Consider the following 57671-nt stretch of genomic DNA (forward strand, 5'->3'; position numbering starts at 1 on the left):
GATTAAAATCGCTGCGTATTTACCAACTACGGATAATTGGGTAACTCAAATCCAAGAATCAGCAAAAGAGTTCGGCGATTTTTCAATTCAAATTAATGATCAGAATTTTATCACAGATGAAGGTTTCATTTATTTAATGAGCTATACAGATTCATCGAATGGGGTAACGCCAGCTAGCTTAGAAGTTGATTACGTGGGGCTTCATATTGGTCTGTCTGTTGATGCCCAAGCGGTTTTAGCGAAGAGTGGTTTTGTTCAAGCGGAGCAACTCAATACCCATGTGGAAAATCAGGATAATCCGCACCAAGTAACCGCTGAACAAGTGGGGCTAGGCAATGTAGAAAATTATGGCTTCGCATCAGACAGCGAAGCAGTTGCGGGAACTTTAACGAGTAAATATATGCACCCGAAAAACGTTGCGGAAGCGATTAAAGGTCAAGCTGTGACACAAACAGGTGATCAAGAGATTGCTGGGGTGAAGAATTTTTCCGAAGCTCCTTTATTCAAAAATCTTCCCTTAGTTAGTCTAGGCAAATTTAACCTCGTAGGTATAAACGGAACAGAAGGTAGTTTTACAAAAGTCATTGGAAATATGAATAATAAAGAAGTAGGATTTGGTAGTGATTTTTCTTACATTGACGAACGAGCAAAACTTGCTAATTTAAATAAAAATAACAACCGTTTAGTTATTGAAGAAGATGGAATGTATATTTTAATTGTACACTTTTGGGTACAGCCTATAACAACGGTAAATGGCTATTGGTACTTTAATTTTGCTATTAATGGTGTACGAGCTGGTGGTCCAACAGATCGTTTTTGGGGACTCGGGGGTACCAGCTGGAAAAATCGTCAAGATGGACTTGGAATGGTCATACGTAATTTTAAGAAAGGAGACCAACTTTCTGCATTAATTGAGACAAATTATATGGGTGAAGTAAACAGTACAGGAATTAAATCTGCTACGCTAATCAAAATAGGGTGATTTAGATGGAACGTTATCTCAACACAATAACAATGCTTTTAAGCATTTTCGGTGGGATTGTCGTACGTTTATTAGGTGGATTAGATCAATTGTTGGATGTCTTCCTCTTTTTAATTATTGTCGATTTCATCACAGGTTGGATTAAGGCAATCGCCACAAAAGAATTGTCCAGTCGGATTGGTATGCTCGGAATTGCGAAAAAAGTGACGATGTTATTTGTGGTTGCCGTAGCGGTTCGTGTTGAAAAAGTTGTGGGGAACAATTTGCCAATTCGGGAAATGGTTCTGATTTTTTACATTGCGAACGAAGGACTTTCTTTTTTTGAAAACATTGCGACCTTTATTCCTATGCCGAAAAAGTTAAAAGAGTTATTTATTCAGTTAAAAAATAAAGATGATTAAGTAGAAGTGGTCGGGACAAACGTAGAACTTTCGGCTGATTGCCGAAGAAATTACTTCTGTCCCGCCATTTATCTGCGGGTTTAAGCCGTGGAAGGGAATTTGTTTTGACTTTCTTTTCATGGCTTTTTTAAGAAAGGAGCATGCTATGTTTAAAAAATTAATGATTCAACTTGCTTTAGTAATTGGCTTAAGTTTAACGATTCCGATGACGGCTTGCGCTTACACCATCGAAGCGGATCCAATCAACTTTACTTATTTTCCCGGCTCTGCAACCAATGAATTAATTGTTTTACATGAATCAGGAAACGAGCGGAACCTAGGACCACACAGTTTAGACAATGAAGTGGCCTATATGAAACGAAATTGGTCAAATGCTTATGTCTCATATTTTGTCGGATCTGGTGGACGAGTGAAACAATTAGCTCCTGCTGGCCAAATTCAATATGGCGCAGGTTCTTTAGCTAATCAAAAAGCCTATGCGCAAATCGAATTGGCTCGAACGAATAATGCGACGACATTTAAAAAAGATTATGCTGCCTATGTTAATTTGGCCCGTGATTTGGCTCAGAACATTGGTGCTGATTTTTCGCTGGACGATGGAACAGGTTATGGAATAGTCACTCATGATTGGATTACAAAAAATTGGTGGGGAGATCATACAGATCCTTATGGTTATTTAGCGCGTTGGGGGATTAGTAAAGCGCAGTTGGCACAAGATTTACAAACGGGCGTTTCTGAAACAGGTGAGACTGTCATTATTCAGCCAGGTAAACCTAATGCGCCAAAATATCAAGTAGGACAAGCAATTCGTTTCACTTCAATCTATCCAACACCAGATGCTTTAATCAATGAACATCTATCAGCAGAGGCACTTTGGACACAAGTAGGAACAATTACAGCGAAATTACCCGACCGACAAAACCTTTACCGTATTGAAAATAGCGGACATTTGTTAGGTTATGTGAACGACGGCGACATTGCTGAACTTTGGCGCCCGCAAACGAAGAAATCATTTCTAATTGGTGTGGACGAAGGCATTGTTTTAAGAGCAGGACAACCTAGTTTGTCAGCACCCATTTATGGTATTTGGCCTAAAAATACTCGCTTTTATTACGATGCGTTTTATATTGCAGATGGGTATGTTTTTATTGGTGGGACAGATACGTCAGGCGCGAGAATTTATTTGCCAATCGGACCAAACGATGGCAACGCACAGAATACATGGGGATCATTTACTAGCTAAAAAAAGCCACAAACTCTGCTTTTATCAGAGTTTGTGGCTTTTTTTGCATTTAGCAGAGATTTTGCCAAAGGGAATAAGCAACGGAGACTGCGAAGCTAGGTACTTTTATGCTATAATGACAAAGTTAGTATTATCGGAACTGGAGGAACTATAATGGACGGCATTTTACCGTTATGGAAAGAACGTGGCATGACAAGTCATGACTGCGTATTTAAATTGAGAAAAATTTTACATACCAAAAAAATTGGTCATGGTGGTACGCTAGATCCAGATGTCGAAGGGGTCTTACCCATCTGTGTTGGCAAAGGAACGAAAGTGATCGAATACATGGTAGATTCTGGCAAAACCTATGAAGGTGAAATTACACTTGGATTTGCTACGACAACCGAAGATGTTAGTGGCGAAATTGTTGAAAAAAAACCAGTTACAACACCTCTGTCAACTGAACAAATTGATCAAGCAATGGCCGAAATGACAGGTGAAATCACACAAATACCACCGATGTTTTCTGCGGTGAAAGTCAATGGTAAACGTTTATATGAATATGCCCGGAACGGGGAAGAAGTTGAACGGCCCCAACGAAAAGCTATGATTTATTCATTTGAACGTACTAGTGAACCAATTTTTAATGAATCTGCTCAAACACAAAGTTGGCGGTTTAAAGTGGTCTGTGGCAAAGGAACCTATGTGCGGACATTATCCGTGGATACTGGCAAAAAATTAGGCTATCCTGCCCATATGTCGGATTTAACGAGAACGGCAAGTGGCGGTTTGCAAGCTGCGCAATGCTTAACGTTAGAAGAAGTAGCCAAACAAATGGCTGCTGAAACAATTGATCAATGCCTGTTGCCTATTGAGACAGCAGTAGAACAATTCCCACGAATTGATTTATCAGATGAATTGTATCAAAAAGTAAAAAATGGCATGCGTTTGCACAAAAAAGAACTAGGAATAAAGGCAATGCCAGAATCCTTAGTTGCCTTATTTTACCAAAATCAAGTGGTTAGTTTATACATGCCACACCCAACGCATGATAAATTATTGAAACCAAGTAAAGTTCTACGGAACAATTAAATAAAAAAGAAGGAAGTTTTTGCACATGCAAGTTATTCAACTACATCATCCCTATGAACCCAATCAAATTCCTAATGAAGAAGTCGTGATGGTCCTAGGCTTTTTTGACGGTGTTCACAAAGGCCACCAAAAAGTAATTGAAACAGGCAAAAAGATTGCAGAGGAAAAAGGCTTGAAGTTAGCTGTGATGACCTTCAACCAACACCCATCAATCGTTTTTCAAAAAGTTTTACCAGAAAATATGAAATATTTAACTAGCTTGGAACAAAAAGAACGCCTAATGGCCAACTTGGGCGTTGATATTTTATATATTGTCGAATTTACTTCAGCGTTTGCTCAATTAAAACCGCAAGATTTTGTCGATCAGTATATCGTTAATTTAAATAGTGCAGTGGCAGTCTCTGGGTTTGATTATACGTATGGTCCTAAAGAAATCGCTGGAGTCAAACAGTTACCAACTTATGCGCAAGGCCGTTTTGAAGTGGTGACAGTACCAAAAGAAGAAATGACTGGTGCCAAAATTAGCTCAACAAGAATTCGCGAAAAAATGGAAGCCGGCGAAATGGAGGAGGTCACGGAGTTGTTAGGATATATTTATGAAACAGAAGGAACAGTTGTCCATGGCGATGCTCGTGGCCGTTTATTGGGTTTCCCGACCGCTAATGTCAAAGTGAAAAGCACCGTGCGCTTACCAAGAATTGGCGTCTATGCTGTGCAAATCGAAGTTGGTGGCAAATGGTATGTCGGCATGGGCTCAATTGGTCATAATGACACCTTTGGAGAAGGACGCGATTTAACCGTGGAAGTCTATATTTTGGACTTCCATCAAGACATCTATGGTGAGCAAGTGGTGGTTCGTTGGAATCATTATTTACGTGACCAAGTGAAATTCAATGGGGCTGAAGCCTTGATCGACCAATTAAAACAAGATGAACGAGATACGGCTGACTATTTCCAACAATCTGAGGACAAATAATGAAGATTCGTCAAGAAAAACCTGCAGAGTATCAAGCTGTAGAGCGTTTAACGTATCAAGCGTTCAAGGAATTAAACTTGACCGAAAACTGGCGTCCCACAGAGCATTTTATCGTGCATTTATTAAGAGAAAGTGCCGACTTTATTCCGGAGTTGTCCTTAGTTTCAGAAACTGATCAAGGAAAATTAACGGGTCATATTATGTCTTCAAAAGCCAAACTACGATTACCTGATCATACAGAAAAGGCTGTTTTGACCGTTGGGCCGCTAAGTGTCCATCCAGAAGCACAGAACACGGGCGTAGGCTCAGCGTTAATTAAGCATTCTGTTCAGAAGGCCAAAGAATTAGGCATCGGCGGATTGATTATCCTGGGCCATCCAACTTACTATACGAAGTTCGGTTTTGTTCCAGCGACTACTTTTCAGATTACGTTACCGGAAAAAGAAACATCAGAAGCATTATTGGCTTTGGAATTACTGCCAGGTTATTTTGGCACAAGTGGTGGGGAGTGGCATTTTTCAACATGCTTTGCTTATCCAGAAACACACCCTGCAGAATTAGAAGCCTTTGAAGCAGAACTCGGAATAAATGAATAAAGAATAATAAGACGCGACAACTACTAGTTAAGTACTGGTGGTTGTCGCGTCTTTACTACTTTTTATTACAAAGTAGTTGACAGAACCGGTACTCAGTATTATTATGTAGTGGTACATAGTACTAAAGAGTAGTTTAGGGAGGAAAAGCAGTGAAGCAGACAGAGTTGCTAAAAGGCATTTTAGAAGGTTTAGTTTTAGCCATCATCCAAAGGAAAGAAACATATGGTTATGAAATTACAAAAATTTTAAATGACCAAGGGTTTACTGAAATTGTTGAAGGAACCGTTTATACGATTTTACTGCGTTTAGAAAAAAATCAATGGGTTATAGCTGAAAAAAAGCCTTCAGAAAAAGGACCAATGCGGAAGTTCTATCGCTTAACCTCATCAGGAGAAGCAGAACTCGCTGATTTTTGGCAGCGGTGGACGTTGTTTTCAAAACAAGTAAACAAGATGAAAAAAATGGAGGGATAGAGCATGTCAGATTTTAAAGCGTTGATCAAAAAAGTTGTGGGGGATAAAAAAGAGTACAAAGAATATAAACGACGGATTGCAGCATTACCAGCAGAGTATCGACAAGTATTTCAAGAAATTGAAAAATATGCATGGCATTTTTCAGATCATAGCGGAGCCAATATGTTCAATGCGTTGACTGATTTACTTGATTTGTTTGAAGAAGGAGCTGCTAACGGAACACCTATCAAAAATATTACGGGAGAAAAAGTAGGCGATTTTGCTGAAACAATTGTCAATGAAGTCGCTGGCAAATGGACTGATAAACAGAAAGAAAAACTGAATCATCAATTTTCTAAACAATAGTCAAAACAAAAAAGGAGAATGAACATGGTTGAAAATTTTTTTAAAGAAGGAAAGTTGCTGGTTATTCCCAAGAAAAATGCGAAAAAAGTCCAAGTGTTTCAACGTGTGGCCAACCAATTTGAATTTGGGAAAGAATATACGGAAAAAGAAGTCAATCAGCGACTTAGAGAAATCTATGAAGATTATGCACTTTTGAGACGGTATTTAGTAGATTATCAGTATTTAGAAAGAGATAAGTTTGGAAAAATTTATCAGAAATGTGAGCAACACACAAAAATTATATAAATGGCTTTTTTTAAAAGTAGCGAAACTAGGTGAAATGAACCAAGTCTAGCTACTTTTTGTTATGTAAGCTTAGTAATAGTTCTATAAAAAACTCTCTATTTGTTTTCTAACTCAGACTGGTAAGATTGATTTAATTAGAAAAAGATAGAGGTGAGAGAATGAATCTACGTACTTTAGGTCTAACAAAAATTCTTTTGACCTTTATTATATTAAGTATTATTGGCGCGTTAATGATTTATAGCGCCAGTAGCTATGACTTGCTGATGCAAGGCGTGAAGCCCACTGCTGTGTTTATTAAACAAGGTATTATTATGTGTCTCAGCTGGGTGCTAATGTTCGTGATCTACAAAGTTCGATTAGAAGTGTTATTTAATAAGAAAATTGCGATTGGACTGCTTTTAGTTTCGGTACTATTACTGCTAATGGTTCGACTACCTTTTTTTGGTGTAGCAGCGAATGGCGCACAACGTTGGATTTCTCTCTTTGGAATCCAATTTCAGCCATCAGAACTTTGTAATTTTGCGATTATTTATTACTTGAGCTGTTATTTAGGTGAAAAAGAAAATGGCTTGACAACGAAGCAGTTAAGGAAACAATGGCTGTTTGTTTTGGTCGTTGCATTTTTAGTTTTGATTCAACCCAAAGTTGGCGGGGCCATTCTTATTTTAGTTATTGGCAGTGTCTTAATTTTCTCAGCAAGTATTCATGCAAAATTTAGTGTAATTGCTGCGGGGATTGTCGTTGCTAGCGCGGCGCTTCTTTCTAAAATAATTATTTTTCTAGGCGATCACCGCTACTTACCACATTTTTTTGCGCATGTGTATGACCGCTTAGTTGTTTTGAAAAATCCGTTTTTATCCTTTCATGATCGCGGATTTCAGCCTTCAATGGCCTATTTAGCGATGTATAACGGTGGGTTTTGGGGCACTGGACTAGCCAATGGTATGGTAAAAAAAGGTGGCTTGCCAGAAGGTCAAACCGATTTTATCTTTGCGGTGATTGTGGAAGAACTTGGTTTGATTGGCGGCTTACTATTGCTATTTCTTTTGTTATTTTTAGCGGCCTCGATTTTGCGGAGTAGTTGTGTAATAAAAAATCATTGTTACGGCTTGTTTTTGTTAGGGGTCGGGACCTTGATTTTAGCTCAAACGGCGATTAACATTGGTGGCGTTTTGGGTTTGATTCCAATGACGGGAATTCCTTTACCGTTTGTTAGTTACGGTGGGACAAGTTATTTAATCTTTTCAGTGGCATTAGGAATCGTCATTAAAATTATTGCAAACGAAAGGCGGCAGTTAAATGGTCAATACAAAAAAATTCAACTTACATCTTAATTATGATTTATTATTGCCCATTTTTTTACTCACACTTTTATCTTCTGGTGTGCAATATTGGATTGCCGTTAATGAAGGAAAAGATGGAACTGTGCCAGCATTAAAACAACTTTTCTTTATTTTTGTTGGCTATGCAGGCATGTTTTTAGCTAGTCGGCTGTCACAGAAATTTATTTGGAAAGTAGCTCCTTTTTTCTATGGGTTTTCATTAATCTTAATGAGTGCTTTGTATTTTTCCTATGACAAAGGAATGTATTTATTGACGGGCACAAAGCGCTGGTTAGATTTAGGGTTTATTAAATTTCAGCCATCAGAAATTGCGAAAATTGCGTTTATTTTAATGTTGGCAAAAATTATTGTCCAACATGAGCAACAAGACTGGTCTGATAAATGGCGTTCAGACAAGCAACTTCTAAAAAAAATCGTTGCGGTTAGTGTCCCTGTTTTTTTCTTGATGGCGGTACAAAAAGATTTTGGGACATCCCTTGTTTTCGTAACGATTATTCTATCTCTTTTAGTTATTTCGGGAATTGATCGCAAAATTTTAATCATTATTTTCAGTGCTTTAGCAACGTTAGGCGTGGTCTTGATTCTGTTAGTCTTTACAGAGTGGGGGCACAAAGTACTCTTCTTTTTACATTTTAAACAATATCAATTGGATCGAATTTTAGCATGGATTCATCCCTATGATTATGTCGATAAAATCTCCTATCAACAAGTACAAGGCTTATTGGCAATTGGTTCGGGTGGTTTATTTGGCAAGGGTGTGCATGGGATTGAAGTGTATGTTCCTGTTCGTGAGTCTGATATGGTTTTTACTTTTATCGGGGAAGCCTGGGGCTTTGTGGGCAGTGCCACTGTTGTTTTTCTCTATTTTTACTTGTTTTATCAAGTTTTAGTAGCTGGCTTGCGGAGCAATTCGCGTTTCTGTATGTACATCTGTGTCGCCCTCATTTTTTCGCTGGTCTTTCAAACGGTGGAGAATATCGGTGCGGTGATTGGACTGTTGCCGTTAAAAGGTATTCCGCTTCCGTTTTTAAGTCAAGGAGGCACTTCGTTAGTGATGGCTATCACTTCTTTAGGATTTGTCAAAGGAAGAGAAGCCGCTACCTGAAAACACAAATAAAAACCAAGACTGGAACTCGCTTGCCGACAAGCTCTAGTCTTGGTTTTTACTATTGAAATTGTTTTTGGCATTCAGCCAAAAGTTGTTGAAGTTGTCGACTCATGTAACGTTCTTTTAAATAATAAACTGCCATGTTTCGTTTAGGTAGTTCTTGGTAAGTTAGTGTATGAATCGAATTGTCTAAAAGTTGAATATTTGTGTATTCGGGGACAATAGCGAAACTATCGGAATGAGACACCAAGTGAGTAATAAGTGAAAGAGTATCCACTTGAATGACTTTCTCTGGAGAAAAATTAGAAAACGTAGTATCTAGCCAATTGGTTAATTTGTTTTGCTCGGAAAATTCGGTATTTAAACGGACGAAGGGGTACATTGTTAGTTCTTTTAAAATTTCTTCCGTCGTAGCTTTGGCCAAAGCTGGATGATCGTTTCTTAAAATGAATTGATAATTTGCTGTAAATAAATCAATTTTACCAATATGTTCAGGTAATGGTAAGTCAGCAAAGGAAATACCAAAATCTGCATCCATTGTTTCCAAGGATTGAAGAATATTTTCTGTAATAATAGTGTGGACTTGTAAGTTGGATGAACGATCCGTTAATGTTGTCATTAGTAAGTCATTCAATTTATATTCTAAATCACAGAGATAAGTGGCTACATAAATATGGTTGGAAGAATGATTAATTTCTTTTAGCTCTTCTTCAATTGAGACCAACTCATTGGTGATGCGCCAACAATATTTTTCTAAAATTAATCCAGCTGGCGTTAAGGTGGTAGTTTGACCTTGGCGATTAAAAAGTTCCGCGCCTAACGTTGCTTCAAGAATTTTTATTTGCTTACTTAGGGCAGCTTGAGAAATTGCTAAATTTTCGGCTGCTTTAGTAAATTGTTTCACTTTGCATAACTCTAAAAAATAATGTAAACGAAATAGTTCCATGGGAATTCCTCCTTTTTCTATTCCTAGAATAAATAACGTAATTGTTCGAATAAATAACGGTGTGCTTCACAATGTCCGTGATGATTATTCTGAACTAAATAGATGGCTCGTTCTGGACTATCTTCCAGAGGAATACCAACTAAGTTACGTCTGTTTAGTTCATCAGTGAGTGAATAGGGAAGGATGCTACAGGCTTTTTCTCGTTGGACCATGTCTAAGACTAAATGAAGAGAAGGGAGTTCGATGACGATTTGCCGATTTTCCCAATTGATTTTACGTTCCCAACGTTTAAACACTTTTTTTTCATATACTTGATCGGAATATGCAGCAAAAGGTAAAGAACGAATTTCGTCAATCGTTACGCTATCGGCATGGGCTAAAGGATGATTTTTATTGACACAAAGGAGATAGCTTTCTGTATAAATTAATTCTTTCTCTAATGGAATCGAGGTATCCAAAAATATCCCAATCCCAATGTCAATTAAATCTGTTTCCAAAGCTGTTTCAAGATCGTAATAATACTTAAAATCAATACTTACATACGGATAGGATTGATTAAATAACAACAAGACTTCTCCAAATGCTTTATCTATATCAATTAAGTTTGTTCCAATCCGAATGGTCGTTGTCGATCCTTGGGTCACTAATTCATTAATCTCTTCTTGCGCTTCCTTAATGAGTGCAAAAATCATTTCTGTTCGCTTGGCGACGACTTCGCCTGCTGGAGAAAGCCGACAATGTTTCTTGTCTCTTAAAATTAATGAAGCACCTAATTCACGTTCCAACTCCTTGAGCTGGGTACTTAAATAAGGTTGACTCGTATGGAGCTTTTGAGAAGCTAAAGTAAAACTCGCATACTTTGAAACTGCCATAAAATATTCTAGTTGTTGTAATTTCATTTTCCTCACCGCCGTTTCTTTAACTATACAAAAAATAGCAGAAGAAAAGCTTCTCGACAAGGCTATCTGACGGTCTTTAGATTAATTTAACCAGTTATGATTCTATGAATAAATACGAATCATACCAGAAAACCATAGTAAATAAGCGGATTATTTTTCTTTTTGTTACTGAATGGACAAAAAGTTATCTGCTAAAAACTTTTTCTATATCGTTATTTTTTCAAGGAAGAATTATACTTGTTGTTGTAATTAAATAAGATTTGTTAGGTGAGGCTCCTATACAAACATAGGCTACTGCCCAAAAATGTCGAGAGACGCCAATGGGTAGAACAGGAACTGTCGAATGAAGGCTTTTCTTAAGGTAGCTAAAAGCAATCGCTTTTTACGTTGTATAGTGCTAAAGCTCAACGATAAGAACGATTATTCTTTGACACGTTGAGTTTTCAGCGTGTCTTTTTTTGTGGAAAGGGTGAGGAAAATGGAAGATGAACCGATCGTCAATTCAAGTCAACAACAGATAAATGAGGTGAAAGAAAATGGAAAAGAAAATGCGTCACTTGGGCCATGACTATAGTTACAAAAAGTTTGCCCATTCAGAAGTAGAAAAAGTTTTACAACGTTTCGGCTCAACTTGGGATGGCATTAAACACCAAGATATTGAAGAATTACAAGAACGTTATGGCCGCAACAAAATTATGAATGAAAAAAAAGCTTCACGGCTGCGACTTTTTATAAAATCGTATATCACGCCGTTTACTTTGGTGTTACTAGCACTAGCCACGATTTCATTTTTTACAGAATATGTCTATGCTGCGCCAGAGGAAAAAGATGTTACTGGCGTGTTAATTATGTTAGCGATGGTCATCTTAAGCGGCACGATGAGTTTTGTCCAATCAGTCAAATCAAGCAATGCAGTTGAAAAATTACAAAATATGATTAAAGTTACAGCGACAGTCATTCGTGACAAGAAGCAAATGGAAATTCCTATCGAGGAAGTTGTGTGTGGCGACTTAGTCCAACTATCCGCTGGCGATATGATTCCAGCCGATTTACGTTTAATCCAATCTAAGGACTTATTTGTTTCCCAATCATCCTTGACTGGAGAGAGTTTTCCCATTGAAAAACACGCGACTCATCAAAAAGATAGTGATCAAATTGATACAGAATACGACAATCTTTTGTTTTTAGGAACAAATGTCATTAGTGGCACTGGTTTGGGCATTGTCATTAAAGTTGGTAATCAAACTTTATTCGGACGGATGGCTTCTGATAACGGAGAAGAGCAGCAGCAGACGAGTTTTGAAACAGGAATTAATAAAACAACGTGGGTGCTGATTCGCTTTATGTTGGTTATTACGCCAACTGTTTTTCTAATTAATGGGTTAACAAAAGGCGATTGGGTGGAAGCGTTAATGTTTGCGATTGCCACAGCTGTCGGCTTGACACCAGAAATGTTACCTATGATTGTAACAACCAATTTAGTCAAAGGTTCTCGAGAAATGGCTAAAGAAGGCACGATTATGAAAAATGTCAATGCCATTCAAAATTTTGGCGGGATGGATGTACTTTGTACGGATAAAACAGGTACCTTAACACAAGATAAAGTAATTTTAGAATACCACTATAATATTGGGTGCCAAGAAGATCAAAAAGTCTTGGATTTAGCATTTCTAAACAGTTATTTTCAAACAGGTTTGCGTAATTTAATGGATAACGCCGTTATTCAAGCGGCGACACAAGAAAGTGATATACAATCAGATGATTTTTATAAAGTAGATGAAATTCCTTTCGATTTCAATCGACGTCGAATGAGTGTGATTATCAAAGAGTTTAAAACGCGAGAAACACGCTTAATTACCAAAGGTGCGGTTGAAGAAATGCTCTTGGTCTGCACACAGGTACTTTTAGATGGCGAAATTGTGCCCTTAACAGAGACGCTGCGTCAAAAAATTACCAAAGACGTTGAAGCTTTAAATCGAGATGGTTTGCGCGTTCTAGCAATTGCCGATAAAAAAGTCGAAACGGCTGAATGGGAGTATACAACTAAAGATGAATCAGAGTTGATTTTACAAGGTTATCTTGCCTTCTTGGATCCGCCAAAAGAAACAGCAGCGGCAGCTATTCACGCCTTGCATCAACATAATGTAGCTGTGAAAGTATTAACGGGGGACAATCAGTATGTGACACATTCTGTTTGTAAAGAAGTTGGTCTGGCTGGCGAAAAAATTATTACAGGAAATGAACTTCAACAATTAAACCAAGAAGAATTAAGAAAAACCGTTCAAGCGTATAATATTTTCGCCAAAATTACGCCTGACCAAAAAGTTCGTATTGTAAATGCGTTAACTGAAAATGGTCAAACTGTTGGCTTTTTAGGTGATGGAATAAATGATGCTGGAGCAATGCGTGCTGCTGATGTAGGAATCTCTGTTGATACAGCTGTCGATGTGGCGAAAGAATCGGCGGATGTAATTTTATTGAGAAAAGATTTAATGGTTTTGGAAAAAGGAATTTTATCTGGACGGCGCGTGTTTACGAACACGATGAAGTACGTCAAATTAACAGCAAGTTCTAATTTTGGCAATGTTTTTTCCGTGATCCCAGCAAGTATCTTTTTACCATTTTTACCGATTGCTCCGATTCAATCGCTATTATTAAATCTAATTTACGATACTTCGTGTATGTCAGTTCCTTGGGACAAAGTAGATGAAGAATACGTAGAAAAACCAAAAAAATGGGAACCAAAATCAATTGGTAATTTTATGCGTTGGTTTGGTCCAACGAGTTCTATTTTTGATATTGTTACCTATTTATTTATGTATTTCATTGTGTGTCCGGCTATCCTAGGTGGCTCATTCTTTGAATTAAATGGAGCAGATCAATTGCTCTTTATCGGTATTTTCCATGCAGGGTGGTTCATTGAGTCCTTATGGTCCCAAATGCTCGTCTTGCATTTCCTACGAACAGAAAAAATGCCTTTCCTTCAAAGTAGTGCTTCTGGAATTATGACGTTAGTCACTACAGCAGGGATTGTTCTCGGAACTGTTTTACCCTTTACCGCTTTCGGTGCAGAACTAGGATTTGTCGGTTTATCACCAAGCTATTTCTTGTATTTAATCCCGACAATTGTTGCTTATTTAGCACTGGTTGCGTTCATTAAAGTTTTATACGTCAAACGTTACGGTCAATTACTGTAACTGATTTGTACTATTATATATAGAAAAATTTTTTTACTTTTCTTTCAAGGTTGAGGAGGTGTCGGTTTTTATGACAGCTCCTCGTTGTTGTTTTAAGTGGCTGCGCGAATTTTTTTATGGATTTATTTGTCATTTACAGTTAGTATGGCTAGTAGAGACTTTCCAAAAAGAACGAGCTTTTTTGTAATAAGGAGATAAAACGAGCTAATGACCAAAACAAACCAACTTTCAACTTCAACGCCGATGTTCGATCGGTCGGCCTATATTCATATTCCATTTTGTGAGCATATTTGTTATTATTGCGATTTTAACAAGGTCTTTTTAGAAGGACAACCAGTTGATGAATATATTCAGAGTTTATTAAAAGAAATTCAACTTACGCAAGCATTGTATCCAGAACAAGAAATGAAAACCATCTATATTGGCGGAGGCACGCCAACTTCATTATCAGCGAAACAGTTAGATGTGCTACTAAAAGGGGTTCGCGAACAGCTAACGTTTGATGACCGAAATGAATTTACGGTGGAAGCAAACCCTGGTGATTTAACCCAAGAAAAATTACAAGTCATGAAAAACTATGGCGTCAATCGTCTTTCGATGGGCGTTCAGACATTTGATGATCGCTTGCTCAAAAAAATCGGCCGCAAGCACACCGCCGAAGATGTTTATGAAACAATGAAATTTTTAGAGAAAGAAAATTTTACCAATGTCAGTATTGACTTAATCTATGCTTTACCTGGACAAACATTGGAAAGTTTTCGCGATACTTTGACAAGAGCCTTAGCATTGGACTTGCCACACTATTCGCTTTATTCATTAATTCTTGAAAATAAAACAATGTTCATGAACTGGGTTCGTCAAGGACGGTTACAGCTGCCTGAAGAAGAAATCGAAGCACAAATGTTTGACGAAACGATTGAAGCAATGGAGAAAAAAGGACGTCATCAATATGAAGTCAGTAATTTTGCTTTAACAGGAAAAGAAAGCCAGCATAATCTGGCTTATTGGAATAATGACCACTACTATGGATTTGGCGCAGGTGCCAGCGGCTATCTTGGGCAAACTCGTTACAAAAATCACGGTCCAATCCAACATTATTTGAAACCCTTGCGAGAAAATCAATTGCCAATTGTGGAGACTGAAGAATTAACTCGTCTAAATCAAATAGAAGAAGAGCTATTTTTAGGCTTACGTAAAAAAGTAGGCATTTCTAAACAAAAATTCCAACAAAAATTTCAGGAACCAATTGAAGCAATTTATGGAGAGGTCATTCAACGCTTAATCAAAGAAGAATTATTAATTGAAGAAGCAGATATCTTACGTTTAACGAAAAAAGGACTATTTGTAGGGAATAATGTTTTTGAAGCATTTTTGTTAAGTGAAAAAGAGTAAAAAAATAAAAAAATCATCGAAGTGTGACAAAGCATTTCGATGATTTTTTTATTACAAAAGTTGGTATTGATGGTTTTTGAAGGTGGTTTGCAGCGATTAGCACTCTTGTGTGAAGAGTGCTAAAAAGTTGCGTATTTCCCTTGACAAAAAGGTAAGGACTTGTTATATTAGTATATGTAGTTAGCACTTAGATGTTAAGAGTGCTAATGAAGGGTGGTAATAACGATGATTACAGAAAGACAACAAAATATCTTGAGACTTATCATCCAAAATTACACGAACACGGGCTTACCTGTCGGTTCTAAGAAATTGATGGAGGATGGCATTGCCTCTAGTTCTGCAACAATTCGTAATGATATGAAAGCATTAGAGGAATACGGCTTATTAGCTAAGACCCATTCTTCTTCAGGGCGAATCCCCTCAATGGCTGGTTATCGTTACTACGTGGATCATCTTTTACAACCAACACAAGTAGAAGAGAACGAACTTAGAAGAATCCGTCAATCTTTTGGAAAAGAATTTCATGAGATTAATGATATTATTCGACAATCAGCTGAAATTCTATCAGAATTGACAAGTTATACTGCTTTTTCATTAGGACCTGAAGTGAAAGAACGGAAATTAACCGGCTTTCGAATGGTTCCTTTGAATGATCGGCAAGTCCTTGCTATTATAGTGACAGATAAAGGCAATGTTGAAAACCAAGTATTTGCCATTCCTGCCGCTGTTTCTAGCCAAGATCTTGAAAAAATGACACAAATCATCAATGATAAGTTGGTTGGACAACCTTTGTTGACCGTTTATCATCGTTTGCGGACGGAGATTCCGATGATTTTACATCGCTATTTCCAAACGCCAGAAGGAATGATGAACTTATTCGATGAGATGTTAGGACATGCCTTTGAAGAAAAAGTCTTTGTCGGTGGTCGCATGAATTTGTTAGATTTTGGCATCAAACAAGATATTGAACAATTGAAATCTGTCTATTCCTTTATGCAAAATTCTGATGAGCTGACGCATTTATTAAATGGTTCTGCAACAACAGAAAATCCAATTGTTTTTCGTATCGGCTCAGAAATTGGCAACAATCTCTTAGAAGATATGAGCATGATCACTGCTACGTATGAAGTATCAGGACATGGCAAAGGAACAATTGCCCTGCTAGGACCAACCAGTATGCCGTATTCAAAAATATTCGGTTTGGTAGACACGTTTCGACATGAGCTAGCTTCACAACTAGGTGACTATTACCGTTTTTTAGGTAATTAAGCAAACCTTGTTAGGATAAGAAGTAGATGCATAAAGAGAAAGGAAGTTGCTGAAGTGAGTAAAAAAGAAGAGAAGCAAGAAGAATTACAAGAAGAAATGGAAGCTGTTGATGCTGCTGGCGTTTCTGAAGTAGAAGTTGAAGCAACAGAGATTGAAAATCTTAAAGCAGAGCTTTCCGAAATGGAAGACAAGTTCTTGCGGGCAAGAGCCGAAATTGCTAATATGAGCAATCGAAATAAAAACGAACGAGAATTATTAGTTCGTTACCGCTCACAAGATTTAGGTAAAAAGATTTTACCATCCATTGATAATTTAGAACGAGCAATGGCTATTGAAGTATCAGATGAACAAGGCGAAAGCTTGAAAAAAGGTATTTCGATGGTGCTAGAAAGTATTACTGTGGCTTTAAAAGAAGAAGGAATTGAAGAAATCCCAGCAATGGGTGAAACCTTTGATCCAAATTTACATCAAGCCGTTCAAACAGTCCCTGCTTCTGAAGAAACCCCAGCAGATACCATTGTTGAAGTTCTACAAAAAGGGTACAAATTACAAGATCGTGTGTTACGACCATCAATGGTCATTGTTGCACAATAACAAACGTTAATTAAAAATATATTATTATAGAAAACTAATACAGATTGGAGATATTCACTATGAGTAAAATTATTGGTATTGACTTAGGAACAACAAACTCAGCTGTCGCAGTGCTAGAAGGCGGCGAAGCGAAAATTATTGCAAACCCAGAAGGTAACCGCACAACTCCTTCGGTCGTTTCATTCAAAAACGGTGAAATTCAAGTGGGCGAAGTAGCAAAACGTCAAGCTGTTACAAATCCTAACACGATTTCATCTATTAAACGTCACATGGGTGAAGCTGGCTACAAAGTTGATGTTGAAGGAAAATCATATACACCACAAGAAGTTTCTGCAATGATCTTACAATATTTAAAAGGTTTTGCTGAAGACTATTTAGGTGAAAAAGTTGAAAAAGCAGTTATTACAGTTCCTGCATATTTCAACGATGCGCAACGTCAAGCAACAAAAGATGCTGGTAAAATTGCTGGTTTAGAAGTAGAACGGATCGTTAACGAACCAACAGCAGCAGCTTTAGCTTATGGCTTAGATAAAACAGACAAAGATGAAAAAATTCTTGTCTTTGACCTTGGTGGTGGTACATTCGACGTGTCAATCCTTGAATTAGGCGATGGCGTTTTCGATGTATTATCAACAGCCGGTGATAACAACCTAGGTGGGGATGACTTTGATAATAAGATCATTGACTACATGGTTGCAGAATTTAAAAAAGAAAATGGCATTGACTTAGCTAACGATAAAATGGCATTACAACGTTTGAAAGATGCTGCTGAAAAAGCGAAAAAAGACTTATCAGGTGTAACAAGCACACAAATCAGCTTGCCATTTATTACTGCTGGCGAAGCAGGACCATTGCACTTAGAAATGAACTTAACTCGTGCAAAATTTGATGAATTAACAAGTGATTTAGTTGAACGTACAAAAGTACCAGTACGTCAAGCCTTAAAAGATGCTGGATTAAATCCTTCTGAAATCGACGAAGTTATCCTAGTTGGTGGTTCAACACGTATTCCAGCTGTAGTTGAAGCTGTTCGCAAAGAAACAAACAAAGAACCAAACAAATCAGTTAACCCTGACGAAGTAGTAGCAATGGGTGCTGCAATCCAAGGTGGTGTAATCACTGGTGATGTTAAAGACGTTGTCTTATTAGACGTAACACCGTTGTCATTAGGGATTGAAACAATGGGTGGCGTATTTACAAAATTAATTGATCGTAACACTACGATTCCAACAAGTAAATCACAAGTCTTCTCAACTGCTGCTGACAATCAACCAGCTGTTGATATTCACGTTTTACAAGGTGAACGTCCAATGGCCGCTGATAATAAAACATTAGGTCGTTTCCAATTAACAGATATTCCTGCGGCTCCTCGTGGTGTGCCACAAATTGAAGTAAGCTTTGACATTGATAAAAACGGGATTGTAAATGTTCGTGCGAAAGACTTAGGCACTCAAAAAGAACAAACAATCACGATTAAATCTTCTTCAGGTTTATCTGATGATGAAATCGAACGTATGGTGAAAGATGCTGAAGCAAACGCTGAAGCAGATAAACAACGTAAAGAAGAAGTTGACTTACGTAACGATGCAGATGCTTTATTATTCACTGTTGATAAAACATTGAAAGAATTAGAAGGCAAAGTAGACGCTGAAGAAGTGAAAAAAGCAGAAGATGCGCGTGATGAATTAAAAGCAGCCATCGAAGCAAACGATATCGAACAAATGAAAGCAAAACGTGATTCATTGAATGAAATCGTCCAAAACTTAACAGTAAAACTTTACGAACAAGCTGCGCAACAACAAGCACAAGAAAATCCTGAAGCTGCCCAAGGTGGCGCTGATGATGTTGTCGATGCTGATTTTGAAGAAGTAAATGGTGATGACAAATAATCAATAACAATTGATTTTAGGGACTGGATCATTAGTACAATGACTAATGTCCCAGTCCCTTGTCTTTTGTGAGAAAATCAACCACAATCAAGTTAGCAAGAAACTATTTAGGTTTTGAAAGAACTGTGGTATGATTACAACGATGTTAAACAAGCTGAAAATACCTATTCACAGCTAGTAACACTGATTCAAGGTGTGACAGATAATCCAACCAGAGAGACCGAAAGCAATCGATGAATTTGGCTGGTTCTAAACACATTGTAAAGTTTGAAGAAAGTTGGAGGGAAGTCAATGGCGACGAAACGAGATTATTATGAAGTGCTAGGATTAGCAAAAGGTGCTTCAGATGATGAAATTAAAAAAGCATACCGCAAACTTTCCAAAAAGTACCATCCAGATATTAACAAAGAAGCCGATGCGGAAGAAAAATTTAAAGAAGTTTCTGAAGCGTATGAAGTATTAAGTGATCCACAGAAAAAAGCGGCCTATGACCAATATGGCCATGCAGGAACTGATCCTAATTACGGTGGCGGCGCTGGTGGCTTTGGCGGTTTCGGTGGCGGCGGATTTAGCAGTAGTGGTTTTGGTGGATTCGAAGATATTTTCGATTCATTCTTTGGTGGCGGCGGTGGCCGTTCTGTTGATCCAAATGCACCAAGACAAGGCGCCGATTTACAATATACAATTCAATTGAAATTTGAAGAAGCTATTTTCGGTGTCGAAAAAGAGATTAAGTACAATCGAGAAGATACTTGTGCAACCTGTGGCGGTAATGGCGCCAAACCAGGCACACACCCAGAAACTTGTCATAAATGTCATGGCTCTGGAACAATCAATGTTGAACGTCAAACGCCATTAGGTCGTATGATGAGTCGTCAAACTTGTGATGTGTGTCATGGCACAGGGAAAGAAATTAAAGAACCATGTCCAACTTGTCATGGCACAGGTCATGAGAAAAAAGCACATACTGTCAAAGTAAATGTGCCTGCTGGAGTAGAAGACGGCCAACAAATGCGCTTAGCTAACCAAGGAGAAGCGGGTACCAATGGTGGACCATATGGTGATTTATATGTAGTCTTTCGTGTTGAAGATAGTGATATTTTCGATCGAGATGGCGCAGAAATCTACTATGATTTACCAGTAAGTTTTGTCCAAGCGGCTCTAGGGGACGAAGTAACTGTCCCAACTGTTCATGGTGACGTGAAATTAAAAATTCCGGCTGGAACACAAACTGGCACAAACTTCCGCTTAAGAGGCAAAGGTGCGCCACGTTTACGTGGTGGGGGCAATGGTGATCAACACGTGAAAGTGAAATTAATAACACCAAAAAATCTTAATGAAGAACAAAAGGATGCCCTACGAGCTTTTGCAAAAGCTGGCGGACAAAATGTAACTGAACAACAAGAAGAAGGCTTCTTTGATAAAATGAAAGATGCGTTTGGCGGTAAGAAGAAAAAATAAACCAAACGAGTCAGAGACAAAAGCAGTTAGCTCCAAGTGTTCATCACTCTCGAAGGCTAAATTGCAACGAGTAATTGTAGGTGCTGCTTTTGTTCAACTGATTATTTTAAGATTTAGAGAGTGGGACATAAGTCGTTTTGACTTATGTCCTATTTTCGTTTTTTATTTCCAAACATTTTACGAGAATATTTTAAAATTTAGCGTATACTTAATATAAGCAAGTTAGGAGGGCTTATTTATGAAACCATATGTTTATGTAATCAGTGATATTCATGGACAAGCAGATTTGTTTGATGCCTTACTCACAGACTATGATCCAGTCGAGCATCAGCTAGTTTTAATTGGTGATTTAAACGACCGTGGTCCACATTCTAAAGCCTGTTTTCTCAAAGGAAAAGAACTTGTCGAGCAACACGGCGCTGTTTATTTACGAGGCAATCATGAAGAATATTTTTTGCAGTTTCTTCAAAATCCAGAGGACTGGTTTGTAGGATATGTTCGCAATGGTGGCAAGGAAACAATTGAAAGTCTCTTGCATCCAGGAGCTACTGCAGAATACTCACCAACAGAAATGGCCTTAATGATCCGTAGTCGCTATCCAGAGTTAATTGATTTTTTAACAAAACGACCACTTTATTTTGAATGGGAGCATTACTTATTTGTGCATGCTGGGGTTGATTTAACGATGGAAGATTGGCGGCAAACAGCACCTAAGGATTTTTTGTGGATTCGCGAACCCTTTCATCAAGGGAAAAATAATACAGGCAAGACCATTGTTTTTGGTCATACCATTACTCCGATGTTACATGGTGATATGCAGACCACGGACCTTTGGCAAAGTGATGGAAAAATTGGGATAGATGGTGGTGCTATTTTTGGTGGCTCTGTGCATGGTGTGATTTTTAATGAAAAAGGCATTGTCCAAGATATCGAATATCAAAAACGCACCCCTGCGTGGCAACCAGAATTTTGATTCCTTAATCGTATGAATCAGTTACCTCACTTCTATATTTAGAAGCAAAAATATGCTAAAATAGATAAGTATGCATAAGAAAAGAGGTATCTAGTTAATGGCAGAAGCTTATAACGAAGAAGTAGTAGCGCTACTTCAAAAAGAATTGACAACGTATCGTTCAAAACAAATAACAACGGTTTTAACTTTATTAAATGAAGGAAATACAGTTCCTTTTATTGCCCGTTACCGGAAAGAAATGACTGGAAGTTTAGATGAAGTCCAAATCCGTGAAATAGAAGAACGTTATCATTATTTACAAAACTTGAAAAAGCGGAAAGAAGAAGTTCTCCGTTTAATTGAAGAGCAAGGAAAACTAACAAAAGAACTCAAAACAGATATTCAAAAAGCAGTAAAAATGCAACAAGTGGAAGATTTATATCGACCATATAAACAAAAACGTCGGACCAAAGCGACTATCGCGAAAGAAAAAGGGTTGGAACCATTAGCAGATTGGTTGCTCTCTTTACCTGAAAACGCGGATATCTTAGCTAAAGCGGCTACTTTTATTAATGAAGAAAAAGAAGTTGCAACCGCCGAGATAGCCTTGCAAGGTGCTCATGAAATTTTAGCAGAACGTATTAGCGATGAACCAAAATACCGAACATGGTTACGTGATTATATGGTTAAACATGCGCAATACGTTAGCGTAGTTAAGGACGAAGAAAAAGACGAAAAGCGGACCTATGAAATGTATTACGATTTTGCAGAACCAGTTAGCAAAATGGTGCCGCACCGTGTCTTAGCAACGAATCGTGGTGAAAAAGAAGACATTTTAAAGGTTTCCCTTGTCGCTGATGAAACAAAAATTAATGATTATTTCCAACGTCAACTAATCGGCAAACAAGCAACAAGTTTTGCTGCTCCATACATTGAGGCTGCTTATTTAGATAGCTATAAACGATTTATTGGACCAGCGATTGAACGGGAGATCCGCAATGAATTAACAGAAAAAGCTGATGAACAAGCGATTGCAATTTTCGGTGAAAATTTACGTAATTTATTATTACAGTCACCACTTAAAGGAAAAGTTGTTCTAGGATTTGACCCGGCTTATCGGACAGGTTGTAAATTAGCAGTTGTCGATGAAACGGGTAAAGTTTTAGCAATTCAAGTGATTTATCCACATAAACCAGCGACTGCTGCGAAACGTGAAGCCGCTGGTCCAGCCTTTAAAAAGATCATTGAAGACTATCAAGTGGACATGGTAGCTATTGGAAACGGAACGGCAAGTCGTGAATCTGAATTGTTTGTGGCAGAGCAATTAAAAGCGGTGAAACGGGACGTCTTTTACGTGATTGTTAATGAAGCAGGGGCTTCCGTTTACTCTGCGAGTGAAGTGGCTCGTAAAGAGTTTCCTGATTTACAAGTCGAAGAACGAAGTGCGGTCAGCATTGCACGTCGTTTGCAAGATCCGTTGGCAGAATTAGTAAAAATTGATCCCAAAGCAGTCGGGGTCGGTCAATATCAGCATGACGTATCGCAAAAACGTCTTGCCGAGCAATTGGATTTTGTTGTGGAAACTGCAGTAAACCAAGTTGGTGTCGATGTGAATACAGCGAGCGCTCAACTTTTACAACATATTTCTGGCTTAAATAAAACAACGGCGCAAAACTTAGTCACTTATCGTGATGAAAATGGTGTCTTTACAGCACGAAATCAAGTCAAAAAAGTACCTCGTTTAGGACCAAAAGCATTTGAACAAGCAATTGGCTTTTTACGAATTCCTAATGGCAAAAATGTGTTAGATAACACTGGCATTCACCCAGAAAGTTATCCAGTAGCACAAGCAATTTTAGAAAAAGCAGAGATTGCTTCTAAAGAGTTAGGGACAGCAGAAGCTATCGAAAAATTGAAACAGTTACCAGTGAATCAATTAGCTACTGAGTTAGAAGTAGGTTCAGAAACACTCACAGATATTATTGCTAGTTTAATCCAACCAGGTCGTGATATGCGCGATGAGATGTCAGCGCCACTTTTACGTAAAGACGTGTTGACGATGGAAGATTTGAAACCAGGAATGGAAATGCAAGGGACTGTTCGAAATGTAATTGACTTTGGTGCGTTTGTCGATATTGGTGTGAAGCAAGATGGCTTAGTCCACATTTCTAAGTTAAGTACTAAATTTGTTAAGCACCCAACGGATGTTGTTGCGGTGGGGGATGTAGTCACAGTTTGGGTAGAAGATGTTGACTTGAAAAAGGGGCGTATTAGTTTAACCATGTTGCCTCGGGCTGATAGAAAAGAGTAACAATGAAAGAGTCTCAACCAGTCTTGATGACAGATCAAGCGCTTCAAACGCTAGTGGAAAAAATTTCAATCGTATTTTTTCAGAAACCTTTTCTGCATCAAGCTACATTTAATCGGCGGTTAAAAACTACGGGCGGTCGCTATCATTTAGCTTCGCATCACCTGGATTTTAATCCAACTGTCTTTTTAAAGTATGGACAAGAGGAACTGGAAAAAGTCATTAAGCATGAGTTATGTCACTATCATTTACATTTAGCTGGCAAAGGCTATCAGCATAAAGATAAGGACTTTAAAGAGTTATTGGCTAAGACTGGCGGTGCCCGTTACGCACCGCCTCTAGTAGAACGGAAAAAAGCAGTTTTCCATCAGTACCAATGTCAGTCTTGTGGAGAAGTCATCCTCAGAAAACGACGAATTGATACGACACGATATGTCTGCGGAAAATGTCATGGGCGTTTGTCCTGGCAAGCGAAAAAAGAACAAATCTAACAATTCTGGTCTTTGTTATCTTGACAAAGACCAGTAATTATTTTAGGATAAATAAGTGCTCTTAAAATGCAGATGTGTTGGAATTGGCAGACAAGCATGATTGAGGGTCATGTGGACAGATGTCCGTGTGGGTTCGAGTCCCATCATCTGCATCGACTAGTATAACAAGAGGTCGGGACAGAAGTGTTTAACTCCGAGAAATAAGAAGGAATTTCCGAAAATTGTTCTTTAATTTTTGGAGAATTTCGGCTTATTTCCGAAGAAGGTGCTTCTGTTCCCACCGTTTATCAGTTTTTGAGCGTGGAGCAAAAATCCAAAGTGATTTTTGTCCCACGCTCTTGTTTATTACGGAAAAACCATCAATTTTTTATTAAATTCTGATATTTATTATTGCTTTTTCATTATAGTTGGCGTAACTTTAGAGTATAAATTTGTGAAGCGAGGGAGTCCGTGTGAGAAATTTTAAAAAATCTGATAAATTAAATAACGTAAGTTACGATGTCCGTGGTCCTGTTTTAGAAGAAGCAGAACGCATGCAAGAAGAGGGCATACGTATTTTGAAATTAAATACAGGGAATCCAGCGCCATTTGGTTTTGATGCCCCAAATGAAATTGTGCGCGACATGATTGTAAATGTTCGCGATTCAGAAGGTTATTCCGATTCAAAAGGTATTTTTTCTGCAAGAAAAGCGATTGAACAATATTGCCAATTAAAAAAATTTCCTAATGTAACGATTAATGATATTTACACTGGTAATGGCGTGAGTGAACTAATTACCATGTGTATGCAAGGCTTGTTAAATAACGGCGATGAAGTACTTGTGCCAATGCCAGACTATCCTTTATGGACTGCTTCTGTTTCTTTGGCGGGCGGTACACCCGTTCATTATATTTGTGATGAGCAAGCAGAATGGTATCCAGACATTGATGATATAAAATCAAAAATAACCTCGAATACAAAAGCAATCGTTATTATCAATCCCAACAATCCGACTGGTGCTTTATATCCAAAAGAATTATTGCTAGAAATTGTCGAAGTGGCACGTCAAAATGATTTAATTATTTACTCTGATGAAATTTATGATCGTTTGGTCATGGACGGTTTGGTTCATGTACCGATTGCTACATTAGCACCTGATTTATTTGTCGTAACATTGAATGGTTTGTCAAAATCACATCGAGTGGCAGGCTTTCGATGCGGTTGGATGGTGTTGAGTGGAGATAAATCACGAGTAAAAGGGTATATCGAAGGGCTAAATATGCTTGCTTCCATGCGGTTATGTTCGAATGTGTTGTCACAACAAATCATTCAAACCGCATTAGGCGGCTATCAAAGTGTCGATGATTTACTTTTACCAGGTGGCAGAATTTACGAACAACGAGAATTTATTTACAATGCGATAAATGATATTCCTGGTTTATCAGCCGTGAAGCCTAAAGCAGCTTTCTATATTTTCCCGAAAATTGATACGGCCAAATTCGACATTTATGATGATGAAAAATTTGTTTTAGATTTCTTACACAAACATCATATTTTATTAGTCCATGGTGGTGGGTTCAACTGGCAACAACCAGATCACTTCCGTATTGTTTATTTACCGAAGATGGAAGACTTAAAAACTACAGCAGATAAAATGCGTGAATTTTTAAGTACCTACAAACAAAAATAAAAGAACTACCAAAAAATAGCCTCTAACGAAGCTATTTTTTGGTAGTTCTTGTTTTATCAACAATACTATTCTGCGGTTTCACATGCTTTTTTACTAATAATCATTCGGTTGGTATATTTTTCTTCCATATCAGGACTAGGATTTGCTACTACGATGAGATAAGAATTTTCATACTCCTTCTCCACAAAGCCTGAATAATTTGTTTTTTCCCAAATGAAGTGAACCTTTTTCTCTTCGGCCATACAATAACACTCCTTTTTAATAAAAATGAACCTATTTATTTTCTAAGAAAACCTTAGATAATGTTCTTGCAGTATATTATGCAATAAAGTACAATAAAAGCATAATGCGAATTCGCATATTTTGACAAAATCCCCATTTTGCAAGGAAAATGGCCGATATAAATAGGAGCTATTGTGATGAATTCTTTAGGTGCAGTTATTAAAGAAATTAGAAAAAATAGAAAATTGACACAGAAAATGTTATCAGAAGACATCTGTTCGCAAAGTGTTTTAAGTCGCATTGAAAACAATGAAGAGTTGCCAAACGTTCTCGTGATGCAACAACTTTGTGATCGTTTAGGTGTGACTGTTGACCAGATTATGCGTTATAAATCTGGTGATGTGCACGTTGTTACGTATTCATTTGAAAAAATGGCTGAATATTTTCGCCATAAAAAATATCAATTATTATTAAATTATTTAAAGGAAAATCGTATTGAAGAACAATTGTATTTAGATACGGACTGGCAAAAATATTATTATTATTTAGGTAGTTGTGAATTGTTTGTTCTAAATGATTATGAAAAAGCTATTGCTAGCTTGCGTAAAGGGTTATCTTTCACCTATAAAGCTGATAAGTTAAATGTTTCTGATTTAGAGATTCAATTAATTAGTTGTCTAGGTGCTACTTATGGTTACATGGGCAATCGAGTAGAAGCAGAACGATTTTTAAGTTTGAGTATTCATTATTTTAATCAATTGCCAAATGAACGCAGTAATGCAGAATTAACGAAAATATTTTTTAATTATGCTGATTTCTTATTCAAAAATTATACAGAAAAAGATGCCGAAATTTATGTGGATCAAGGAATTACTTGGGCCCGCAAAAAAAATAGTTATTATTATTTAAGTGAATTATTAAATCTAAAATATTTAGTTTTAATGAGAAAGAATAAACATGAAGAAGCAGAACGTTATCTGAACTTAGCACAACAAATGAAAAATGTGGAAAGTGGCAATCTTTAAAAAATCCTCAGAATTGCTTAAAAGGTCTACACCATTTCTTGACTTTTGTACTGATTAAGAGTACTTTTGAAGTAAGTAAAATAAAGAAAGAAGGATGAAGATGAAAACATTTATCTTTGCAGACAAGTTCTTTTTAAAAAGCGATGTTAAAGGACCTGGTTATTTAGAAATCACGGATGGTATCTTTGGTAATTATACAAAAGATGAACCGCAAGGGGACGTAAAAATTATTCGTGAGGAAGGCAAATGGATTGCCCCAGGTTTAGTCGATACTCATATTCATGGTTACATGAATCATGACGTAATGGATAACGATGCAGAAGGCATTAAAGTGATGTCTGAAGGCTTATTATCTTGTGGTGTAACTTCATTTTTACCAACAACATTAACTTCAAGTAAAGAACGTTTAACAGACGTTGCACGTACGATTGGTCAAGTCTACCAAGAAGTACCTGGTGCAAAAATTCAAGGGATTTACTTTGAAGGACCTTTCTTTACTGAAGAACATAAAGGCGCACAAAATCCAAGTTATTTTGGAGATCCAGACCTTGATACATTCCACGAATGGCAAGAAGCTTCAGGCGGAATTATTAAGAAAATTGCGTTGGCACCAGAACGTAATGGTGTGAAAGAATTTGTTGAAACCGTTACAGATGAAGGTGTCGTTGTTGCTTTAGGCCATAGTAATGCGACCTTAGAAGAAGCTGATGTGGCAGTTGAAGCAGGCGCTAGCGTTTTTGTTCATGCATATAATGGGATGCGTGGCTTAAATCACCGTGAACCAGGGATGGTTGGTGCATTGTTAACGTTACAACACGTTTTCTCTGAATTAATTTGTGATGGACACCATGTACATCCGCAAGCGGCTGAAGTATTGATGGAAAAAGCGGGCCATGATCACGTTGCGTTAATTACAGACTGCATGATGGCTGGCGGTATGCCAGATGGCAACTACAATTTAGGTGAATTTCCTGTTGTGGTAGCAGAAGGAACGGCTCGTTTGGATACTGGGAACTTAGCAGGTAGTATTTTAAAACTAAAAGAAGCAATTAAAAATGTAGTTGATTGGGGTATTGCAACACCTGCACAAGCAATTATGATGGCTTCATTAGTTCCTGCGATCAGCTGTAAAATTGATGATCAATGCGGCATGATTGCAAATGGTCGTGATGCTGACTTTATCGTATTAGAACCAACAATGGAATTAGCAGCTACTTATTTAGATGGCGTTGAACGTTATCGAGCATAAGACACAAGAAAAAGCTTGCGGAAATTTATCCGCAAGCTTTTTTTATAATTCTTTTGGTAAAATCGCAGAAGTGATTTCTTTGTTCTCGTAGGCAATAAAAAAATCGATTAATTGCTTGTCAAATTGCTCAATATCCTCTTTGTAAAGGGAGCTAGGAATCACAAAAGTTTGCTCTAGGGTGCCTGCTAGATAATCGCCATCTAAACTTTGGGCGACAACTAAAAATTCTTGTTTGCGCCAATGTTCCACATCTGTTTCAGAAATGGTTTCTGGAGAGGCTAAAAATTTACAATTTTCGACAAACTGTTCATCAATTTCTTCACTGAAAGTTAATTCAGCATCCTCTTCTTGAGGTTGAGAGAGGATTGCTTGCAAAAATGTTTGTGGTTTTGCATCGGGTAATGTTTCTTTTAGCTGTTCAAAATCCAATGAAAGTTCCTCCTTATTGTTTGTTTAAAATAGTTACTGAAAAATCAATGGGTGAATTTGTTTTAAGGCTTTTGGCTTCTAAGATGATTTTTTCAGCCAACAAATCGTTTCCGTTATATACAGGTGTCACGCGATAGCGAACGGTTTCGCCGCGATCAAGAGCTGCCCGAATCTGATTTTCATATTTCGTCATATAAGGAGTGTTGACAGGATTCTGATACAAGGTGGTTAAGTTACGTGGATCATCACCACTGCCTCCCATTTGACGGCCGATTAGGTGGCCACGCGAATGATTAGCTTTTCCTGAAATGAAACCAGCTGGTCGAATATCTTTATTAGCGGAAGTTCCTGTATTGACCATTGCGGGTTTTAATAGCGCATCAGCGCCTGTCGCTCGTTTTAGACGATCTAGTGAATGATAAGTAATCCAGCCGTTTGAGCTATCCTTTAATTCCTCTGCTGAAAATGTGGCTTTACCATTATCAATGGGTCCAGGATTATCTCCTTTTGGTGCTGGTGTGCTTGAGGGGGTGGTTGTTTGTGGTTGGACATTAAATAAATCTTGTAAAGCATCAGGAACTTTAACGCCAACCGCGCCTAAAATTAAAATGATTAATGCGCCAATCAGCATGATGGTTGAATTAAATGGTGGTTTCTTCTTTCTGTTTGCCATAACGTGCTCCTCTAATTTTATACTTGCAATAGTCCAAATTTAAGTGGACCATCTTTTCTATTATACGTAAATTTGCTAAAAAATCAAAAAAGGCTTTTCTTTGAAAGACTTGTTTTCTCAGATATGTTACTATTTTAATGTAGAAGGGAAGGGATAGTGGATGGCCTATATTGAAGTCAAAAATGAATACAAGCGTTACCAAATGGGAGAGACAACTATTACTGCGAATGACGGCATTTCTTTTGAAGTGGAAAAAGGAGAAGTAGCGGTTATTTTAGGCCCCAGCGGTGCTGGAAAATCAACTGTTTTAAATATTCTTGGTGGAATGGACAGCTGTGATGAAGGGGAAATTATTATTGATGGCACAGATATCGCTCAGTTTTCAGAGAAACAATTAACCACTTATCGACGAAATGATGTCGGGTTTGTTTTCCAATTTTACAATTTAGTCCCAAATTTAACGGCAAAAGAAAATGTCGAATTGGCTTCGCAAATCGTTGCGGATGCGTTGGATTCGACCAATGTTTTACAATCGGTGGGTTTAGGGGAACGTTTAGATAATTTTCCAGCGCAACTTTCTGGTGGTGAACAACAACGAGTAACCATCGCCCGTGCGATTGCTAAAAAGCCCAAGTTACTTTTATGTGATGAACCGACAGGAGCACTGGATTATGAAACAGGGAAACAAATTTTAACTATTTTGCAAAATACTGCTCGTGAAACTGGAACGACCGTCTTAATTATTACCCACAATTCAGCCATTGCAGAAATGGCCGATCGGGTAATTCGAATTAATGATGCGAAAGTTCGCGAAATGACTGTGAATGATCAGCCTAAATTGGTTGCTGAAATTGAATGGTAGGTGCCTAAAATGAAGAAAACAGCGCTAATTAAAACAAGCTTACGTGAAATTAGACAATCTACTACACGATTTTTATCGATTATGGGGATTATTTTCCTTGGTGTAATGGTCTTTGTTGGTTTGAAAGCTACTGGACCAGATATGATTAAAACCGCGAATAATTATTACCAGAAAGAGCAGCTTCCAGATGCGCGAATAATTTCTACAATGGGACTGGAAAAGAAAGATTTAACAACACTACAGTCTTTAAAAGATGTCGAAACAGTTGTGCCGCGGTATACAATAGATGCCACGATTGGGCCGCAAAATAATGCAGTAAAATTGTTTGGCTATCGAAAAAATCAAGCAGGATCGGTTAACTATCAAGTAGTTGACGGTCGGTTACCTAAACAAACAAATGAAATTGCATTAGATACATTAGCGAAAACTAGATATGACTATAAAATGGGTGATAAAATCACTTTAAACGATGCAGCGATTAAAGAAAAAGGACTGACGCAAACCCATTTTACTGTTGTCGGATTTATCAATTCACCAGAATATATTGATAATACATCCAGGGGAACCACAACGGTCGGTTCTGGAACGTTAAACTTTTTTGGCGTGGTTTCGGAAAAAGCCTTTGACAGTCAACGGTATCCAGAATTGCTAATCTCATTTCGTTCATTAAAACATCAAAATACGTATTCCTCTGATTATGAAAAGAAAAGAGAGCAGGCCTTAAATCAGGTAAAAGAGGCACTGAAAAATCGGCCAGAAGAACAGATTGCGGCTCTGCGTGATTCGGCTCAGCCGGACATTAACCAAGGTCGGCAAGCGCTGGAAACGGGAAAACAAGCGCTTGCGCAGTTGGAGCAACAACCAGGAATTCCAGCTGAGATGCTTGAAAAGCAAAAAGACGAATTGGCTAAACAAGAACAACTGTTGGCTGAAAAAGAAACAGAGCTAGCCAATTTGAAAGCCCCAACGTATTATTATTTTACTAGGGAAGACAATCCAGGATTTTCTGAATATCAAGATAACGCTGATCGGATTTCTTCTTTAGCCACGCTGTTCCCGTTGTTCTTTTTCCTAATTGCGGCATTAGTCAGCTTAACTACCATGACACGTATGGTGGAAGAAAAAAGAATGGAAATTGGTAGTTTGAAAGCTTTAGGTTATCGTAATCGTGAAATTGCTTCGATTTTTATTACCTATGCAACGGTTGCTAGCCTAACAGGTGCATTATTAGGATTGGCAGTTGGCTATTATCTATTCCCTAAAATAATTTTTGATGCCTACGGTCAAATGTACAATATTCCTGATTTAGTTACACCGTGGTACTTAAATTACAGTTTATGGGGCATCATTGTAGCCTTAGCTTGTACTGTGGGAGCGGCCTTAGTGACATTAAGAATCGATTTATTAAGTACCCCAGCTACCTTGCTAAGACCCAAAGCGCCGAAAGCAGGCCAACGGATTTTATTAGAACGAATCCGCCCTTTATGGCAACGCATGAGCTTTATTCAAAAAGTGACCGCTAGAAATCTGTTCCGCTATAAACGACGGATGCTGATGACCGTTATCGGAATAGCTGGTTGTATGGGGCTGTTAATTGTTGGTTTTGGTTTACGCGATTCAATTGTGGATGTCGCTACAATTCAATTTAATAAAATCTGGCATTACCAAGCAGTCGTGACTTTTAAAGAGCAAACAACACCTGAAGAGACAAAAGAGTATCAAGAAACGTTGCGCAAACTGGATGGTTTGAATAAAACAATTCCGTTATATTCAGAAATCTTTAAAACGAAGGGCAAAGGCGCACCAACTCAAAATATTACTCTTTATGTGCCACAAGATCCTTCGAAAATGGCTGATTTTCAGTTATTTAATGATCGAGTCACTGGAGAAAAATATTCCCTCAACGATGACGGTGTAATCATTAATGAAAAATTAGCTAAATTATTTGGCTATAAAGTCGGAGATCAATTAAATTTAGAAAATAGTGATAATCAAACCTATCACGTGAAAATTGCCGCGATTGCAGAGAACTACACGGGTCATTTTGTCTATATGACGCCGAAACTCTACCAGACGATGACGAAACAGAAGCCGGAGTATAATACAGAATTCCTACTTTTTGACAAAAAGTTATCCTCAAAACAAGAAACCTCAATCGGAGAGGCGTTGACAAAACAGCCGAAAGTGTTGAACATTACGTTTTTAACTGCGATGAAAGGTTCGTTTGATGATATGCTGAAAAGCCTTGATATTGTCATTTGGGTACTAATTGCTGTTTCTGGTTCTTTAGCGTTAATTGTGTTATATAATTTAACCAACATTAATGTTTCTGAACGGATTCGAGAACTTTCCACGATTAAGGTTTTAGGGTTTTACGATCGTGAAGTCACCACCTATGTTTACCGTGAAAACATTATTTTAACGTTCATTGGTATTATTGTTGGCTGCTTCTTTGGGAAAATTTTGCATCAGTATATTTTAGCAACCGTTGAAGTTGATTTAATTATGTTTTCGCCAATTATTCATTGGCCAAGTTATCTGTATTCCGCAGTCATCACCATGTGTTTCACGTTGTTTGTGATGGTCATTATGCATCGAAAATTGAAGAAAATCAATATGATTGAAGCGTTAAAATCAAATGAATAGAACATTTTAAAAAACGAGGAGTCCGTAGAAGTTCGATAATTCTAGGGCTGCTCGTTTATTGTTGCTTCTTTTATTAAGAAAAAATAGGTCTTAAGATGTATCTTTTGAGATTTATTTGGAAATTACTACTCTTTTTATTTAAAAATTGGTACACTATTACTAGGTTATAGCACAGAAAGGAGTGTGGGAAAAGTGTTAGAAGGTCTACCATTGGAAACGGTTTATTTTTATGCATTAGTGGGGAGCGCGGTCCTCGCTTTTTTACTAATTATTTTTGGGGATGTTTTTAATTTTGATGGACCGGTGGACCCAATGCTGATTATTCCATGGATTGCTTTTACCTCGCTGTTTGGGTACCTTGGGGAAGAATTAACAGCGGTGAATAGTTGGCTTATTTTAATTGTCAGTGGTATTCTTTCAACCATTATTGTTTTCTTCCTAAATTTTTATGTGTTGGTCCCTTTGAAAAATTCGGAGGCCACAATTTCTATTTCGGAAAAAGACATGGAGGGTCGTGTTGCTACTGTGATTACCCCAATCCCTGTCCGGGGAATGGGCGAGATTCAATTGAAGAGTGTCACAGGTTCGTTAAGTCGACCAGCAGCATTTTATGTGCCACAAGAAGTGGCTGCGCCAAGAGGTAGTGAGGTATTGATTATTGAATTGAAAGAACGGGTTTGTTATGTCATTCCTTACGAAGGCAGTCTAAAAATATAGAGTAGGAGAGAAGAAAATGGGGATTTTGTTACCGATTATTATTGCAGTTTTAGTATTATTAATGTTATTAATTGTGTTTGTTTCTAAATATCAGACAGCCAAACCTGATGAAGCGTTAATTATCAGCGGGAGCTATCTAGGCTCTAAAAATGTTCATGTAGACGAAGGTGGCAACAAAATTAAAATCGTTCGTGGCGGTGGTGCGTTTGTCTTACCAGTGTTCCAACGTTCAAATCGAATTAGTTTGCTTTCAAGTAAATTAGATGTTTCTACACCAGAAGTGTACACAGAACAAGGGGTTCCTGTAATGTGTGATGGGACATCAATCATTAAAATTGGTTCGTCAGTTGAAGAAATTGCGACAGCAGCGGAACAATTTTTAGGAAAAACAACAGAAGAATTAGAAAATGAAGCACGTGAAGTATTAGAAGGACATTTACGTTCGATTTTAGGTTCAATGACAGTGGAAGAAATTTACCAAAATCGTGATAAATTTAGCCAAAGTGTACAAGAAGTTGCCAGTGTTGACTTAGCTAAAATGGGCTTAGTTATTGTGTCGTTCACAATTAAAGAAGTTCGTGATAAAAATGGATACTTGGATTCATTAGGGAAACCAAGAATCGCTCAAGTTAAACGTGATGCAGATATTGCTGAAGCAGAAGCCTTGAAAGAAACTCGCATCAAAAAAGCGGAAGCAGAAAAAGAATCACAACAAGCGGAATTGCAACGTCAAACAGAAATTGCAGAAGCTTCAAAAGAAAAAGAATTGAAATTAGCGTTATACAAACAAGAACAAGATATTGCCAAAGCCAAAGCAGACCAAGCCTATAACTTGGAAAGCGCGCGTGCACAACAACACGTGGTGGAACAAGAAATGGAAGTCAAAGTCGTTGAACGTCAAAAACAAATTGAGTTAGAAGAAAAAGAAATTACGCGTCGTGAAAAACAATACGACTCAGAAGTGAAGAAAAAAGCCGATGCAGATCGTTACGCACGCGAACAAGAAGCTCTTGCTCAAAAGGCACGCGAAGTGGCAGAAGCCGAAGCAGAACGCTTCAAAGTTGAAGCATTAGCCGAAGCGGAAGCCAACAAAACGCGTTTAACAGGTCAAGCGCAAGCCGAAGCTATTTTAGCTCGTGGTGCAGCGGAAGCCGAAGCCAAACAAAAGATTGCTGATGCCTTCAAAGAATATGGTGAAGCAGCTGTGTTAAGTATGGTGATGGAAATGTTACCACAATTAATGAAAGAAGCAGCACAACCATTGGGCAACATCGACAAGATTTCAGTGGTAGATACAGGCGCAGGTGGCGAAAATTCTGGCGCCAACCGTATTACCAATTATGCAACAAACTTGTTGGCTGGTACACAAGAAACACTAAAAGAAACAACGGGCCTCGACGTGAAAGAGCTAATTGAAAACTTTTCTAAAAAAGGTACCTCAAATAGCGTGAACTATCATGCAACAGAAGGTTCAGAAAAAGAATAGAAATCAGCCTTTAAGGAGTAGCGAATCGCATTTCGTTACTCCTTAATGCTGCATTGAAACGATAAACGAACAATCTGACAGAGAAATAGCGAGTGCTTGTTTTGTTTCAAAGATTCTGATAACATAGAGTTCTTGGAGGGATAGAGATGTCAAAAAAGAATAAAGATATTGAAGTACGTGTTGAAGAAGAAAAAGCCCAATACAATGGAGCAAATGTTTTAATGAACAAATTATTTATTGGTAAAAAAGAAATCGGTCGTGTCATTCCGCAAAATGATAAAAAATTCATCATTGAAATTGATGGCAAGCAAGAAGGTACAGCAAAAAATCTGGACGAAGCCTTTGAAACAATTATTCGTCAATGGAATTTAAGTGAATAAAAAATAAATAACAATTTTTTTAAAAAAAGGGTTGCTTTTTTCTGGAAAAGATTGTATTATAACTAAGTCAGGTCGTTACAGCGACAATGACTTTTTGGAGGAATAGCGAAGTGGCTAAACGCGACGGACTGTAAATCCGTTCCTTAGGGTTCAGTGGTTCGAATCCACTTTCCTCCATTTTCTTTTTGGGGTATAGCCAAGCGGTAAGGCAACGGACTTTGACTCCGTCATGCGTTGGTTCGAATCCAGCTACCCCAGTTTTCAGAACATTTCTGGTAGAGAGATGTTCTTTTTTTGTATAATTATATAACAAAAATGAGGTAAGATTTTCCTCATGTACAGGCTAGAAAAGTTTTCATTTATATAAGAATATGCTAAAGTATTAAGAAAGAATAGTCTGGAGTTGATAAGAATGAACTTTAAAGAAAAAATTACAGAAATGGTTGAAAATGTTTACGATTTAGCACGCGATGGTAAGTATGATGTCAAAGTTGACTTAATTCCTCGTAAAAAAGGCAACATCAAAAGTGGTGTTAAAGTCACTTCTTCAAGAAATACAGCCCACAATATCAAATGGCGTTCAAAAAACTAATTCGTCTTTAACAGAAACACCGGAGCAGACAAAATTATTGTCTACTCCGGTGTTTTTATTTTTCTAATTCGATGCCTAAGACAGTTAAATGACCATTACCAACTAATTTGATAACTAATTGGGCTAAGTGGTTGGGTGTCATATCCGTCTCGCTAGTAATCCACCAATGAAGGGTACCGATGAAGATAGAGGTCATGTATTCAATAACAAAATCTATAGGTACGTCAATATCATTTTCGGTAATACGCAACTGCGAAAAAATCGTCGCATATTTTTCTTCGATAATTTCAGCTAAGCGTTTTCGAAAGTGTTCGTTGAAATTATTGTCCATGATAGTTAAGAAGAAAGATTTGTTCTCTTGAATATTAATATAGAGTTGCGTCAGAAGTTCTTCAATGTGCTTCACGCGGACACGGTTGCCATTAACCAGTTGTTGCGAATCAAGAATAGCGGTAAAAGCACTAAGCGTAAAGGTGAAGATTGCATCATATAAATGCTGTTTGTCTTTAAAATGAGCATAAAAAGTCGCACGATTAATCATAGCTTCATCAGCAATATCCTGAATCGTCACCGCTTCGTAGCCTTTCGTTTCTACAAGTTTAAAAAAAGCTTCAATAATCATTTTTCTGGTTCGTTGTACTCTAAGGTCTGTTTTCTTTGCCATCATAAATTCCTTTCGAGATAGTCAACATTCTCGGAAACTTTGTTGTTTATCTCACAAAATAGGGTAAATTGCTTGTTGCAAATCATTTAGAACCTTTCTAAAATAGGTATATCTATTATAACAAACAGTTTGTATAATAATCAACAAACTGTTGGGAAATGAAGGGGTATTTTAATTGATGGTTATGAGAGCAGGGATTGATGTTGGGTCAACGACAGTAAAATTAGTATTTTTAAATAAACAAAATCAGCCTATTTTTACAAAATATGAACGCCATTTTTCCGATGTCAAAGCAGCAACGGAACGCATTTTAAAAGAAGGACTATCAAGGATCGGTGCAGACCAACCTGTGACAATGAGCATAACTGGCTCTGGTGGTATGGGGCTGGCTGAGGTATTGGGGATTCCCTTTGTTCAAGAGGTTATCGCGTGTACACGAACTGTTGAAACAATAATCCCAGAAACGGATGTTGCTATTGAACTTGGCGGAGAAGATGCAAAAATCACTTTTTTTGATGGTGCTTTAGAGCAACGAATGAATGGTAGTTGTGCAGGTGGGACAGGCGCCTTCATCGATCAAATGGCTGTTTTACTTAAAACGGATGCCAATGGAGTGAATGAATTGGCGAAGAATTATCAAACTATTTATCCGATTGCTTCCCGCTGTGGGGTTTTTGCCAAAACGGATGTTCAACCTTTAATCAATGAAGGAGCAGCGAAAGAAGATATCGCGGCGAGTATTTTTCAAGCGGTAGTTAATCAAACAATCGCTGGGTTAGCTGCTGGTCGCAAAATTAAAGGTAAAGTAGCGTTTTTAGGGGGACCCTTATTTTTCATGTCAGAATTGAGAAAACGGTTTATTGAAACCTTAGCAATTCAGCCAGAAGATGTTATTTTTCCAGAACAACCGCAACTGTTTGTAGCAATGGGTGCAGCACTTTATTCAGAAGATGCAGCCGAATGTACATTGGAAGAATTAATTCAGCGCTTAGTGAACAGCCAGGCTACTGATTTACAGCCGAGCGACACGTTACCACCGTTATTTAACAGCGCAGAAGATTTAGCAGATTTTCGAGAAAGACACGCGCAAGCCCAAGCAAAGGAGAAACCTTTATCTCAACATACTGGCGTGACCTTTTTAGGGATTGATGCAGGCTCCACAACGACAAAAGTCGCATTGATTGATGAAGATGGCCATTTGTTGTTTTCTTTTTATGGTAATAACCAAGGGCAACCTTTAGAAACCACCATGACAGTACTGAAATCACTTTATCAACAACTGCCTGAAGAAGTTTTTATCGGAAAAGCGGCTGTTACAGGATATGGAGAACAGCTAATAAAAAATGCGTTAAAAGTCGATATTGGTGAAGTTGAAACGATGGCCCATTACAAAGCAGCCAACCATTTTCAGCCAGGTGTGGATTTTATTTTGGATATCGGAGGACAAGATATGAAAGCGATGACCATTAAAAATGGCGTGCTTTCCTCGATACAATTAAATGAAGCTTGTTCTTCTGGGTGCGGTTCCTTTATCGAAACCTTTGCGCAATCTTTAAAATATAATGTGAAGGATTTTGCTTTGGCGGCTTTAGAATCGCAAGCGCCTGTTGATTTAGGTTCTCGGTGTACTGTTTTTATGAACTCAAAAGTGAAACAGGTTCAAAAAGAAGGGGCCTCTGTCGGCGATATTTCTGCTGGACTATCTTATTCAGTCATCAAAAATGCCATTTATAAAGTCATTAAAGTTCGCCGACCTGAAGAGTTGGGAGAAAAGATTGTCTGCCAGGGAGGAACATTTTACAATGAAGCGGTCTTGAGAGCTTTTGAAAAAATTAGCGGTCGTGAAGTGGTTCGTCCTTCTATTGCTGGTTTGATGGGGGCCTATGGGGCAGCGCTGATTGCTTTGGACGCTTATGAAATTGGGGAAGAAACCACGCTTCTTTCTTTAGAAGAGTTAGCGGCATTTACCTCTGAAAAGGAATTTACTCATTGCGGCTTGTGTGAAAACAATTGTCAATTAACGGTCACAGTGTTTTCGGACGGGCGCCAATTTATTACGGGAAATCGCTGTGAACGTGGTGCACGAATTAAAATTAAACGAGAAGAACGCAAAGTGAATTTGGTTGATTATAAGTACCGCAAGTTATTTAAGTACCGACCTTTGCGGGAAAATAAAGCGTTTCGTGGGCGCTTGGGTATCCCTAGAGTCCTAAACATGTATGAAAATTATCCTTTGTGGCATACATTTTTTACTGACTTAGGCTTTCGGGTCGAATTATCGCCACGTTCTAATAAACAAATCTATGAACAAGGCCTTGAAACGATTCCCAGTGATACGGTTTGTTACCCAGCGAAAATGGCGCATGGACATATTCAAGCATTAATTGATGCGCACGTGCCAATTATCTTTTATCCTGGTGTTGTTTTTGAACAGCAAGAAACAGTGGAAGCAGATAATCATTTTAATTGTCCAATTGTGCAAAGCTACCCAGATGTTATTCGAAATAATGTGGATGCCATCAGAGAGGGCCAAGTGGATTATCGAAATCCCTATCTTAATTTAGCGAATGAAACTGCAGTTGCCAAAGTTTTAGCTGAAAATTTTGCTGATTTAGGGATTTCCTTAGAAGAAATTCAAACAGCGCTGCATCATGGTTATCAAGAATTAGCAGCTTTTAAAAAAGAAATTCAAGAAAAAGGCGAAGAAACGTTAGCCATGTTAACTGAAAAAGGCCAGAGAGGGATTGTCTTATCGGGGCGACCGTATCACTTGGATCCAGAGATTAATCACGGCATTGCCGAAGTCATTACACAGGAAGGATTCCATGTCTTGACAGAAGACAGTATCTCGCATCTTGGAGACGTGCAGAATTTACGTGTGGTGAATCAATGGGTCTATCATTCTCGCTTATATGCGGCGGCTAAAGTAGTGGCTAAGACGAAAAATTTAGAACTTGTCCAACTGAATTCCTTTGGTTGCGGCTTAGATGCTGTGACAACCGATCAAGTAGAAGAAATCATGGATCGGTCTGGCAAAATTTATACAGTCCTCAAAATCGATGAAGGCGCGAATTTGGGCGCAATTCGTATTCGGTTGCGCTCCTTGAAAGCGGCTGTCAATGAGCGGGAGAAGCAACAGTTTGTTCCGCATATGCAAATGGAAGAGCCGGAGAAAATTGTGTTTACAAAACAAATGAAAAAAACACATACCTTACTGTTACCAATGCTTAGCCCGATTCATCAATCTGGATTAGTCGATGTAGCATTACAAGCTTCTGGCTATCATGTCGTCTGTTTGCCTGCGCAAGACAAAGAAGCTGTGAATGTCGGGTTAAAATATGTCAATAATGATGCGTGTTACCCAGCAATTATTTCCATCGGACAACTAGTTGAAGCTTTGGAAAGTGGTCAATATGATTTGGATAATGTCAGTGTCTTAATGACGCAAACAGGGGGCGGTTGTCGCGCAACGAATTACATTCCATTATTACGAAAAGCCTTAAATGATGCTGGTTTTTCTCAAGTTCCTGTAGTTTCAGTTTCGATGGGCAATAAAGGAGTCGAATCCAATCCAGGATTTAAATTTACGTTGCCAATGATCAAGCGCTTAGTAGTTGCCTTTTTATATGGTGACTTATTCGAACGAGTAGTTTATCGAACAAGACCTTATGAAACAGAAAAAGGAATGGTGGATCAACTGCACCAAGATTGGCTAAAAAGAGTGGAAGCCAATGTCCGGAATGGTTCGCTGACACAATTTAATCACTTCATGAAAAAAATTATTCGGACGTTTGATGAAATTCCTTTACAAGAGATAAAAAAACCAAAAGTCGGTGTGGTCGGGGAAATTTTAGTGAAATATTCGCCGACAGCGAATAATGATATTGTGCGTTTGCTAGAAGAAGAAGGTGCTGAAGCAGTTGTGCCAGATATTGTTGGCTTTATGAACTATTCTTTGTACAATCAAATTTGGAAATACGAAAATATGGGCATGTCAAAACAAAGCAAACGTTTAGCAGAATTTGCGATAAAAATCATTGAATTGGTAGAAAAACCAATGGATAAGGCATTGAGAAAATCTGTCCGTTTTGATGGTATTCATTCCATTTATGATATGGCAGCAGATGCAAGTAAAATTTTATCAATTGGCAATCATACGGGTGAAGGTTGGTTTTTAACAGCTGAAATGATTGAGCTCTTAAAACACGAGGTGAATAACATCGTTTGTATGCAGCCGTTTGGATGTTTACCAAACCATATTGTTGGAAAAGGGGTCGTGAAAGAGCTACGACGCCAATATCCGCAAGCAAACATTGCGGCGGTGGATTATGATCCAGGGGTATCTTTGGTCAATCAGTTGAACCGAATCCGTTTGATGATGGCCACAGCGAACAAGTTGTTGAAAGAAGAAAATGTAAAAAGATAATAACTAATAGAAATTCGTTTAAAAACATTTGACTTGGTCACTTTTTACTGACTAAGCCAAATGTTTTTGTTATAAAAAGAAAGCATGCAACTAGACCAACTTTGATAAAAATTCCAAATCCTCTTTTATTTATCATTTTTTGGTTGTTTACACGGTCTATACCAGTTATAATAGAAGAGGAGATGAACGAAGAGGAGGAAGCGTAAATGGTTCAAAATATACCAATTTATATTCAAATTCACGATAAAATCAAAGAAGATATTGAAAAAGGTGTCTGGAGTATCGGGGATCGTTTGCCCTCTGAGCGAGAATTAGCCTTGAAATTTGATGTTAGTCGAATGACCTTACGCCAAGCCATTCAGACTTTAGCAGACGAAGGGATTTTAGAACGAAAAATTGGTTCAGGAACATATGTAGCACGTAAGAAAGTTCAAGAAACAATGACAGGTACCACTAGTTTTACAGAAATTACCTTGTCTCAAAATCGCGTTCCTTCTAGTCGGACGGTGTCTTATTTTGTAGCGAAACCTAGTTCTAGTGAGATGGAAAAATTACAACTAGGTCCAGAAGATTCAATTTTACGAATGGAAAGAATTCGTTTTGCGGATGACATTCCGATTTGTTTTGAGGTGGCGAGTATTCCTTATTCATTGGTCTCGCAATATGGCAAATCTGAAATCACGAACTCTTTTTATAAAACACTTGAAGCCAAATCTGGCCACAAAATTGGCCATTCTAACCAAACAATCTCTGCTGTTCAAGCATCGGAACAGATCGCAGAATATTTAGAGATTAAACGAGGCGATGCGATTCTGCGTGTGCGCCAAGTATCCTATTTTGAAAACGGACTACCTTTTGAATATGTTCGTACGCAGTATGCAGGAAGTCGATTTGAGTTTTATTTAGAGAAGTAGAGAAATGATAAGTATGGAAAAATGCCAAGAAATAGGCTGAGGTAAGATATTTTAACCTCCAAAAGTTGTATCTGAAAAATACAATTTTTGGAGGTTATTTTTTATGAACTTATCAGGTAGAATTCAAATTAAAATTAGTGAAAGCATCTCAATTCAAATAAATATTGAATAGAGTAGCAAGTCTGAATACCAGAAAAGTGAGATGGTTTGTCCCGCTATAAATATTGTTAAAAATAAACTTATAATAGCTGCTAGTTTATTTGCTTTTATTCTTTTTTTGGCTGTAGTTCATTTTTGTCCATTTTTTACATTTCTTTTTTAAACTGTAACCTAATATAAGATATACCCATTCAACGCTTTAATCAAATAGTTGCAAAATCAGCAGTTGTTTTGCAAATTGTTACATTGAAATTGTTAGTTATTACCAATCAATAATACTTATGATTGTCAAAGTTATTATATAGATATACTGAAAGAGAAATTTATTTTTTTCAATAAAAAGTTTAGCGGAAGGAGTGATGCGGAATGAAAAAAATTAACGTACGTAAAGCCGATACAGTTGATGCAACAGCATGGTGGATTATTATCTAATTTGATAACCAAATAACGGTTAGACGAGATAGAAATATCTCGTCATTTTTTAATAAGGAGTGAAAAAAATGAAGTATAAATATCCCAGAATAAAACCAATCTATCCATTATATCAATTAACTAAAGAGAGATTTAGAGTTGGGCCCAATTAGGAATCACTATTGAATTTGATGATGATGAAGGTCTAATCGAGGAGACGTTTCCTGGTAGAATGATTGAAGATAGATACTTAGCTAATGTGAATTACTTTAGTAGGTACTGTAAAGCTGATGATGATAGATTTGAAATTCAGGAAAAGATAAATAACTTGAAAATACTATTATTAGGTCTTGGTGGAGGAGGATCAAATATTCTAACGTTACTAGCGGGTCTTGGCCCCAAGATGATTAGAATGGTGGACTATGACCGAGTTGAAGCAAGTAATTTAGGTCGTCAATTACTATATAGAGAAGCAGATATTGGTGAGAAGAAAACTGTAGTTGCTAAAAGAGCCATTAATGAAATGAACTCAAATATTAACGTTGAAACTGTAGATAAAAAAATAATAGATGTGAATGATGTTGTTGAATTGACAGAAGGAATAGATATCATTGTTTGCGCTATTGATGAACCCCCTTTCCTTATACATAGAATTGTGAATGAAGCTATTGTAAAAGTTGGTTTGCCGTGCGTGTTTGGTGCCTCACAGGTTAGCCGAGGAAGAGTATACACTGTAATACCCCAGAAAACAGGATGCTTTGATTGCATGAATTTGAACTTCAGTAAAAATGACCCTAAATTTGTTGAACAATTTGTAGGTTTTAGAAATATTCAATTTGCTCCCCCATCCATAGCTTATGGTGCTGGTATCTTTCAATTAACAGCATCAATTGTAGATGAGTTAATAAGAGTGGTAACAAGATATGCTGAGCCAAAAAGTTTGGGAACGCAATATGAAATTAACTATGAGGACGGAAACTCGTTCACGCATAAAACTTGGCCAAGGTTTGAGAGTGAATGTCCAACTTGTGGTAAAGGAGATGTCTCCCAATGGGAAATATTTCAATATTATCAAGAGAAGAAATAGGCCGAGACTATACCGAAGCTCGTACGTTAAAACGTAAGCTAAACAATGGCGATTGGGTTTATGTATCAGAAGAAAATCAACTATTAGTGTTGAGTGATGAAGTGGCGAGACAAATTAATTCATCCGAACTAATCGAAGAAGAGGTACTTAATGAATTAGTTGAAAATAAAATTATGATAAAAAAAGCCGATCAGAGAGATGATTATAAGCCGCTATTTGTCGAGCCTAAGAATATCTTATTTAAAAGCTCCTCTTTCCTGATTGATGTTAACGGTATTGTTGCGTTTACGATTAGCATATTTTTATTCGTAATCAAGGGTCTCCTTTTGGAAGTGCAGTAAATGTTTTGTTTACAAATCCTTTAAAATTTCTTCTAATTGCTATTCTTGTCTCAATCGTATCTACAACTTTTCATGAATTTATGCACATTATATTTTCAAGGAATTCAAGGAAAATCAATTTAAACATAGTTAAAGCCGTTGCTACGATACCTATGACTCATGTATGGACGTGGAGTAGGTTTGGTAGAATCACGGCGATCACCTCTGGAATGTCGTCGGATGCAATATTCTTGTTAGTTTTTTTGATTATGAATAATAAAAGTGTTGGAGTTAATTCTATTGCGGCATCAATACTTATAACAAGGATATTGTGGCAATTTATCATTATACAAAAAACAGATATTAACATTTTGATTTCTTTTGTGGTTGATAATCCTTTCTACTTTGAAGAGGTCGCAATTATGAAATTAATCATTATTAAAGTAATAAGTATAAGTGTGCTAGCAATGATAATTTGGTTATGGTTCCAACCTGTTATCAATCAATTTAATTAAGTCTAAATATAGGAGGTTTGCTTTGAATCAACAGTTAGAATTACATTCGCTAAGTAAAAAGTACAAGAAATCAGAGAGCTGTGCAAATGATAATATAAATTTGCGCTTTAATAAAGGTGAAATAACTGCCATAGCTGGACATAACGGCGCTGGTAAAACAACAATGTTGAATCAGATTATAGGTATAACGAAATCAACAAAGGGCTCTATAACATTTAATGGTCTATCATTTGCAAGAGATAGTAAAATTGCAAGAGAATATGTCTCTATGATGCCTCAACTACATGCTCCCTTGGCAGGTATAACGATGGCTCAATCTGTCGAGTCAATAATAAGAATAAGAGGAGGCAGTCAGAAAATAGCTGAAGAAGAGTGTATTAAAATTTTAAAAGAATTAAAAATAGATGGATGGAAAGATATACCAGGACAGAAACTTTCAGGCGGACTTAGAAGGCTCACTTCATTTGCAATGGCCGTTGTATATCCTTCTCCAATAATAGTCCTTGACGAACCTACTAATGATGTGGATCCTATTAGACGGCAAAAAATATGGAGATATCTGAAAAAATTATCTAATAAGGGGCATATAATCATCGTGGTCACACACAATATTTTAGAAGTTGAAAAATATGCTGATAGATATATTTTAATGAATCATGGAAAGGTTCTTGAGGATAAGAACTTAAAAAAACAGTCTATAAAAATAAACGATCGAAATTATATGACTGTTAACTTTCTTAATCTAAGTGATTTGAAGAGTGTAATAGTACCGAGTGCAATTCAGACTAACATAAACGATGAGGAATTAATGATAGAAATGGAATTAGAGAACAGTCAAGTGTTAGAAGCAGTTGACTGGGTCATGAAATTAGTAATAGAAAGAAAAGTTCAAAATTATAAAGTTTCCCCAAAATCCTTAAATGAAACCTATGGAGAGTTAATAGATGAAAATGATAAAAAATTATAGAAGAAAATCAATGATTAAGGAATTATTTGCTTTAGTAGGGTGGAGTTTATTAAGACATAAATACTTATTGCCTGTTTTTACATTAACTCAAGTATTTCTATCATTAGCAATTGTCTACGGGTTAGCACTTCTAATACCAGATGTGAATAATCAGACAGCTATCTATCTGTCATCTGGAGCAACTACTCTTGGGATTATTGCGGTAGGGTGCGTTCTTGCTGCTCAAATAGTAAGTACAGCAAAACAGGAGGGCATTGTGGACTATCAAAGGACATTGCCAGTTTCTCGGTTGAACATATTAATTTCCGACTTTATAATTTGGGGAATGGCCTCACTACCTGGGGTGTTTATGTCATTTTTAGCGGCATATTTAAGATTCGATGTCCAAATTAGATTCTCAATGAAGGCCCTAGCTATTCTTAGTCTAATTCAATTATGTATGATCTCTATAGGTTTTGCTTTGGCATATTGGCTAACACCTAATGTAGTAGGATTAGCAACTCAGATAATTATGATAGGTGGACTTTTATTCTCGCCTATTACTTATCCAACAGATAGATTGCCTTCTGCTTTAGTGAACTTTTTTGAATTTTTACCATTTGTTCCATCGAGTAATTTGATAAGATCACTGTTTTATGAACAGAATACTGTTAATGTTTCTAATATTATTGTAGTTTGTTTTTGGTTCGTGTTAACTACATTACTTTCACTTATTTCATTGCAAGAAGGGACTGAATTGCAAAATGCAAACAATAAATATAAATAATTTATATAAAAAAGTAAGTGATACATTCAATTTAAAGGTTGATCAATTAGATTTAGAAGTAGGGAAAATTTATGGATTAGTTGGTCCGAATGGTGCAGGTAAAACAACTTTGATGAAATGTCTATGTAGTTTGCTTAGACCTGATAGTGGAATACTTAAAATAGACAATCGGCAAGTAGAAATAGCAGACCCTAAAATATTATTGCAGGTGGGTACTAACTTTGTTAACTCAGATAGTTTAAATGGATTTATGCTTGAAGATATATACAATGACCATGCTTTTTATTACAAGTTAAAAAATTTGTTAATGATAGAGACTCTATTAATGGATGTTGGTCTAAATGTAAATAAAAAAAGAAAGTTTAATACAATGTCTTTAGGAATGAAACAAAGGTTTTTGCTAGGTCTTGCTACAGCTCACAACCCTTCATTAGTATTATTAGATGAGCCATTTAACGGTTTAGATCCTGATGGTGTAGAGTTATTTATTGAGAATGTTAAGACCTTGTCCGAAAATAGAGTGTTGATAATTAGTAGTCATATATTGAGAGATATGGAAACATTTCTTGATGACGTTATATTTATAGAGAAAGGCAATGTACAAGAACCAAAATCAATGGTTGAGATTCGAGAAGAGTATAGAGAGGGGTTGAAAGAGTATTATGATGAACAAAAGAGAAAACATGATTAGTGACTCAAAATTGAATGTTTATAGATATGAATTAGATAAAATTAAAAATGTTTGGTTTAAAGTTTTCTTAATTACACTGGTAATCCAAATGTTATTTTTTATGTTTTTCTCATTTGTGGGAATATTTGATGAAAGTGCTGATACGATCTCGTCATTTCAAGGAATTATAGCATTATCGAACACTGTTTCTATGTGCGGCATATCAATTTATGGAGCTGTATTACTAAGGAAAGAGCTTGTACGATTTTATGTTGGCAATCACCGGAATAGAACGTTTCTTTTTCCGATTGATCGAAAAGAGCTTCTCGTAAAAAAAACAAGTTCTTTTTACGTGATAATCTTATCTAGCTTTGGAAGTGCGCTTCTTATTTCATTTGTGACTGAGGTTTTGCTTAACTTAATTTTGAAGTTTCATAGTTCAAATTTATTTTTTGAAATTTACCTTGGCCTTATTACCATAGTTACAAGTTGTAGTCTACTATTCGTAATTTTGATATTGTCAGAAATAATTTCAATTTGGAAACAATCGGAAATTGCTTCAATAATAACGTCAGTGGTACTAATGCTAATATATTCGAATTTTTCTGCTATGGGTCTTATGAATTTTCCAACTATAACGTTCCTATTTTCAACGATTATGGGATTGATGCTTGTTTGGTTATTTTTGAAATTTTCTGATAAATTATGCGGCATGGAAGTATACTAAAAAATGCGGTGATTTACTTGATTAGTTATCACCGCATTTGTTTCCTTTGTATACATTAAATATAACTATAGTTACAAAATATCTACGTTGTTTCGTCCAGTGACGTTGAATACCACCTAATTGTTGTAAGAGATCACCAATGTTTTTCATTCCTAAACCTTTATCTTTTCTATGTTTTCTTGTAAAAATTTCTTCAGAATTATAGTTATTCGATACTTCAATAAATAAATCATTATTGACTTGCTTGATAATTATATTGACATATCTGTCAATCGGCTTGATTCTCTTCGATGCTTGTATGGCGTTATCAATTATATTTCCAATTACAATAGTTAGAACGTCATTATTAATTTTTATATTTTTAGAGACAAATATCTGATGATCAACATTAATTTGATTCTTTCTTGCTTCAGCAAGCTTTTCATTCAATAGGTAGTTTAATACTCCATCGGCAGCATAAGTTTTTGTTGGTGGTTCTAAAATATCAAAACTACTCTTAATATAATCGATAGCTTCATTAACTTCTTCATTTTCGATAAGTCCGAGGATTGTTAAGTATTGATTCTTCAAATCATGTTTTAATTTTAAAACGTTAGTTCTGTTTCTCTTTATTTCATTTAAAATTCTATACTCCACTTCGATATTTTTTTTTCTCAAAGTAAGATTATATTGATTTTTTTGATATTCTATAGTGATTTTATAAAGAAAAATTACACAGATGTTTAAAAATATGACACTAATCGTAATAGTAATCTCAGAAATCTTGTCATTGTTGTTTCCTATTAAAAGCCCAAATAAAATGATTATTGATAGTATGGGAATAGGTAATAAAATCACAATAAATGATAAGTTTGTCGATAATTCAGACTTTGCTTCTTTAACTATTGAAAATTTAAGTATGACTATCCAGGCAACCCCAATCAAAGTTGTAATTGTTATTGAAGTTATGAAAAAAGTAGGGCTATCATGGGATGTTAATTCTGCATTTAAAATTATTTTCGTAAAGTGTAACGATAATACTTCACAGATTAAATTTATTGATATAAGTGTCATTGTCCATACGGCCGAGTCGAGATAAGGGACCGAGTGTAGCATAGCAATAGTGTAAGTTAAAATGAAACTTAGTAATAAGTTAAGATACGGTAAATAAATGTTCGGTATGTAAGCATTGGATAATATAATCGTAACCATGGCTGATATGATTATAACAATCCAGATGACATTATAAAATTCTCTATGACTTTTAATAGCTGTTGACCAATTAGAAAAAAAATAAGAGATAAGAAATAAATAAACTAACAAACTTAGGCTTCGTAATGTTATATCAAGCATTATATCTTTCCTCTCATGGACATAACTATACTTTTATGAGCGGCGGCTTTGAAGCGCCTACTTATTGGTATTTCAATACATTTTTCTTTAGAATCCATTAATAGGAAATTTTTTCCTAACTCTTTTATATAAGCGCAATTTATTATGAAAGAAGAGTGGACTTGCACAAAATTCGTATCAAGTTGTTCGTTTATCTGATTCGTTGACATATAGGGTTTGTAGATTTCTCCAACTGTATGAATCAATACTTGTCTTTTATCTTTTTCGAAATAAATGATATCTTTGGTTGGTATTTTATAAGTAACTTTGTTACTAGAAAATACAAAGTAATTTCTTTTTTTTTCTAGCTATTGTCTCAGTTTTTCCAAAACTTGGTGCAACCGATCTTCCGTAGGCGGTTTCAATAAATAATCAAAAGTTTGTACTTGGAAGACTTCTTCCATGTATTCTTTGTAACTCGTCAAAAAAACGATAGGTGATAAAATATCACGTTCTCGGATTTTTTTTGCCAAGTCTATTCCGCTCATTTCACTCATTTCTATATCTAAAATAAAAAAGTCAAAATTTTCTTGGTCAAGTTGATTGACTAACTTGAGAGGATTGTAGTAGGTATAGGTTTCAAATATATTTGGGTTATAATTAAATAGCATCGTGTTTATTTTTTCGGTTAACGTTGGATTGTCATCACAAATAGCAACTTTCAACAATAAAACCTCCTTTTTTTCATTCTATATATATTATGAATTAAATTATCTTTAAAAACAATCATTTTTTTGTTAGCACAACTGATAAACCGACATAAGTAATCTGGATAAAAATATCAAAAATTCAGGTTACTGACAAACATTTAATTAGCATCTAAAAAATAATCATGTAAATTAAATGAGCAACGAAAACATCTGTTAGGGTGCTATCAGTTTTTTTTAAATCTACATATGATTAAAACTTGATGCTATAATGTTACTAGTAAGGTCAATGTATACCATAGCAGTACTTGAGAAAAGTAGAAGTGTTTCTGATGTTAGATATGTGGGCTGTATGTTGACTGATTTTCCTTTGAAGTTGAATAATAAGTTCGTGAATAATCGGAAATACTATATTTTTTCTGGTGAACAGATGGATTAGTGAAGATTGATACTGAACAGTCAATTGTTTTAAAAAAAGTGATTTTCAAATGGTAATAAAAGTATATTTAAAGGAACTCGAATTTTCAGAAAGTAGCTTCAAACTTAGTTTGAAAGAATAGCTTTCGGCTATAAAAAAAGTTAAAAGGAGCCTGCCATGTTACAGAAATATATAGAAATTTTAACAAGAGACGAGGTCATCTTTCGTAAAAAGCCAGATGGAACAGAAGTAAATTATTTTCTATTTCCAGAGTTTGAAATACATATAAATAGCTTGCCAGGAAAAACTGTGCAAGGTTGGCATAAGCATCACGAAATCGAAGAAGTTTTACTTGTGCAGTCGGGAAAAGTGAAAATAGAAGAGCTAGAAAATTAGCAAATTATTTCAAGAATTTGTGCAGAAGGAGAACTTATTCGGATGCATAAAAGTCTTCATCGGATTAGTAATCCTGATACGTTATCTGCATCATTTACAGTATTTCGTTTTGTTCCACAAGGGCAAAATCAACAAGAATGCATAAAAAATGATAAAGAAGAATTCTCTGATGCGGCAGTACAACGGCTTCTAAAAATCAATGATTCGTTGTGATCGTTATTTTTAAACTTTTCTTTTCCCCCTCCTAGAAAACACAAAACCGTGGTACAATAACTTACGTAATAGACACACCTACTCCGAATGTCAAAAAAGGGCAGAAAAGTAGACAAGAAATTGTTTAAGGAGTAAAGTAAACTTACTTAAAATTTTGGGGGAAATAAAATGTATGATGTAATTATCATTGGTGCCGGTCCTGCTGGGATGACGGCAGCACTTTATGCATCACGGTCCAATCTTTCTGTATTGATGATTGAACGCGGTGCGCCTGGTGGGCAAATGAACAACACTGCTGAGGTAGAGAATTACCCAGGCTTTGATTCTATTATGGGTCCAGAATTGGCCTATAAAATGTATGAAAATGTAGAAAAATTTGGTACGGAAAATGCGTATGGTATTGTGATGGGCATCGAAGACCACGGATCCTATAAAGAAGTGATTTGTGATGACAAATCTTATGAAGCTAAAGCGGTAATTATTGCAACAGGCTGTGAACACCGAAAATTGGGTGTAAAAGGCGAAGAAGAATTTGCTGGCCGTGGTGTTTCTTATTGTGCTGTTTGTGACGGTGCTTTCTTTAAAAATAAACGCTTAGTAGTCGTTGGCGGCGGCGATTCTGCAGTTGAAGAAGCAATCTATTTAACGCAATTTGCTTCTGAAGTAGTGATTGTTCACCGTCGTGATGAATTGCGTGCGCAAAAAATCATTCAAGATCGTGCCTTTGCAAATGAAAAGATTTCCTTTGTTTGGGATACAGTTGTCGAAGAAATTGTTGGCAATGAAATGGTTGTGACAGGTGTGAAAGCACGGAATGTCAAAACAGATGAAGTTTCTGAAATTGAAGCAAACGGCGTGTTCATTTACGTGGGGCTAGATCCATTAACAGAACCATTTAAGAAAGCTGGTATTACGAATGAGGCTGGTTGGATTGAAACAGACCAAGAAATGAGAACAAAAATTCCTGGTGTTTATGCCATTGGTGATGTCCGTGAAAAAACATTGCGTCAAATCACGACAGCGGTCGGTGAAGGCGGTATTGCTGGACAACAAGTATTTAACTATATTGAAGAATTAAAATAAAAAAATGCTTTTGCCTTTAAGAATAAGGGCAAAAGCATTTTTTTAATAGGTTCCTTTAATGACAAAATAAGAGCCGCGAATGGTTCCAGCTAATTTTGATTTTTGACGAGCAAATTTGAATTTTCCTTCAAATTCTGCAGGGATTGCCATACCATCTGAAAGTTTAAACCCAACGGCGCGTTTGCCTTCCTCAGCTAATGTGTACATCACGTTAACTGCTAAGCCGTTTTCATAAAATACATAGGCCATTTTTATGCCATCTAAAGTGAAAGAAGAAATTTCAAGTGGCTTGTAAGGGAAATGTAACGCTCGTTCCAATAAAATTTTTTCAATCCAGGTCAATGTTTCTGGAGCTTCAGAGGCAGGGACGGTCGTAAAGCGATGTTTGTATTTATTCCAAAAATAGCGAGCTTCATTCGCTCTTAGTCCAGCAAGGGCAAGTGCCACTGGTGAACTTTCTAAACCAATAGTGGCTACTTCTTTAAAATCAACTGTATAAACCATGAATTGATACTCCCATCTTTTCTTTTAAACTAAGTATAACGGTAGCAGGGGTAACGAACAATTATTATTACTTAAAAGAATGAAATTGGGACAGAACGATCGGCTTCAGAAAATGTTAAGGTTTCCGAATGCGTAGGTTCTGTCCCAAAGAGTATTTTAAGATTTGGTTATTTCGTGATAAGTTATACGCTTGTGCTTATTTATTGGCATCTAAGGTAACTTTTTCATCTGCCGTAGTCGTTTTAACATCTACTGTATAAACAAGTTTATTGTTATTTTTGGTTAACTTCCAAGTCAAAATACGTGGAGAAAGTCCTCCAACTTCTTTTTTTGCTTTGGCTAAAACGTCGTTAACAGCGCCTAATTCTTTGACTTCAGCAGCTGAAAAGGCTGTCTCGTTTTCGCCAAGTTGATTTGCTTCAGTATTTTTGGTGACTTTTCCTGTTTCAGGATTCACGTAAAGTGTTTCTGTATCGTTAGTAAAGATATAGCTGTAGTCACTTGCTGGTTCTGTATCAAATTGGACATTTACTAATGGTTTGCTGTTGCCAGCTTCTTTTTCATAGATTTCAGCAGCTTGCTGCAAACTAACTTTGTACTTAGTATCAGTGACAGCATCTTTTCCTATGCCACAACTAGCTAAAATAAAAATAGCTCCTAAAAGTGAAAAAAATAGTAAAAATGGTTTTTTTAACATGAAATTACCTCGTTTCTTTTTATTAAGCATTCACAATCATTTAGTATACGGTGGTTTTATAAAAATTACAAACAAAAAATAATCCTTTAAGAGAAATTAAAGGATTATTTTTTGTTATTTATTCTGCACGTAAAGCAACTGCCGCATCTTTTTTCGCTGCCATTCGGGCAGGAATATGGCCACCAATCATGGTTAAGATTGTGCTAATTACAATCAAAATAATCCCGTGAATTGGATTTAAGGTGGCAACATTTTCTAAATCAGTCAGGTTATAGAGCACTGCATTGATCGGAAATGTTGCGAGAAAGGCAATCACAACACCAAGAATACCAGAGGCAACGCCTAAAATAGCAGTTTCGGCATCGAACACCCGGGTAATATCTTTTTTACGAGCTCCTAACGCTTTCAGGATACCGATTTCTTTGGTCCGCTCAATGACAGAAGTATAGGTGATAATCCCAATCATAATCATACTTGTAACAAGGGAAATCCCAGCAAATGCAATCAGCACATAAGTGATGGCATCCATTAAACCACCTGTTAAGCGGGTCATTGTTCCAGCTAAATCAGAATAGATGATTTGGTCTTTTTTATCTTTTCCTTTGTTATAAGCATCTAAATAATCAAGAATTTTATCTTTTGATTTGAAATCGTTTGGATAAATCATAATACTTGAAGGGATTTCATTCGCTCCTAAATAAGACAACAGGTTTTCTTTCGCGGAAGCATCTAATGTTTCGTTAGTCATAACGTTAGTGTTGCTGGCTTCTTGCGCTTTAACAATATCAGAGGTTTTGTTTTTGGCAATCATATTAGTTGAAAGTGCATCGCTATAAGCAATTCCAGGTGCTAATAGATTCATTGTTGAAGAATCTTTAATTCGCAAAATCCCTGAAATTGTTAATTCGGTATTTTCTGGATTATCGTAAACAGCTTGCAAATCTTGGTTAGGAATGAAGTTGCCTGTCGGTAATTTGGTGTAAAATGCATTATTATTGGCTAATTTCATTTTTGTGCCAACAATGTCTGAAAAGGCAATCTTTTGATTATCTTTCACGTCAAAGCCAAGATTTTTTAAAGCATTAATATTGGTGGTATTGTTACTATCGACGATTAAAACGACATCGGTTTCTTTTTCTGGATAATTTCCTTCAAGCAACGAGTAATTGTCTTTTAAGAAATTGTTTTTTCCATTTTCTAGTTGTTTAGGAAAAGCAGAAACGCCGACGCCAGTTTGGGCAGCCATCATAGAAGCCATCGCGTTTGATTGGCCGTCGGGTGCATCGTTTGAAAATTTGACAGCTTGTGCTTTCCCGTTGATTTCTCTTAATAAGTTCATATTGACTAGACGAGTATAGCCGATATTATTACTTAATTCAGGATCAATGTGATTGACATAGTCAATAAACTTTTGATCAATTAAATTCGTGTGTTGCGCACGGTCCGCATCGCTAATTTTAGCAGTCACTTCTTTTTCTTTCGGGAAGGTGCCTTTTTTGTCCTGATTATTGAAACTTTCTGGATCTTGATCTGTCGCTATTTTAGAAATGGTAATCGGAAATTGCGCTAACGTTTCCGACTGAGTTTTATCAATTTGTTTCTGGAATCCTGTTGAAAGAGAAAGGACAATCGCAATACTGATAATTCCGATACTTGAAGCAAAGGCGGTTAAAAAAGTTCGCCCTTTTTTAGTGCGGATATTATTAAAAGATAAACGCAGCGCAGTCGTGAATTTCATTTTGGTGCGTTTCAATTCGAAAGGTTCTTTTTTTTCATGTTCAATATGAGGACGCGAGTCATGACGAATTTGGCCATCTGAAAATTCAATAATTCGATCAGCGTATTCGTGAGCTAATTCAGGATTGTGGGTCACCATAATAACTAATTTTTCTTTCGAAAGTTCTTGGATAAGTGCCATAATTTGCAGACTGGTTTCTGAATCCAATGCACCAGTTGGTTCATCACAAAGTAAAATATCGGGATCATTAGCTAAAGCGCGAGCAATGGCAACCCGTTGCATTTGACCACCAGATAATTGGGAAGGTTTTTTATGGATATGGTCCTTCAAACCGACACGGATGAGTGCATCTTCGGCTTTTTGGCGTCTTTCTGCTTTTGAAATACCACTTAGTGTCATACCAAGCTCGACATTATCCAAAATCCCTTGATGACTAATTAAGTTGTAACTTTGAAAAATAAAACCAATTGAGTTATTCCGATAAGCATCCCAGTCGGCTTCTTTAAAATTTTTTGTTGATTTGCCGTTAATGATTAAGTCACCAGAATCGTAATTGTCCAATCCGCCAATCACATTCAACATCGTCGTTTTACCAGAGCCGCTGGGACCCAGAATGGCTACAAATTCTTGTTTTCGAAAAGCGACAGAGACGCCATCTAAAGCTTTAGTGGTCGTTCCGCCGACAGTATAATATTTTTTTATCTCTTTGAGTTCTAGCATATTTTTCGCATCCTTCTTCCAATTTATCAACAACACAACCTTAAGTTAGTGTATAACGTAACATAATAGTTAACAAAAATCAATCATTACCATTTGATAATCAAGTGAATTTAGTATACACTAGGTGGGAAACGAGGGAGAACATATGGATAAAGAGAAGCATTCATCAAATTTAGATATTAGTGTCTTTACTGAAATTTTTTCATATATGAGCCAATTGCTTTTTAAAGACCTAGACTTGGAGGATCTAAAATTAACCAAGTTAGACATGTTAATTTTATTAATTGTGGCAACAAATGAAGGAATTAGTATGACGGAGTTAGCCAACCAAGTAGGAACGTCGAAAGTTCAAGTGAGTCGCTCTATTGCGGGGTTAGAAGAACGAGCGATTGTTCAACGTCGCCATAATCAAGAAAATCGCCGCGTGGTTAATGTTTATACGACAAAAGAAGGCGAGAAGCTCTTTAAGCAAAAAGAAAATCAAGTAAAACAGCAACTATCTGAAACGCTTAGTGTTCTTTCCTTAGAGGATTATCAAGAGGTCAATCAACACTTTTTGGCGGTCATGAAAATTTTGTCCAATTATCAAGCGCTACGAAGAAAAACGTGTAAGGAAAACAACGCCAAAAAATAAAAAACATCGTTTGGCTATAAACCAAACGATGTTTTTTCTAGCCTTTGACAGAGCCAGAAGTCACGCCTTCTACATAGAAACGTTGCATTAATATAAATAAAATAGTAATTGGAATGGCAATCAGCACACATCCGGCTGTAAAAGCCATGAATAGTGAATTGGCTGTTGATTTGGTCATCATCGAAAAGAGACCAATCGCAACGGTGTAATTTTCAACTTTATCACCCATAATAACTTTTGCGAAAATAAAATCCATCCAAGGGCCCATGAAGGCGGTTAAAGAAGTATAGACAATAATTGGTTTCGACAATGGCAACGTAATTTTTGTGAAAATTTGCCACTTGTTGGCACCGTCAATCATAGCCGATTCGTCTAAAGCCATCGGAATGGTGTCGAAGAAACCTTTGGCGATGTAAAAACCTAGCGCCGAGCCTGCAGAGTAAACCAGAATTAAAGCGAATAAACTTTCAGTTAAATTTAAGGCTTTTAAAATATAGTAAACGGCAATCATGCTCATAAAACCAGGGAACATATTTAAAACGAGCGCCACTTTTAAAAATGGTTTTCTTAAGCGGAAACGCAACCGTGACAGCGCATAAGCCATTGCGATTGTAATAAAAGTTGATAACAGACAGCTTGCGATGGAGACGAACAAGGTGTTCAAAAACCAACGGACAAAGGGGAAGTTGCCAGTCTGATTTGTTAATAATACTTTATAATTTTCTAAAGTGAATGTTTTGGGAATGATATAGGGAACAAATGCACCGCCTTCGCCACGAAAACTTGTTAAGATAATCCACACAATAGGGAACATCCAAAAAACTGCTAAAATGGTTAGAATGATGTAAACGCTGGTAAGTGCAGTGCGTTGTTTTTTCTGGTAACTTTTTGCTTTAGCCATAAGTTACGCCTCCTTAAATGAATTCGTCCGTGTATAGGCAATTAAACTGAAGACTGCGGAGAGAATGAAGATTAAAATACCAATCACAGAGGCTAAATTGTAATCCATTGTATCGACAGTCAATTTATATAACCAGGTAACTAAAAGGTCAGTTGAGCCTGCACCGTAGAAGTTAGAATTGGCTGGCCCACCACCTGTTAATAGATAAATGACATTGAAGTTATTGATGTTGCCAATAAATTGTTGAATCAGCGCCGGGGTCATCACAAATAGAATTTGTGGAAACGTAATACTTTTAAAAATTTGCCATTTATTGGCGCCGTCAATTCTAGCAGCTTCAATTTGATCTTCAGGGAGATTTTGGATAATCCCTGTAGAGATTAACATCGTAGCAGGAATACCAATCCACATATTGACAACAATAATGGTTAATTTTGCCCAATTCGGATCTGTTAAGAAGGGGATAGAAGAATCGATTAAGCCCCAATTTAACAACAGAGCATTGATAGGTCCAGAACCATTTAAGAGGTTTCGCATAATTAAAAGTG

53 protein-coding genes, 3 tRNA genes, 2 pseudogenes and 1 riboswitch (2 of these 59 cut by a window edge) are annotated in these 57671 nt (G+C 36.8%); of the genes and pseudogenes, 44 read left to right on the forward strand and 14 right to left on the reverse strand.

Annotation, left to right across the window (positions count from 1 at the left end; all coding sequences use genetic code 11):
• The 11 genes from IGL42_RS05150 to IGL42_RS05200 form a co-directional block, all read left to right on the forward strand.
• Positions 1–982, forward strand: the 3' portion of a protein-coding gene (locus tag IGL42_RS05150) for a hypothetical protein (RefSeq protein ID WP_010710437.1). Its footprint begins 854 nt before the window's first position; the window shows 982 of its 1836 coding nt (coding positions 855–1836); its start codon lies off the left edge, out of view; its stop codon occupies positions 980–982.
• A 5-nt stretch (positions 983–987) separates the two neighbouring features.
• Entirely contained in the window at positions 988–1383 is a 396-nt protein-coding gene (locus IGL42_RS05155) for a phage holin family protein (RefSeq protein WP_002357842.1), read from the forward strand.
• Positions 1384–1501: 118 nt separating this feature from the next.
• On the forward strand, positions 1502–2626 hold the full coding sequence (locus tag IGL42_RS05160) for an SH3 domain-containing protein (RefSeq protein WP_002410015.1): 1125 nt from the start codon (positions 1502–1504) through the stop codon (positions 2624–2626).
• A 153-nt stretch (positions 2627–2779) separates the two neighbouring features.
• Positions 2780–3700, forward strand: a complete 921-nt coding sequence (truB, locus tag IGL42_RS05165) for a tRNA pseudouridine(55) synthase TruB (RefSeq protein ID WP_002357840.1) — start codon at positions 2780–2782, stop codon at positions 3698–3700.
• 25 nt (positions 3701–3725) lie between these two features.
• The gene (gene ribF, locus IGL42_RS05170) at positions 3726–4676 is read left to right on the forward strand and encodes a riboflavin biosynthesis protein RibF (RefSeq protein WP_002363808.1); all 951 of its coding nucleotides are present in this window, start codon (positions 3726–3728) and stop codon (positions 4674–4676) included.
• The gene (locus tag IGL42_RS05175; protein WP_002361699.1) at positions 4676–5272 is read left to right on the forward strand and encodes a GNAT family N-acetyltransferase; all 597 of its coding nucleotides are present in this window, start codon (positions 4676–4678) and stop codon (positions 5270–5272) included. Before ribF ends, IGL42_RS05175 begins: the two co-directional genes overlap by 1 nt.
• Before the next feature lie 149 nt (positions 5273–5421).
• Positions 5422–5745 carry a PadR family transcriptional regulator gene (locus IGL42_RS05180; RefSeq protein WP_010710436.1) on the forward strand — a complete coding sequence of 108 codons (324 nt, stop codon included), beginning with the start codon at positions 5422–5424 and terminating at the stop codon, positions 5743–5745.
• A 3-nt stretch (positions 5746–5748) separates the two neighbouring features.
• Positions 5749–6090 (forward strand): DUF1048 domain-containing protein, encoded by a 342-nt coding sequence (locus tag IGL42_RS05185; protein WP_002361700.1) that lies wholly within the window; start codon positions 5749–5751, stop codon positions 6088–6090.
• A 24-nt stretch (positions 6091–6114) separates the two neighbouring features.
• Positions 6115–6375 (forward strand): DUF2087 domain-containing protein, encoded by a 261-nt coding sequence (locus tag IGL42_RS05190; protein WP_002360471.1) that lies wholly within the window; start codon positions 6115–6117, stop codon positions 6373–6375.
• A gap of 158 nt (positions 6376–6533) precedes the next feature.
• Positions 6534–7709 (forward strand): FtsW/RodA/SpoVE family cell cycle protein, encoded by a 1176-nt coding sequence (locus tag IGL42_RS05195; protein ID WP_002357834.1) that lies wholly within the window; start codon positions 6534–6536, stop codon positions 7707–7709.
• On the forward strand, positions 7675–8823 hold the full coding sequence (locus tag IGL42_RS05200; RefSeq protein ID WP_002357833.1) for an FtsW/RodA/SpoVE family cell cycle protein: 1149 nt from the start codon (positions 7675–7677) through the stop codon (positions 8821–8823). Before IGL42_RS05195 ends, IGL42_RS05200 begins: the two co-directional genes overlap by 35 nt.
• A 61-nt stretch (positions 8824–8884) precedes the next feature.
• Here the strand turns inward: IGL42_RS05200 and IGL42_RS05205 are convergent, their stop codons facing one another.
• Together IGL42_RS05205 and IGL42_RS05210 are read right to left on the reverse strand one after the other, a co-directional pair.
• Positions 8885–9772: a LysR family transcriptional regulator gene (locus IGL42_RS05205; RefSeq protein ID WP_002357832.1), complete on the reverse strand. Its 888-nt coding sequence runs from the start codon at positions 9770–9772 to the stop codon at positions 8885–8887.
• 23 nt (positions 9773–9795) lie between these two features.
• On the reverse strand, positions 9796–10671 hold the full coding sequence (locus IGL42_RS05210; RefSeq protein ID WP_002382245.1) for a LysR family transcriptional regulator: 876 nt from the start codon (positions 10669–10671) through the stop codon (positions 9796–9798).
• Positions 10672–10923: 252 nt separating this feature from the next.
• Positions 10924–11094, forward strand: a riboswitch (M-box (ykoK) riboswitch).
• A 113-nt stretch (positions 11095–11207) separates the two neighbouring features.
• On the opposite strand from IGL42_RS05210, the gene mgtA reads away from it, so the two are divergent.
• From mgtA to IGL42_RS05270, 12 genes are all read left to right on the forward strand, one after another.
• Positions 11208–13868 (forward strand): magnesium-translocating P-type ATPase, encoded by a 2661-nt coding sequence (gene mgtA / locus IGL42_RS05215; protein WP_002397224.1) that lies wholly within the window; start codon positions 11208–11210, stop codon positions 13866–13868.
• Between the two features lie 243 nt (positions 13869–14111).
• Entirely contained in the window at positions 14112–15260 is a 1149-nt protein-coding gene (gene hemW / locus IGL42_RS05220) for a radical SAM family heme chaperone HemW (RefSeq protein WP_002397225.1), read from the forward strand.
• 225 nt (positions 15261–15485) lie between these two features.
• A complete protein-coding gene (gene hrcA / locus IGL42_RS05225) occupies positions 15486–16529 on the forward strand; it encodes a heat-inducible transcriptional repressor HrcA (protein ID WP_002357828.1) in 1044 nt (347 codons plus the stop codon).
• Between the two features lie 54 nt (positions 16530–16583).
• Positions 16584–17123, forward strand: a complete 540-nt coding sequence (gene grpE / locus IGL42_RS05230) for a nucleotide exchange factor GrpE (protein ID WP_002357827.1) — start codon at positions 16584–16586, stop codon at positions 17121–17123.
• 59 nt (positions 17124–17182) lie between these two features.
• Positions 17183–19012 (forward strand): molecular chaperone DnaK, encoded by a 1830-nt coding sequence (dnaK, locus tag IGL42_RS05235; protein ID WP_002357825.1) that lies wholly within the window; start codon positions 17183–17185, stop codon positions 19010–19012.
• 114 nt (positions 19013–19126) lie between these two features.
• Positions 19127–19249 carry a hypothetical protein gene (locus tag IGL42_RS05240; protein WP_002357824.1) on the forward strand — a complete coding sequence of 41 codons (123 nt, stop codon included), beginning with the start codon at positions 19127–19129 and terminating at the stop codon, positions 19247–19249.
• Positions 19250–19303: 54 nt separating this feature from the next.
• Entirely contained in the window at positions 19304–20473 is a 1170-nt protein-coding gene (gene dnaJ, locus IGL42_RS05245) for a molecular chaperone DnaJ (protein ID WP_002357822.1), read from the forward strand.
• 238 nt (positions 20474–20711) lie between these two features.
• The gene (locus IGL42_RS05250) at positions 20712–21446 is read left to right on the forward strand and encodes a metallophosphoesterase family protein (protein WP_010710433.1); all 735 of its coding nucleotides are present in this window, start codon (positions 20712–20714) and stop codon (positions 21444–21446) included.
• A 97-nt stretch (positions 21447–21543) separates the two neighbouring features.
• Positions 21544–23736 carry a Tex family protein gene (locus IGL42_RS05255; protein WP_002360465.1) on the forward strand — a complete coding sequence of 731 codons (2193 nt, stop codon included), beginning with the start codon at positions 21544–21546 and terminating at the stop codon, positions 23734–23736.
• 26 nt (positions 23737–23762) lie between these two features.
• Positions 23763–24224, forward strand: coding sequence for a SprT family protein (locus tag IGL42_RS05260; protein WP_002365561.1), 462 nt, complete (start codon positions 23763–23765; stop codon positions 24222–24224).
• Between the two features lie 68 nt (positions 24225–24292).
• A tRNA-Leu gene (locus IGL42_RS05265) sits at positions 24293–24376 on the forward strand.
• Between the two features lie 300 nt (positions 24377–24676).
• Positions 24677–25894, forward strand: a complete 1218-nt coding sequence (locus IGL42_RS05270) for a pyridoxal phosphate-dependent aminotransferase (protein ID WP_002357817.1) — start codon at positions 24677–24679, stop codon at positions 25892–25894.
• Between the two features lie 65 nt (positions 25895–25959).
• Here IGL42_RS05270 and IGL42_RS05275 read toward each other — a convergent pair whose 3' ends face one another.
• On the reverse strand, positions 25960–26136 hold the full coding sequence (locus IGL42_RS05275; RefSeq protein ID WP_002357816.1) for a hypothetical protein: 177 nt from the start codon (positions 26134–26136) through the stop codon (positions 25960–25962).
• 177 nt (positions 26137–26313) lie between these two features.
• Between IGL42_RS05275 and IGL42_RS05280 the strand changes: the two genes are divergently transcribed.
• Both IGL42_RS05280 and nagA read left to right on the forward strand, forming a co-directional pair.
• The gene (locus IGL42_RS05280; protein ID WP_002381942.1) at positions 26314–27141 is read left to right on the forward strand and encodes a helix-turn-helix domain-containing protein; all 828 of its coding nucleotides are present in this window, start codon (positions 26314–26316) and stop codon (positions 27139–27141) included.
• A gap of 100 nt (positions 27142–27241) precedes the next feature.
• Positions 27242–28390, forward strand: coding sequence for an N-acetylglucosamine-6-phosphate deacetylase (gene nagA, locus IGL42_RS05285; protein ID WP_002357814.1), 1149 nt, complete (start codon positions 27242–27244; stop codon positions 28388–28390).
• Between the two features lie 42 nt (positions 28391–28432).
• Here the strand turns inward: nagA and IGL42_RS05290 are convergent, their stop codons facing one another.
• Both IGL42_RS05290 and IGL42_RS05295 read right to left on the reverse strand, forming a co-directional pair.
• Positions 28433–28819 (reverse strand): hypothetical protein, encoded by a 387-nt coding sequence (locus IGL42_RS05290; protein WP_002360464.1) that lies wholly within the window; start codon positions 28817–28819, stop codon positions 28433–28435.
• 13 nt (positions 28820–28832) lie between these two features.
• On the reverse strand, positions 28833–29492 hold the full coding sequence (locus IGL42_RS05295; protein WP_002366585.1) for a DNA/RNA non-specific endonuclease: 660 nt from the start codon (positions 29490–29492) through the stop codon (positions 28833–28835).
• Positions 29493–29652: 160 nt separating this feature from the next.
• On the opposite strand from IGL42_RS05295, the gene IGL42_RS05300 reads away from it, so the two are divergent.
• From IGL42_RS05300 to IGL42_RS05335, 8 genes are all read left to right on the forward strand, one after another.
• Complete coding sequence (locus tag IGL42_RS05300; RefSeq protein ID WP_002363831.1) at positions 29653–30354, forward strand: ABC transporter ATP-binding protein; 702 nt, start codon at positions 29653–29655, stop codon at positions 30352–30354.
• Positions 30355–30363: 9 nt separating this feature from the next.
• On the forward strand, positions 30364–33000 hold the full coding sequence (locus IGL42_RS05305; RefSeq protein ID WP_010710431.1) for an FtsX-like permease family protein: 2637 nt from the start codon (positions 30364–30366) through the stop codon (positions 32998–33000).
• A gap of 183 nt (positions 33001–33183) precedes the next feature.
• Complete coding sequence (locus tag IGL42_RS05310; RefSeq protein ID WP_002357809.1) at positions 33184–33717, forward strand: hypothetical protein; 534 nt, start codon at positions 33184–33186, stop codon at positions 33715–33717.
• Between the two features lie 16 nt (positions 33718–33733).
• Positions 33734–35203, forward strand: coding sequence for a flotillin family protein (locus IGL42_RS05315; protein WP_002357808.1), 1470 nt, complete (start codon positions 33734–33736; stop codon positions 35201–35203).
• Positions 35204–35349: 146 nt separating this feature from the next.
• Positions 35350–35583 carry a DUF2969 domain-containing protein gene (locus IGL42_RS05320; protein WP_002357806.1) on the forward strand — a complete coding sequence of 78 codons (234 nt, stop codon included), beginning with the start codon at positions 35350–35352 and terminating at the stop codon, positions 35581–35583.
• Between the two features lie 96 nt (positions 35584–35679).
• Positions 35680–35760 (forward strand) — tRNA-Tyr (locus IGL42_RS05325).
• 9 nt (positions 35761–35769) lie between these two features.
• A tRNA-Gln gene (locus tag IGL42_RS05330) sits at positions 35770–35841 on the forward strand.
• A 154-nt stretch (positions 35842–35995) separates the two neighbouring features.
• Positions 35996–36175: a hypothetical protein gene (locus IGL42_RS05335; RefSeq protein WP_002357804.1), complete on the forward strand. Its 180-nt coding sequence runs from the start codon at positions 35996–35998 to the stop codon at positions 36173–36175.
• A gap of 55 nt (positions 36176–36230) precedes the next feature.
• Here IGL42_RS05335 and IGL42_RS05340 read toward each other — a convergent pair whose 3' ends face one another.
• Positions 36231–36842 (reverse strand): TetR/AcrR family transcriptional regulator, encoded by a 612-nt coding sequence (locus IGL42_RS05340; protein WP_002357803.1) that lies wholly within the window; start codon positions 36840–36842, stop codon positions 36231–36233.
• Between the two features lie 175 nt (positions 36843–37017).
• Here IGL42_RS05340 and IGL42_RS05345 point away from each other — a divergent pair, with 175 nt between their 5' ends.
• The 8 genes and pseudogenes from IGL42_RS05345 (at position 37018) to IGL42_RS05380 (ending at position 47801) form a co-directional block, all read left to right on the forward strand.
• Positions 37018–41265, forward strand: coding sequence for a 2-hydroxyacyl-CoA dehydratase (locus IGL42_RS05345; RefSeq protein ID WP_010710430.1), 4248 nt, complete (start codon positions 37018–37020; stop codon positions 41263–41265).
• A 206-nt stretch (positions 41266–41471) separates the two neighbouring features.
• Positions 41472–42179 carry a GntR family transcriptional regulator gene (locus IGL42_RS05350; RefSeq protein ID WP_002357800.1) on the forward strand — a complete coding sequence of 236 codons (708 nt, stop codon included), beginning with the start codon at positions 41472–41474 and terminating at the stop codon, positions 42177–42179.
• A gap of 659 nt (positions 42180–42838) precedes the next feature.
• Positions 42839–43836, forward strand: a pseudogene (locus IGL42_RS05355) (ThiF family adenylyltransferase).
• Positions 43800–44177, forward strand: coding sequence for a hypothetical protein (locus IGL42_RS05360; protein WP_010710428.1), 378 nt, complete (start codon positions 43800–43802; stop codon positions 44175–44177). The pseudogene IGL42_RS05355 and the gene IGL42_RS05360 overlap by 37 nt, the downstream one beginning before the upstream one ends.
• 516 nt (positions 44178–44693) lie before the next feature.
• The gene (locus tag IGL42_RS05365; RefSeq protein ID WP_002363836.1) at positions 44694–45638 is read left to right on the forward strand and encodes an ABC transporter ATP-binding protein; all 945 of its coding nucleotides are present in this window, start codon (positions 44694–44696) and stop codon (positions 45636–45638) included.
• A complete protein-coding gene (locus IGL42_RS05370) occupies positions 45616–46404 on the forward strand; it encodes an ABC transporter permease (RefSeq protein ID WP_010710427.1) in 789 nt (262 codons plus the stop codon). Before IGL42_RS05365 ends, IGL42_RS05370 begins: the two co-directional genes overlap by 23 nt.
• Positions 46382–47095: an ATP-binding cassette domain-containing protein gene (locus IGL42_RS05375; protein WP_002378341.1), complete on the forward strand. Its 714-nt coding sequence runs from the start codon at positions 46382–46384 to the stop codon at positions 47093–47095. The genes IGL42_RS05370 and IGL42_RS05375 overlap by 23 nt, the downstream gene beginning before the upstream one ends.
• Complete coding sequence (locus tag IGL42_RS05380; protein WP_016617739.1) at positions 47067–47801, forward strand: hypothetical protein; 735 nt, start codon at positions 47067–47069, stop codon at positions 47799–47801. Before IGL42_RS05375 ends, IGL42_RS05380 begins: the two co-directional genes overlap by 29 nt.
• A 21-nt stretch (positions 47802–47822) precedes the next feature.
• Here IGL42_RS05380 and IGL42_RS05385 read toward each other — a convergent pair whose 3' ends face one another.
• From IGL42_RS05385 to IGL42_RS05395, 3 genes are all read right to left on the reverse strand, one after another.
• Positions 47823–48854, reverse strand: a complete 1032-nt coding sequence (locus tag IGL42_RS05385) for a sensor histidine kinase (protein WP_229201771.1) — start codon at positions 48852–48854, stop codon at positions 47823–47825.
• Between the two features lie 278 nt (positions 48855–49132).
• Entirely contained in the window at positions 49133–49378 is a 246-nt protein-coding gene (locus IGL42_RS05390; RefSeq protein WP_002397235.1) for a LytTR family DNA-binding domain-containing protein, read from the reverse strand.
• 102 nt (positions 49379–49480) lie between these two features.
• Entirely contained in the window at positions 49481–49837 is a 357-nt protein-coding gene (locus IGL42_RS05395; RefSeq protein WP_010710424.1) for a LytR/AlgR family response regulator transcription factor, read from the reverse strand.
• A gap of 577 nt (positions 49838–50414) precedes the next feature.
• Between IGL42_RS05395 and IGL42_RS05400 the strand changes: the two are divergent.
• Together IGL42_RS05400 and trxB are read left to right on the forward strand one after the other, a co-directional pair.
• Positions 50415–50846, forward strand: a pseudogene (locus tag IGL42_RS05400) (cupin domain-containing protein).
• 168 nt (positions 50847–51014) lie between these two features.
• Entirely contained in the window at positions 51015–51929 is a 915-nt protein-coding gene (trxB, locus tag IGL42_RS05405) for a thioredoxin-disulfide reductase (RefSeq protein ID WP_002357780.1), read from the forward strand.
• Between the two features lie 42 nt (positions 51930–51971).
• Here trxB and IGL42_RS05410 read toward each other — a convergent pair whose 3' ends face one another.
• The 3 genes from IGL42_RS05410 to IGL42_RS05420 form a co-directional block, all read right to left on the reverse strand.
• Entirely contained in the window at positions 51972–52433 is a 462-nt protein-coding gene (locus tag IGL42_RS05410; RefSeq protein WP_010710423.1) for a hypothetical protein, read from the reverse strand.
• A 196-nt stretch (positions 52434–52629) separates the two neighbouring features.
• Positions 52630–53130 (reverse strand): plasmid sex pheromone cAM373 precursor, encoded by a 501-nt coding sequence (gene camE, locus IGL42_RS05415; RefSeq protein ID WP_002358931.1) that lies wholly within the window; start codon positions 53128–53130, stop codon positions 52630–52632.
• Between the two features lie 118 nt (positions 53131–53248).
• Positions 53249–55588 carry an ATP-binding cassette domain-containing protein gene (locus tag IGL42_RS05420; RefSeq protein ID WP_002360456.1) on the reverse strand — a complete coding sequence of 780 codons (2340 nt, stop codon included), beginning with the start codon at positions 55586–55588 and terminating at the stop codon, positions 53249–53251.
• 124 nt (positions 55589–55712) lie between these two features.
• Between IGL42_RS05420 and IGL42_RS05425 the strand changes: the two genes are divergently transcribed.
• Positions 55713–56222 (forward strand): MarR family winged helix-turn-helix transcriptional regulator, encoded by a 510-nt coding sequence (locus IGL42_RS05425; protein ID WP_002365578.1) that lies wholly within the window; start codon positions 55713–55715, stop codon positions 56220–56222.
• A 37-nt stretch (positions 56223–56259) separates the two neighbouring features.
• Here IGL42_RS05425 and IGL42_RS05430 read toward each other — a convergent pair whose 3' ends face one another.
• Both IGL42_RS05430 and IGL42_RS05435 read right to left on the reverse strand, forming a co-directional pair.
• The gene (locus IGL42_RS05430; protein WP_002360454.1) at positions 56260–57123 is read right to left on the reverse strand and encodes a sugar ABC transporter permease; all 864 of its coding nucleotides are present in this window, start codon (positions 57121–57123) and stop codon (positions 56260–56262) included.
• 3 nt (positions 57124–57126) lie between these two features.
• On the reverse strand, positions 57127–57671 hold the 3' end of the coding sequence (locus IGL42_RS05435) for a carbohydrate ABC transporter permease (protein WP_010710422.1). The gene runs 799 nt beyond the window's last position; only the last 545 of its 1344 coding nucleotides appear in the window; the start codon falls outside the window, past its right edge; it ends in the stop codon at positions 57127–57129.

This window comes from Enterococcus sp. DIV0712 (assembly GCF_050554855.1).
GTDB lineage: Bacteria > Bacillota > Bacilli > Lactobacillales > Enterococcaceae > Enterococcus > Enterococcus faecalis.

Excerpts from the sequence above, each read along its gene's own strand:
- hemW (WP_002397225.1), top strand. The coding sequence starts at position 14,112 with ATGTTCGATCGGTCGGCCTATATTCATATTCCATTTTGTGAGCATATT.
- IGL42_RS05360 (WP_010710428.1), top strand. The coding sequence starts at position 43,800 with ATGGGAAATATTTCAATATTATCAAGAGAAGAAATAGGCCGAGACTAT.
- hrcA (WP_002357828.1), top strand. The coding sequence starts at position 15,486 with ATGATTACAGAAAGACAACAAAATATCTTGAGACTTATCATCCAAAAT.
- IGL42_RS05315 (WP_002357808.1), top strand. The coding sequence starts at position 33,734 with ATGGGGATTTTGTTACCGATTATTATTGCAGTTTTAGTATTATTAATG.
- IGL42_RS05340 (WP_002357803.1), bottom strand. The coding sequence starts at position 36,842 with ATGATGGCAAAGAAAACAGACCTTAGAGTACAACGAACCAGAAAAATG.
- mgtA (WP_002397224.1), top strand. The coding sequence starts at position 11,208 with ATGGAAAAGAAAATGCGTCACTTGGGCCATGACTATAGTTACAAAAAG.
- IGL42_RS05320 (WP_002357806.1), top strand. The coding sequence starts at position 35,350 with ATGTCAAAAAAGAATAAAGATATTGAAGTACGTGTTGAAGAAGAAAAA.
- IGL42_RS05155 (WP_002357842.1), top strand. The coding sequence starts at position 988 with ATGGAACGTTATCTCAACACAATAACAATGCTTTTAAGCATTTTCGGT.
- IGL42_RS05410 (WP_010710423.1), bottom strand. The coding sequence starts at position 52,433 with ATGGTTTATACAGTTGATTTTAAAGAAGTAGCCACTATTGGTTTAGAA.
- IGL42_RS05345 (WP_010710430.1), top strand. The coding sequence starts at position 37,018 with ATGGTTATGAGAGCAGGGATTGATGTTGGGTCAACGACAGTAAAATTA.
- IGL42_RS05255 (WP_002360465.1), top strand. The coding sequence starts at position 21,544 with ATGGCAGAAGCTTATAACGAAGAAGTAGTAGCGCTACTTCAAAAAGAA.
- IGL42_RS05295 (WP_002366585.1), bottom strand. The coding sequence starts at position 29,492 with ATGGCAAACAGAAAGAAGAAACCACCATTTAATTCAACCATCATGCTG.
- IGL42_RS05305 (WP_010710431.1), top strand. The coding sequence starts at position 30,364 with ATGAAGAAAACAGCGCTAATTAAAACAAGCTTACGTGAAATTAGACAA.
- IGL42_RS05205 (WP_002357832.1), bottom strand. The coding sequence starts at position 9,772 with ATGGAACTATTTCGTTTACATTATTTTTTAGAGTTATGCAAAGTGAAA.
- IGL42_RS05375 (WP_002378341.1), top strand. The coding sequence starts at position 46,382 with ATGCAAACAATAAATATAAATAATTTATATAAAAAAGTAAGTGATACA.
- IGL42_RS05160 (WP_002410015.1), top strand. The coding sequence starts at position 1,502 with ATGGCTTTTTTAAGAAAGGAGCATGCTATGTTTAAAAAATTAATGATT.
- IGL42_RS05335 (WP_002357804.1), top strand. The coding sequence starts at position 35,996 with ATGAACTTTAAAGAAAAAATTACAGAAATGGTTGAAAATGTTTACGAT.
- dnaK (WP_002357825.1), top strand. The coding sequence starts at position 17,183 with ATGAGTAAAATTATTGGTATTGACTTAGGAACAACAAACTCAGCTGTC.
- IGL42_RS05260 (WP_002365561.1), top strand. The coding sequence starts at position 23,763 with ATGACAGATCAAGCGCTTCAAACGCTAGTGGAAAAAATTTCAATCGTA.
- ribF (WP_002363808.1), top strand. The coding sequence starts at position 3,726 with ATGCAAGTTATTCAACTACATCATCCCTATGAACCCAATCAAATTCCT.
- IGL42_RS05195 (WP_002357834.1), top strand. The coding sequence starts at position 6,534 with ATGAATCTACGTACTTTAGGTCTAACAAAAATTCTTTTGACCTTTATT.
- IGL42_RS05385 (WP_229201771.1), bottom strand. The coding sequence starts at position 48,854 with ATGACACTTATATCAATAAATTTAATCTGTGAAGTATTATCGTTACAC.
- trxB (WP_002357780.1), top strand. The coding sequence starts at position 51,015 with ATGTATGATGTAATTATCATTGGTGCCGGTCCTGCTGGGATGACGGCA.
- nagA (WP_002357814.1), top strand. The coding sequence starts at position 27,242 with ATGAAAACATTTATCTTTGCAGACAAGTTCTTTTTAAAAAGCGATGTT.
- IGL42_RS05275 (WP_002357816.1), bottom strand. The coding sequence starts at position 26,136 with ATGGCCGAAGAGAAAAAGGTTCACTTCATTTGGGAAAAAACAAATTAT.
- IGL42_RS05185 (WP_002361700.1), top strand. The coding sequence starts at position 5,749 with ATGTCAGATTTTAAAGCGTTGATCAAAAAAGTTGTGGGGGATAAAAAA.
- IGL42_RS05190 (WP_002360471.1), top strand. The coding sequence starts at position 6,115 with ATGGTTGAAAATTTTTTTAAAGAAGGAAAGTTGCTGGTTATTCCCAAG.
- IGL42_RS05210 (WP_002382245.1), bottom strand. The coding sequence starts at position 10,671 with ATGAAATTACAACAACTAGAATATTTTATGGCAGTTTCAAAGTATGCG.
- IGL42_RS05280 (WP_002381942.1), top strand. The coding sequence starts at position 26,314 with ATGAATTCTTTAGGTGCAGTTATTAAAGAAATTAGAAAAAATAGAAAA.
- IGL42_RS05175 (WP_002361699.1), top strand. The coding sequence starts at position 4,676 with ATGAAGATTCGTCAAGAAAAACCTGCAGAGTATCAAGCTGTAGAGCGT.
- IGL42_RS05380 (WP_016617739.1), top strand. The coding sequence starts at position 47,067 with ATGATGAACAAAAGAGAAAACATGATTAGTGACTCAAAATTGAATGTT.
- IGL42_RS05350 (WP_002357800.1), top strand. The coding sequence starts at position 41,472 with ATGGTTCAAAATATACCAATTTATATTCAAATTCACGATAAAATCAAA.
- camE (WP_002358931.1), bottom strand. The coding sequence starts at position 53,130 with ATGTTAAAAAAACCATTTTTACTATTTTTTTCACTTTTAGGAGCTATT.
- IGL42_RS05200 (WP_002357833.1), top strand. The coding sequence starts at position 7,675 with ATGGTCAATACAAAAAAATTCAACTTACATCTTAATTATGATTTATTA.
- dnaJ (WP_002357822.1), top strand. The coding sequence starts at position 19,304 with ATGGCGACGAAACGAGATTATTATGAAGTGCTAGGATTAGCAAAAGGT.
- IGL42_RS05370 (WP_010710427.1), top strand. The coding sequence starts at position 45,616 with ATGAAAATGATAAAAAATTATAGAAGAAAATCAATGATTAAGGAATTA.
- IGL42_RS05250 (WP_010710433.1), top strand. The coding sequence starts at position 20,712 with ATGAAACCATATGTTTATGTAATCAGTGATATTCATGGACAAGCAGAT.
- IGL42_RS05430 (WP_002360454.1), bottom strand. The coding sequence starts at position 57,123 with ATGGCTAAAGCAAAAAGTTACCAGAAAAAACAACGCACTGCACTTACC.
- IGL42_RS05300 (WP_002363831.1), top strand. The coding sequence starts at position 29,653 with ATGGCCTATATTGAAGTCAAAAATGAATACAAGCGTTACCAAATGGGA.
- truB (WP_002357840.1), top strand. The coding sequence starts at position 2,780 with ATGGACGGCATTTTACCGTTATGGAAAGAACGTGGCATGACAAGTCAT.
- IGL42_RS05420 (WP_002360456.1), bottom strand. The coding sequence starts at position 55,588 with ATGCTAGAACTCAAAGAGATAAAAAAATATTATACTGTCGGCGGAACG.